Consider the following 57,671-nt stretch of genomic DNA (forward strand, 5'->3'; position numbering starts at 1 on the left):
CGTGTAGCCAACCGGCTGCTCAAGCGGGTGCGGGATTTTGCTGCGGTGCTGGCGGACGGCACCATTGACCAGGAAACAGCCCGGCTGGCCCTCAAGCGAATGGACATTGACGAGCTGGGCCTGGATGAGATGGACCGGAGTATGCTGCGGGCCATCATCGAGCTATACAGCGGCGGCCCGGTGGGACTGGAAACCCTGGCGGCTGCGCTGGGCGAGGAATCCATTACGCTGGAAGATGTGTGTGAGCCTTATCTGATGCAGATGGGCTTTTTGACCCGAACCCCCCGGGGCCGCTGTGCCACCCGCCTGGCCTGGACCCATCTGGGGCTGGAGCTGCCCCGTGAACTGGATAGCGGTCAGCAGAGTATGTTTGGGGGCTGATGGGCATGATTGCCCACTTGTTTTGGAGAAGCCAGAAACAAACAAAAAAATTTCATAAAATTTTGCTATTCTAAGTCAGGCTGGCGGCCAACAAGAACCGCAGCCAACTGGAACAGAAAGGGAGAATGACTATGCGTCCTGCCAATGGCTGGCACGATTACGAACTGATTGACGCAACCTGCGGCAACCGTCTGGAGCGGTGGGGCAACACCCTGCTGGTGCGCCCGGACCCCCAGGTGGTATGGAAGAACCCTCAAACCAGCCCTCTGTGGGCCAAGGCAGATGCGGTATACCACCGTTCTGAGCGGGGCGGTGGACAGTGGGAATACCGCCGCCGCCTGCCGGAAAAGTGGAACATCGGTTTTGATGACCTGACCCTGGTGGTAAGCCCCACCGGCTTTAAGCACACCGGCGTATTTCCCGAACAGGCGGGGAACTGGGCATGGTATAAGGAAAAAATTCAGGCAGCAGGCCGCCCCATCCGTGTGCTGAATCTGTTTGGCTACACCGGCGGTGCCACCCTGGCCTGTGCAGCGGCAGGGGCCAGCGTCTGCCATGTGGATGCCTCCAAGGGCATTGTGGCCTGGGCCAGAGAGAATGCGCAGGCCAGCAACCTGGCTCAAAAGCCTATCCGCTGGATTGTGGATGACTGCGCCAAGTTTGTAAGCCGGGAAATCCGCCGCGGCAGCAAGTACGATGCCATTATTATGGACCCGCCCAGCTATGGCCGTGGCCCCGGCGGCGAGGTGTGGAAGCTGGAAGATAATATCTATGATTTGATTGACCTGTGCGCAGGGGTGCTCAGTGAGCAGCCCTTGTTTGTGGCAGTCAACAGCTACACCACCGGCCTTTCCCCGGCGGTTATGGAGTACATTTTAAAAACCACCCTGTGCGGTAAGTACGGCGGCAGCACCAGCTGCGACGAAATCGGTCTGCCGGTGAGCAGCACCGGCGGTGTGGTGCCTTGCGGCGCCACTGCCATCTGGCAGCAGGATTGAAAACAGGCCACTGTGGGCTTTGTGAGGGAGAATACCCATGAATGAAATGATTCAAGCAAACCATGTACAGTTCCGTTACGACCCCGAAACACCCTGGGCGGTGGATGATGCCAGCCTGTGTGTAAAAAAAGGGGAGTTCGTGGCGGTGCTGGGGGCCAATGGCTGTGGCAAGTCCACCCTGGCCAAACATTTCAATGCACTCCTTTTGCCTCAAAAGGGCACGGTACTGGTGGAGCAGATGGACACCGCCAACGAGGAAACTGTCTACGACATCCGCCAGAAGGTGGGCATGGTGCTGCAAAATCCCGACAACCAGATTGTTGCCACTGTGGTGGAGGAGGATGTGGCCTTTGCCCTGGAAAATCTGGGAGTGCCACCCCAGGAGATTCGCCAGCGCATTGACGAAGCCATGAAGATGACCGGAATTTATGCCTACCGGGATAAAGCCCCCCACAAGCTGAGCGGCGGCCAAAAACAGCGGGTGGCCATTGCCGGCGTGGTGGCCATGAGGCCGGATTGCCTGGTGCTGGATGAAGCAACCGCTATGCTGGACCCCCGAGGCCGGGAGCAGGTGATGGAGACCATCCACCGGCTGAACCGGGAGTTTGGCATTACCGTGGTGGCCATTACCCATTATATGGAGGAGGCTGCCCAGGCCGACCGGGTACTGGTAATGAGCCAGGGCCGGGTTGTGATGGAAGGCACCCCCAAAGAGGTGTTCAGCAAAACCCAGCAGGTGCGCAGCCTGCGGCTGGATGTGCCCCAGGCCGCCGAACTGCGGGATGAGCTGGTGAAGGCCGGTCTGCCATTGCCGGAGGGCATTATTACCGAGGAGGAATGTGCCCAGGCCATCTGCCAGCTGCTGTGCGGTACTGCCGACAGCCGCTAAGGCATTGGGCCTTATTTTACCCACAGGGGCATGGCTGCCCTCAAAACATGAAAGTGCCATTTGGCGTGCCAAAGGCGCATTTCCGGCCGTTATGGCCTTGATACAAAGGATGTGAAACCATGGCAGCGATCATAGAGACCCGTCATCTGACCCATATATACAACCAGGGTATGCCGGATGCAACCACAGCACTGGATGATGTGAGCCTTTCCATCGAGGAAGGGGAATTTGTGGGGATTATTGGTGCCACAGGCAGTGGCAAAAGTACCCTCATCAATCATTTTAACGGCATTCTGAAACCCTCCAGCGGCCAGGTGCTGGTGAACGGCCAGGACATCTGGGCTAAGGGTCAGGACATTCGGGCCTTCCGCTTTATGGTGGGCCTGGTGTTCCAGTACCCGGAGTACCAGTTGTTTGAAGAAACCATTTATAAAGATATTGCCTTTGGCCCCAAAAACATGGGTCTGGATGAAGAGGAAATCCACCGCAGGGTGCTGCGGGCTGCGGCCTTTACCGGCTTGACCCAGGAGCAGCTGGAGCGCAACCCCTTTGAGCTGAGCGGCGGCCAAAAGCGCCGGGTGGCCATTGCCGGTGTGCTGGCTATGGAGCCCCGCATTCTGGTGCTGGACGAACCGGCTGCCGGGCTGGACCCGGAAGGCAGAGACATGATTTTGTCCCAGATAAAGCAGTTCCATCGGGAAACCGGCACCACGGTGCTGCTGGTGAGCCACTCCATGGAGGATATTGCAAAATACGCCGACCGTGTGGTGGTAATGAGCCAGAAAAAAATGGCCATGTACGACCGGGTGGATAAGGTGTTTGCTCGTGCCGATGAACTTTTGGAGCTGGGGCTTTCGGTGCCGCAGGTTACCAAAATCTTTTTGAAGCTGCGCCACATGGGGCTGGATCTGCCCCAGGATGTATACACCGTGCCCTACGCCGTAAAAACCATTCTGGAAGCAAAGGCTCGGCTGGAGCAGAGCGGAAAGGAGCCGTTATGCTGAAAGATATTACCATTGGCCAGCATTTTCCGGGCGACTCCATTGTGCACCGCACGGACCCCCGGCTTAAAATCATGTTAGTGGCAGCCTACATTGTGCTGCTGTTTACCCTTAACAATTTTGTGGGGTTGTTCCTGAGCATTTTAGTGCTGGCCTGGCTGTACGGTATGTCCAAAATTCCCCTCAAAGTGGTGGGCAAAAGCATTAAGCCCATTGTGCCGATTCTGGTGTTTACCGCCATTTTAAACCTGTTTTTTATGGGGGGCAGTGGAGAGCCTTGGGTGAAACTTGGCTTTTTGGAAATCTACCGGGAAGGCGTGTTTTATGCAATCTTCATGTGTGTGCGTATTTTGGCATTGATTGCGGGCACAAGCCTTTTAACCTACACCACCAGCCCCATTGTGCTTACCGATGCCATTGAACGGCTGCTCAAGCCCTTTGCGAAGCTGGGAATGCCGGTGCATGAACTGGCTATGATGATGACCATTGCCCTGCGGTTTATTCCCACCCTTATTGAAGAAACCGACAAAATCATGAACGCCCAAAAGGCCCGTGGCGCCATGCTGGACAGCGGCAGCTTAAAGGAGCGCATCAAGGCCATGGCACCCATTTTGATTCCGCTGTTCATCTCGGCCTTTCGCCGGGCTGATGAACTGGCCATGGCGATGGAATGCCGCTGCTATCGGGGCGGTGATGGACGCACCCGGCTGAAGGTGCTGAAGTTTGGCCGCCACGACTGGCTGGTGCTGGGTTTTTGCCTGGTTGCCTTTGGTCTTGTGTGGGCCACCCGTTTTGTGGTGCCGGGGGTGCTATAAGTGAACATTTTGCTGGATTTAAGCTTTGATGGCACCGATTACTGCGGTTTTCAGGTGCAAAAGAATGGCCGTTCGGTCTGCCAAACCCTTCAGGATGCCATGGAGCAGCTGTTGGGCCACCGGCCGGATGTGAAAGGGTGCTCCCGTACTGATGCGGGGGTACACGCCCTGCACTATGCCCTGAATTTTCACAGTGACACCCGCATTCCTCTGGAAAAACTGCCCCTGGCCCTGAACCAGAAGCTGCCCGCCAGCATTCGGGTGAACCAGGCCAAGCAGGTGCCCCAGGAATTCCATGCCCGGTATGCGGCACACGCAAAAACCTATCATTACTATATCTGGAACAGCGCCATTGACAGCCCCTTTGATGCAGGTTACCACTACCGGCTGCCCGGCCTGCTGGACGAAGATGCCATGCAGGCGGCAGCCCAAAAGTTTGTGGGCACCCACGATTTTACCAGCCTGTGTTCCGCAGGCTGCGAGGTGGCCCAACGGGGCAACACGGTGCGAACCATTACCCAGTGCACGGTGAGCCGCCAGGGCCAGCGGGTGTGCATCAGCGTAACGGCGGACGGCTACCTCTACAACATGGTGCGCATTTTGGCAGGTACGCTGGTACTTGCAGGCCAGCATAAGCTGGAACCGGAGCAGGTAACAGAGATTTTGCAGGCCAAAGACCGGAGCAAAGCCGGGCCCACGCTGCCGGCCCAGGGGTTGTTTTTGGCCCAAATTGACTACCCGGAGCAGCCTTGAATCGGCACAAATTCCATAAAGAAAGGCGGGAACACTTGTTGCCCAACCAACCATCCAAAAGCGGGAAGGTGACCCGCATTACCGAACTGCGAGCCCGTCGGAGGGCCCGCTATGTTCGCACCGGCCTGCTGATTGCGGCAGCCCTGGTGCTGCTGGTGCTGTATGCCATGGGGGCCTACGGCAAGCCCATGGCCCTGCTGGGAGACCTGCTGGAATCTGCCAGCATCAGCTTGCAGCCGGGCGCTGGATTTCCCACCAAAACCGGAATTTCAGACCCTTTGCAGATTGAGAGCCTGGCAGGCGGATTTGTGGAGCTTGGCTCCTCCGATGTGGTTGTTGTTTCGTCGGCTGGCAACCAGCTGCGCACCATCGCCCATACATACGCCCGGCCTGCCATTACTGCGGGCAATACCCGGTTTGCACTGTACAGCCGTTCCGGGTATGACCTGCGAGTGGAAAGCCGCACCCGTACCCTATATACCCATGTGTTTTCTCAGCCTATTTTGCTGGCAGAGATGAGCAGCGGCGGCAGTCTGGCTGTGGTTACGGATTCCAACCGATATTTGGCGGAATTGACGGTATACAACATCGCTTTTGAGCCGGTTTACACCTGGTACCCCACCGAAAAGGAGGGAACGCCCAGCAGAGTGGCCTTTGCCGCCGATGGAAAGCGGATGGCAGTGGCCTGCTTAAAAAGCGAGGAAGGCAGCCTTTCCACCAACATCCATTTGCTGGACACCCGCAAAAATGAGATAGAGGTCTCTATTCCTGTGGTGGGCAGTGCTGCCTTGCAGCTGCGTTGGCTGGATAGCCGGTCGCTGCTGGTGATTTTTCAGAACAAAGCCGCCGTATACGATATGAATACGGGGGAGGAAACCGCAGTGTACAGCTATGGAGGCGACCAGCTGGCCAGTGCTTCGGTGAGTGGCCAGAACACCGCCTTGCTGCTGGGCCCGGATCTGGATAAGCTCTCTGCCCGGCTGGTGATTCTGGATGCCAAGATGCAGGAAAAAGCGGTGCAGACGGTTGCAGCTCCCAACACGGGTGTGGTATGCACCCGCTCCGGGGCATATGTATTGAAAAGCCGCTCGGTGATGGCATACAACCTGGCCGGAGAGCAGCTTTGGGAGATGGAGCTGGATACCCAGCCCCTGGCAGTGCTGGACACCCAAAAGCTGTTGGTGTTTGAAAGCGGCTGGGTACGGCAGCTGAAAAAACCTGGTACCCAGGCAGAGGCTGACTGAAACAGAAAAAGAGGGATACCATAATGACGATTGCATTGATTTTTGACCTGATACTGCTGGTGGTGCTGGTGGTGGTAGCCAACAGCTATGCCCGCAAGGGCCTGGTGGCAGGGGTTGTGCAGTTTGTGGGCAGCCTGGCCAGCCTGGCAGGTGCCGTACTGCTCAGCCATCAGGTTTCACCTATGGTGTTTGAGCAATTTTTTGAATCTGGCTTCACCAAAACCATTGAAAGTGCCCTGGCCAGCGGCAGCCAGCTGAGCCTGGACCAGACGGTGGAAAAATACGCAGGCTTTTTGCCGGATGCCCTAAAGCAGAATATTATTGCTTCGGCACAGGAGTTGTTCACCACTGGTGCGCCGGAACTGGCTACCCAGCTGGTGGAACAGGTGATTGCGCCGCTGGTGACCCCCATCATTGCAGTGGTAGTGTTTTTCGTGGCGTTTGCCTTGTGCAAATTCCTGGTGGGGCTGCTGGTGGCTGTGCTCACCAACTTCAACCGTATTCCGCTGGTGGGCAGCTTTAACAAGCTGCTGGGGTTTGCAATGGGCCTTTGTGCCGGTGTGCTGGATTTGTATCTGATTTTGTGCGGGGTGTGGGCCATTATCCTGATTACCGGCGGCTCGCTGGAATGGCTGAACGATGCGACGCTTTCCCACAGTATAGCTTATCAGTTGTTTGGCCAGTTCAACCCCTTTTATCGAATTTAAACCATCCACGCAGGCCCGGCGGCAAACCATGCGGCAGGGCCGGAAAGGAACAAAAATATGCTTTGTGTACGGTGTAAAAAGCGCACGGCCATTGTGTTTGTGCAGCGCATGGAAAATGGCCAGCCAAAACAGGAGGGTTATTGCCTGACCTGTGCCCGGGAACTGGGCATTAAGCCGGTGGACGACTTGATGAAGCAGTTCGGGGTAACAGACAATGATTTGGAAAGCATGGAAGAACGGATGAACAGCTTTATGGAAGAAGCTGGCGAAAACGGTATGCCCATGTTTCCCTTTGGGCCCATGGGGATGGGCATGAACCAGGAGGATGGCGAGGACGCTGGCGACAGCGAGGATGGCTTTATGCCCGGCGGCAGTGCCACCATGCCCTTTGGCTTTGGGGGAGATGCCCAGAAGAAAGAGGAAAAGAAGGAAGGCAAAAAGCATAAGTTCAAGTTCCTGGATAAATACTGCGAAAACCTCACCGCCAAGGCCAAGGCCGGCAAGCTGGACGACATCATTGGCCGTGAGCAGGAGATTTACCGCACCATTCAGATTCTGGCCCGCCGCCAGAAAAACAACCCCTGCCTGATTGGCGAGGCCGGTGTGGGCAAAACCGCCATTGCAGAGGGCATTGCCCAGCGCATTGCACGGGATGAGGTTCCCGCCTGCCTCAAAGGTAAGCAGCTGTATCTGTTGGACCTTACCAGCCTGGTGGCTGGCACCCAGTTCCGTGGTCAGTTTGAGCAGCGGGTGAAGGGCCTGATCAGCGAAGTAAAAGCCGCAGGCAATGTGATTTTGTTTATTGACGAGATTCACAGCATCACCGGCGCTGGCGACAGCGAGGGTGCCATGAATGCGGGCAACATCCTGAAGCCCGCCCTCAGCCGCGGCGAGATTCAGGTAATTGGCGCAACCACCTTTGCAGAGTACCGCAAATATATCGAAAAGGACCAGGCACTGGAACGCCGGTTCCAGCCGGTCAAGGTGGGCGAACCCAGCCTGGCGGATGCCATTCAGGTGCTGACCGGCATTAAAAAATACTACGAAAAGCACCACGGTGTTCAGGTGCCCCAGCCCATTGTGAGTGCAGCGGTGAACCTGAGCGAGCGGTATATCTCTGACCGGTTTTTGCCGGATAAGGCCATCGACCTGCTGGACGAAGCCTGTGCCTGCTGCAACCTGCGCCACCCCGAAATCAGCGATCTGACCGCCGCCCGCAAAAAGCTGGAGGAGCTGGAAGCTGAGGAACTGGCCCAGGAGCAAACCCAGGATGGCCCAGACTACGAGCGTCTGGCCCAGGTTAAAACAGAACTGGCCCGTCTGCGGGAGGAGATTCCCACCCTGGAGGAAAAAACCAAGGACATCCAGGTAGAGCTGGAGGATGTGGCAAAGGTCATTGAGCTGTGGACCGGCATTCCTGCGGTAAAAATCAAGCAGAGCGAATTTGCAAAGCTCATGAGCTTGCAGGAAAACCTCAAGCAGCACATCATTGGCCAGGACCAGGCAGTAGAGGCTGTAACCCGTGCCATGAAGCGGGCAAGAGCGGATTTGTCCGGCAAGCGCCGGCCTGCCAGCTTTATCTTTGTGGGCCCCACCGGCGTGGGCAAAACCGAACTGGTCAAGCAGCTGGCCCAGCAGCTGTTTGATACCGTGGATCCCCTCATTCGCATTGATATGAGCGAATATATGGAAAAGCACGCCGTGAGCCGCCTGATTGGTGCACCTCCGGGCTATGTGGGCCACGATGAGGCAGGCCAGCTGACCGAGCAGGTACGCCGCCGGCCTTACAGTGTGGTTTTGTTTGACGAAATCGAAAAGGCTCACCCCGATGTGCTGAACATCCTGCTGCAAATTTTGGATGAAGGCCGCATTACCGACAGCCAGGGCCGGACCGTTAACTTTGAGAATACCGTCATCTGCATGACCAGCAATGCTGGCAGCACCGAAAAAACCGCCGAAACCGGCTTTAACAAAACCGTTGCCCAGATGAATGAAAACAAGGTGATGAAGGCTTTGGGCGATTTTCTGCGGCCGGAATTTTTGGGCCGTGTGGATGAAATTGTGGTGTTCAAGCCCCTGGAGAAGGACAGCTTGTGCCGCATTGCCGGCCTGATGCTGGAAGAATACCGCCAGCCCCTGAAGGACAAGGGTGTGGAACTGCACTACACCCCGGATGTGCTGGAAGCACTGGTGGAAGCCAGCGGCGGCAGCACCTTTGGCGCACGAGACCTGCGCCGCACCATTCGAAAGCAGGTGGAGGACCCCATGGCCGAGCGGTTTGTGGAGGGCTTGCTGGGTACCGCTGTAAACCTGACGGTACAGGACGGCAAGGTGGTAGTGGAATAAATTTGTCTGCCACCGAAACCAACAAATTTTGCCCCCTTTCTTTGTTATACTAACAGCAAAGGAAGGGGGCACCCCATGACGATTCTATTGGTGCTGCTGCTTAGCGCATCGCTGGCTTCGGCTCTGATTTGCTATGCAGGCATTCTGGTTTCCTCTCAGCAGGAAGAACAGGATAAACGGCCCTAAACCACAAGGGCTGTTTTGCGGCAAAAGGCCGATGAAAGCTTTGCTTGAAGAATATTGCCGGATGTAAATTTATAAGGAAATGGGCGGAGATGCACGGGAGTGTATCCCTACCCTAATACACTTTTTTAGAGGGCTTGATTTTGCGCCAACCGTGCGCAAAATCAAGCCCTTTTAGTTAGCAAAGGCGCAAAGAAATTAGCAAAGACGCAAAAAGAAAGGATTTAAAACGCCTGTGAGCACCCAGCATAAAGCAATGAGGGATATAAAGCCAATAAAGCGTTGAGGCTTTGGGAGCACAAGCGGCCCAACGGCATTTATGCCGCTGCCCAGCACTCTGCCTTGCAGCCGCAACCAAGTTACCCAGCTGTCAAAACTGCAAACCGGTCACTATGCACCAACAGGAGAATGGCTCGACTGCAATGGCCTATTATGGTATACTGAATAGAATTTACTTGATAGGGGAGAGCAGGTGTTTGGTTATGGAGCAGCAGGCCAAGGGAGACAAACGCATTTCGGTGGGGCTTTTGGCCCATGTAGATGCAGGCAAAACAACCCTGACGGAAGGGCTTTTGTACTGTGCGGGAACCATTAAAACCCTGGGACGGGTGGATCACCAAAATGCCTTTTTGGATACCGACTCCATGGAACGGGAACGGGGTATTACCATTTTTACCAAACAGGCAGTGATGCAGCGGCCCGGCGTGGAGATTACCCTGCTGGACACCCCTGGCCATGTGGATTTTTCCGGCGAGATGGAGCGCACGCTCCAGGTGCTGGATTATGCAGTGCTGGTGATTAGTGGAACGGACGGCGTGCAGAGCCATACCCGTACCGTTTGGAAACTGCTGGAACGCCATGGGGTGCCGGTGATTTTGTTTGTAAACAAGATGGATTTGCCGGCGGCGGACCAGGGCAGAGTGTTGGCGCAGCTGCGCAGCCAGCTTTCGGAACAGTGCTTTCCGCTGCTGGCCCCTCAGCAGGAGTGGGCGGAACAGCTGGCCGTGGAGAGCGAACAGGCCATGGAAGAATATCTGGAGCAGGGTGCCATCAGCCAGGAGACCTTAAAGGAGATGATGGCCCGGCGGCAGGCCTTTGCCTGCCTGTTTGGCTCCGCCCTCAAGCTGGAAGGGGTCAAGGAGCTGTTGAATACGCTGGAAACCCTCACCTGCTGCAAGGCGTGGCCCGGTGAATTTGGAGCCAGAGTATATAAAATTGGCCGGGACAGCCAGGGTGCACGGCTCACCTACCTGAAAATCACAGGGGGCTGCCTTTCGGTCAAGGAACTGGTGCAAACCGGCGACCAGCCGGACCAGCGGGAAAAGGTGGATCAGATACGGCTGTATTCCGCCGAAAAATTTCAGCTGCTGCGCCAGGCCCCGGCAGGTACAGTCTGCGCAGTAACCGGCCTGCAAAACACCTGGGCAGGCCAGGGGCTGGGCATAGAGCCTTCCGGGGCAGAAGCAGTGCTGGCACCGGTGCAAAGCTGCCGACTGCTGCTGCCCCAGGGCAGCGATGTGCACCAGGTGCTGCGCCAGCTGGCCCCCTTGCAGGAGGAAGAACCCCAGCTGCATCTGGTTTGGAATGAACAGCTGGGGGAAATCTGCCTTCAGATGATGGGCGAGGTGCAGCTGGATGTACTGAAGCAAAAAATCTTTCAGCGGTTTGGTTTGGCGGTGGGGTTTGCTCCCGGCAACATCCTGTACAAAGAAACCATTGCCGCCCCGGTGGAAGGGGTGGGCCACTTTGAACCACTGCGCCATTACGCCGAGGTCCATCTGCTGCTGGAACCCGGCCCGGCGGGCTCCGGCCTGCAATGGGAGAGCGTTTGCTCCCAGGACGAGCTGGCCGGCAACTGGCAGCGGCTGATACTTAGCCATCTGGCAGAAAAGGAGCACCGGGGCGTACTGACCGCAAGCCCCCTGACCGATGTGAAAATTACCCTTTTGTGCGGCCGTGCCCACGAAAAGCACACCGAAGGAGGGGATTTTCGCCAGGCCACCTACCGGGCGGTACGGCAAGGCCTGATGAAGGCGGAAAGCGTGCTGCTGGAGCCCTGGTACGAATTCCGGCTGGAGCTGCCTGTCCCCTCGGTGGGGCGGGCCATGGCGGACCTTCAGCGGATGGGGGCAGAGTTTGCCCCGCCGGAACAAAGCCAGGACAGGGCAGTTCTGACCGGATTTGCCCCGGTAAGCGAGATGCGGGGGTATGGTCTGGAATTAACCGGGTACACCCGTGGCGAGGGTCAGCTTTCCTGCATCCCTGCCGGGTATCGGCCCTGCCACAACACCCAGCAGGTGCTGGAGCAGGTGGGCTACGACCCGGAACGGGATGTGCAGGACCCGGCGGACTCGGTCTTTTGTGCCCATGGGGCAGGTTACACCGTACCCTGGAACCAGGTGGACAAGGCTGCCCATCTGCCAATGGATACCTGGCGCAAAAAGCCAGAGCCGGAACCAGCACCCCGTGCACCCATGCAGCGGCTGCCCGGCAGCCGTCCCGGCTCGCTGGAGGAAGATAAGGAGCTGGAAGCGCTCTTTGCCCGCACCTATGGGGCACCCAAAGGGCCTCAGCTGTTCCGGCCGGTAAGCCAAAAACCCCAGGAATACCAGTACCAGGAAGCCGGGCCGGAGTATCTGCTGGTGGATGGCTACAACCTGCTGTTTGCCTGGGATGAGCTTAAAGAAATGGCGGCAGCAAGCCTGGAAGCGGCCCGCCAGGCACTGGCAGACATCCTGTGCAATTACCAGGGCTTCCGCCGGTGCCAGGTAATTTTGGTATTTGATGCCTACAAGGTGAAGCACGGCACAGGCCATGTGGAGCGTTACCATAACATCCACATTGTGTATACCAAAGAGGCGGAAACCGCAGATATGTACATTGAAAAAGCCACCTACCAGCTGGCCGACCGGCGGCGGGTGCGGGTGGTCACCTCCGATGCAGCGGAGCAGCTGATTATTCTGGGACATGGTGCCCTGCGGATATCGGCCAGAGCCTTTCGGGAGGAAGTGGAACACACCAATGGTCAGATCCGCCAGCTGCTGAACCAGCACAACCGATAGAATGCAAGCAAGGCAGAAGCACCTGTAAAAGGGTGCTTCTGCCTTGTGGCTTTGTAAAAAGAATTTGGTTAGTGCTGGGTACGGCGCAGCACCCATTTTACCACTTCTGTAATGGGAATCATCAAAAGGGAAAGCCCCAGCGAGAAGCCGTATTCACGCAGGGTAATGGCATCAAACCCAAAGGCCGCTGCGGCCCAGGGCAAAAACAGCACGCCCCAGGTAAGCAGCAGACTGCCCGCCATGGCAGCCCATAGGTACAGATTGCTGCTGTGCAGATGCAAAATACTGCCCCGCTGGCTGCGCATATTAAAGCTATGAAAAATTTCTGCCATGCTCATGGTCAAAAAGGCCATGGAGGTGCCAATGCCGTTTTGTGCCACCTGCCAGTACCCGGTGTCCAGCCGTACACCCAAAAAGTAGGCAAACAGGGTGAGTGCAGTGACCAAAAGACCCTGCCACGAAACATCAAATGCCAGCCCGTGGGCAAAAATTCCCTCTCTGGGGTTTCGGGGCTGCCGTTCCATCAGGCCCGGTTCTGCCTGTTCCATGCCCAAAGCCAGGGCAGGGAAGCAGTCGGTAATCAGGTTAATCCACAGCAGGTGCACCGGCCGCAGCAGGGTAATGCCCATAAGAGTAGCGGCAAAGATGCTGATTACCTCGCTCATATTGGAGGCCAGCAGGAATTGAATGGATTTGCGGATGTTGTCGTAAATGCGGCGACCTTCCTCCACAGCGCACACAATGGTGGCAAAGTTATCATCTGCCAACACCATATCTGCCACATTTTTAGTAACATCAGTGCCGGTAATGCCCATGCCAATGCCAATGTGGGCGGTTTTCAGGCTGGGGGCGTCGTTTACGCCATCGCCGGTCATGGCGGTAACACAGCCCCGGGATTTCCAGGCTTCCACAATGCGCACCTTGTGCTGGGGCTGAACCCGTGCATAGACCGAATAGCGGTGTACCTGCTGGGTCAGTTCTTCCTGGCTCATCCGGTCCAGCTGGGCACCGGTCACCACCTGGCTTCCGGCAGGCAGAATGCCCAGCTCCCGGCCGATGGCGGCGGCGGTATCCGGGTGGTCACCGGTAATCATAACCGGGCGGATGCCGGCGGCTTTGCACTGCCGGATGGCAGGGGCCGCCTGAGGGCGTACCGGATCCATCAGACCCACCAGACCAACAAAGACCATCTGCTGCTCGGCGTTCTGGCTGGAGAGGGGATGGGGCAGACTGGGCCAGCTGCGGCGGGCAGCTGCCAGCACCCGCAGAGCCTGGCTGGCCATCTGGTGATTTTGGGCCAGAATCTGCTGGCGCACAGCAGGGGTCAGGGGCTCCACAGTGCCGTCATGGAGCCAGTGGGTGCACCGTTCCAGCAGTACATCCGGCGCACCCTTGGTGCATTGCAGGATGCTGCCCCCACTGCGGTGGAAGGTGGACATACATTTGCGCTGGCTGTCAAAAGGCAGCTCTCCCACACGGGGGCTGGCCCCTTGCAGGCTGGCCTTGGGGTGGCCCAGCTGGGCGGCGTATTCCACCAGGGCCAATTCGGTGGCCTCACCCTGAGGGGTTCCGTCTGCGGCAAACAGTACATCGGTGCAAAGAGCCAAGGTTTGGGCCAGGGGCAGCGTGTCGCCCCAGTGGCGGCGTACCTGCATCTTGTTTTGGGTCAGGGTGCCGGTTTTATCCGAACAGATGACCTGGGCACAGCCCAGCGTTTCCACGGCGGTCAAACGGCGGATAACAGCCCCCTGGCGGCTCATGTTGGTAACGCCCACCGACAGCACAATGGTTACCACCGCTGCCAGACCCTCCGGGATAGCGGCCACGGCCAGGCTTACCGCCACCAAAAAGGTGGAAAGAACGGTTTCCAGCGAGTACTCACCGGCGCGCCACAGCCCAAAGCCAAACAAAAACAGGCAGATTGCCAGCACAACGCCGCTTAGGGTTCTGCTCAAACCGGCCAGTTTTTGCTGCAAGGGTGTTTTGCCCTGGGCGGTATCCGCCAACACCCCGGCGATATGGCCCATCTGGGTGTCCATGCCGGTGGCGGTTACAAGCAGGGTGCCCCGGCCATACCGCACGGTGCTGCCCATGTAAGCCATGCAGGTGCGATCCCCCAGAGGCACGGTGCTGCTTAGTGCCTGGGTGGATTTTTCCGCCGGAACACTCTCTCCCGTAAGGGCAGATTCTTCGATTTTAAGGCTGACAGCTTCCAGCAGGCGGCCGTCTGCCGGTACCGCATCCCCGGCGGTTAACAGAACAATGTCGCCTGGTACCAGCTGGCTGCTGGGCAGGTGCAGCAGCTGGCCGCCCCGGCGCAGGGTGCTTTGGGCTGCAGTAAGCTGCTGAAGGGCCTGGATGGCCTGTTCCGCCTTGTTTTCTTGCACCACCCCCAGCAGGGCGTTAATGACGACCACGGCCAAAATAATCAGGCCGTCCCAGATGCTTTCGCCTGCACACAAAGAGGTAAGGCCGGAAACAGCAGCGGCGGCCAGCAGCACCACAATCATGGGGTCGGCCATCTGCTGCAAAAACCGTTGAAACAGCGACTCCCGTTCGGCTTCACGGAGCTTGTTTGGCCCGTATTGGTTCAGCCGCTGGGCGGCCTGGGCTGCGGTGAGTCCCTGGGTGCTGGACCCCAGAGCGGACAGGGCCTGCCCGGGGCTTTGTTGGTACACTTCCATGATAGTTCTCCTTTCGCGTAGTCCTTGTAGCCCATTAGTACGCAGTGGGGCGGCAGGATATGCACCTGGCGCAGGGAGGCAAGAAAGTTTGCCCGGAGATTGCCGGAATTTGTTGCTTTTCAGCGGTGCAGTGCTGTGGTATAATGACCAAAGTTCAAAAAATCATCCCACAGCATAGCAAACAAGCGGTGCGCCGGCCATTGTATTGGAAGGCGAGAAAAAACAGATGCAGGCAGTGGCTGCCTGGGAGAGGAGAAAACCATTATGTGGGAGACCTTGCAAAGCAGTTTGGTGTATCTGCTGGTGCTGGCCCTTGGATATGGGGCCAAGCGTGCCGGGCTGTTCAAGAAGGAGTCTGCGGGGTTTTTGTCCGTGCTGATTATGGACATCACCCTGCCCTGTGCAATTTTGAATACCATCGGGGGCAGTCCCTTTCATTGGTCGCTGCTGCTTATTACGGCCTGTGCCGTGGCGCTTAACTGCCTGCTGCTGGCGGCGGCGGTGCTGACCAGCGCAAAGCAGCCAGCCGGAGAAAGAATTTTAAGCATTCTCAACAGCAATACCTTCAACAACGGCAATTTTGCCATTCCGTTTTTGTCCGGTATGGTCAGTGCCGAAGGATTTTCTGCCATGTGTATGTACGATATGGGCAGTGCCATCATGACCTTTGGGCCAAACCTGGCCCTGGTACAAAAGGTGCTGGCCCGGCCGGGGTCATCCACCGGGCCGGTGCAGGTGGCAAAACGGCTGCTGACCACCCCCACCTTTGTGGCCTATCTGGTGATGCTGGGCATGAATGCCCTGGGCTGGAACTTGCCGCCCTTGGTGGATGGGGTCGTTTCCATGGGGGCGGCGGCCAACCCCTTTTTGGCCATGCTCTGTGTGGGAATCCTGTTTGAGCTGCGGCTGCCCCGTTCCGGCGGGCGGCTGATTGCACGCTGCCTGGCACTTCGGTATGGGATATGTACCCTGTTTGCCCTGGGGCTGTGGCTGTTTTTGCCCGCAGACCCGCAGGTGGTGCGCACCCTGGTTGTTATGACCTTTGCCCCCATTGCCAGCTGTGCGGTTATGCTTACGGTGGACAGTGGGGGAGATGGCAGCATGGCGGCGGTGCTTAACTCCCTGAGTATGGTTATCAGCATTGCAGTGATGCTGGTTTTGCTGGTGCTGCTGCCCCTGCCGGTGCGCTGAGGGGCAGCATACAGCCAAAATGTGCACTGCAAAAAATACAGGAATGTGAGAGAAACATGAAAAAACAACGAACCATAGAAAATGACCTGGGGCGGGACCCAATCCCCCAGCTGGTGCTGCGCATTGCCCTGCCCAGTATGCTGGCTCAGTTTGTGAGCGTGCTGTACAGCGTAGTGGACCGTATGTACATTGGAAATATTCCTCAGGTGGGCAGCCTGGCACTGGCAGGTGCCGGGGTATGCGGCCCGGTGGTAACCATGATTGGCTCGGTGGCTTTTTTGGTGGGCATTGGCGGCTCACCGCTGCTGAGCATCCGGATGGGACAGAAGGACCAGCAGGGGGCAAAAACCGTGCTGGCCAGCAGCTTTGCCTTGTTAAGCGTGCTCAGCCTGGTACTGATGGTGCTGGCACTGGCCACCCGGGAACAGGCGCTTTTGCTGTTTGGTGCCAGCGAAAGTACCCTGCCGTATGCCATGCGGTATTACACCATCTATCTGCTGGGTACCCCGGCGGCTTTGCTGGCCACCGGCATGAACCAGTTTATCATCTGCCAGGGCTTTGCCAAAAAGGGAATGCAGTCGGTGATGCTGGGGGCAGTGCTCAATATTTTGCTGGACCCAGTGTTTATTTTTGGGTTCAATATGGGGGTGGCCGGTGCGGCGTTGGCCACCATTTTAAGCCAGCTGGGCAGCTGTGTGTTTGCACTGAAATTTTTGTTCAGCAAGGTGCCGCCCGTTCCCATTACCTTTGGAGGGTACAATGGGGCCATTATAGCCAGGATACTGGCCATGGGCTTTACCCCATTTATGATTATTGCCTTTGACAACATGATGATTATTGCCCTGAACGCCCTGCTTCAGCAGTATGGGGGAGCACAGCAGGGGGATTTGCTGGTGGTGGCGGCCACTATTGCCCAAAGCTTTATGCTGGTGGTCACCATGCCGCTGGGCGGCATTACCGGCGGTACCGGCTCCATTTTGGGCTACAATTATGGCGCAGGCAGGCCGGACCGCATCTTGCAGGCGCAAAAGCTGATTTTTGCCTTGGGGATGGTGTACACCGGCATTATGTGGCTGGCAGCACAGCTGATTCCCCACCTGTTTGTGCAGATTTTCAGCCAGGATCCCCAGGTTATGCCTCTGGCAATTAAGGCGATCCGCATCAGTGCATCGGTGATTGTGCCGCTGGCGATCCAGTATGAAGTGGTGGATGGATTTGCCGGCATGGGTATGATGCGCTACTCGCTGCCCCTTTCCTTTTTTAGAAAGCTGGTTTACTTTGTGGCGCTGTTTTTGCTGCCCAGGTTCTTTGGGGCCGAAAGCCTGTTTTATGCCGAGCCAATTTCAGATGTGCTTGGCCCGCTGTTTTCGCTGGTGGTATATCTGCGGTGCATCCGCTGGGTGGTGGGAAAACCCGCCCCCACGGCTGCAAAGGATTAAAGGAAGCTGCCCGGCTGCTGGATGCTTTTGCAAAACCCAGCAAGCCGGGCAGTTGCTGTAAGGCAGGGATATGCCGCTGAACGGCTGAATTTTGCAGACTTTTTGAAGCAAAGAACCAGAACAAACTGGTGGAATTTCGTAAGGAATACCGAATTTGGAGTTTCGTTCTCAAAATTTATCCTTTTAGGTATACAAGGAATGCTGCTTTCGGTATAATTGTAAAATGCAATGGAATAGGATTTGAAAAGGGTAAAGGAGATGGCCCCACAATAGGGCCATTCCAGACCCAAGTCTGCCTGTTCAACAAGGAAAGGAGCATGGATTCCACATGGAAGTATGCCGCACACAAGCGTTGTTTGATTTAAGCCATACCCTGGCAGCCCCCCTGTTGGAGCAGGTGGAATGGCCTTGGCAGGCTTTGGAAACTTTGGGTGACTTTTTAAGCAAGCTGGGCCCCCAGCTGCCCCAGGAAGAATACAAGGAAATTGCACCCCAGGTATGGGTGGCCGACAGTGCTGTTGTTGCGCCCTCGGCCAGTGTGCAGGGCCCCTGCATCATTGGGCCTGGGGCGGAGATTCGCCATTGCGCTTACATCCGGGGCAACGCCCTGGTGGGTGCCGGTGCCGTGGTGGGCAATAGTGTAGAGCTGAAAAACTGCATTTTGTTTGACCAGGCTCAGGTACCCCATTTCAATTATGTGGGAGATTCCATCTTGGGCTATAAGGCACATCTGGGCGCTGGTGCCGTAACCAGCAACCTGAAAAGTGACCGTTCCTTGGTGGTGATTCGTCAGGGCGAGGAGCGTCTGCCCACCGGCCGCAAAAAGCTGGGTGCCCTGGTGGGCGATGAGGCAGAAGTAGGCTGCAACAGTGTTTTGTGCCCCGGCAGTGTGCTGGGCCGCAGCAGCCAGGTGTATCCCACCAGCTGCGTGCGTGGTGTGGTGCCTGCTCATCATATTTATAAAGATGCCCAGCGGGTGGTACCCCGCTGCACGGAATAAGGAGTGTAAACACAATGGGAAGACTGTTTGGAACCGACGGCGTGCGTGGCATTGCCGGTAAGGATATTACTTGTGAACTGGCCATGGCCATTGGCCGTGCCGCTGCTGTGGTGCTGGCCTATGGCCGCCGTCGCCGCCCCCTGGTGGTGGTAGGTAAGGATACCCGCATCTCCAGCGATATGCTGGGCTCTGCACTGGCTGCCGGCCTGTGCTCGGTGGGTGCGGATGTGATTGATTTGGGCGTGGTACCCACCCCTGCTGTGGCCTATCTGGTGGGCCGCTACAAGGCAGATGCAGGCGTGATGATTTCCGCCAGCCACAACCCCTACGAATTCAACGGCATTAAAATCTTCAACGGCGAGGGCTTTAAGCTGCCCGATGAGCTGGAGGAGCAGATTGAGCGGCTGATTGAGGCAGGGGAGTTTATCTATGCCCAGAACGAACAGCTGGGTCAGATTACCCACTGCACCACCGCTGCCCGTGACTACATTGAACACCTGAAAACCACCATTCCCTACTCTCTGGAAGGGCTGAACATTGCAGTGGACTGCGCCAATGGTTCGGCCAGTGTTACCGCCCGCACCCTGTTTGAGGAGCTGGGCGCCAATGCAGTGGTAATGTGCGACCAGCCGGACGGCGTAAACATCAACGAGGGCTGCGGTTCCACCCATCTGGAAAAATTGCAGGAGTATGTGCGCACCCATGGCATGGATGCAGGCGTAGCCTTTGACGGCGACGCAGACCGCTGCCTGTTTGTGGATGAAAAGGGCAATGTGGTGGATGGTGACTTTATCATGGCCGTTTGCGGCCTGGATATGCAGCAGCGGGGCAAGCTGCGCCGCTCCACCATCGTGGGTACTGTGCTCACCAACCTGGGCTTTGTGCAGTTCTGCGAGCGCAACGGCATGAAGTTTGCCGCCACCAAGGTGGGCGACCGCTATGTGCTGGAGGAGATGGAGCTGGAAGGCTATACTCTGGGCGGCGAGCAGAGCGGCCATGTGATTTTCCGTGAATTTGCCACCACCGGCGACGGTCAGCTGACCGCCATTCAGCTGCTGTGCCTGATGAAACGCTGCGGCAAGCCCCTGTCGGAACTGACCAGCGTGATGCAGCGTCTGCCCCAGGTGATGGTGAATGTAAAGGTAAGCGCTGCCGGTAAGCTGGAGTTCTACAACAACGATGCCATCAAGCAGGCCATCCACCAGGCAAAGGAAAAACTGGGCGATACCGGCAGGGTTCTGGTGCGGGTAAGCGGCACCGAGCCTTTGATTCGTGTGATGGCCGAAGGCGAGAGCCTGGAGCAGATTCAGCCCATTGCAGATGAGCTGGCCGCCCTTGTGAAAAAAGAGCTGGCCTAAGGCTTTTTTTAGCATGGCCGCAAGCAGAGCAAAAGGCAGCCATTGATAAATTGCAATGATAAAACCCGTGGCAAAGGCCCCTGTTGGAGGGCGGTTCTGCCACGGGTTTTTGATTGTGTAACAGGAATAGCAGAAGCAAAGCCCCCGGATGAGCCGATTCTCGCTGTGAGAGTGGGCACCATCCAGGGGCTTTTGCATTTAATGGGGAAGTTATTCTTCGCTGTTATCCTCCAGGGTTTTGATGCGGAAAGCAAAGTAGTACAGGTGGAACAGCCAGACCAAAGCCAGTACAATGCGGCCCACAGGAACCTGGTTCATCATAACAAATCCAATGCCCATGGTTAAGGTAACGGTGAGCATGATGTTCCGCTTGGTTTTGCGAGTCATGGCCCGCTGCTCCCGAAAGCTTTTGAAGTTGTTTTGATACAGCTTGGTGCTCAAAAACCAATCATTCAAACGACGGGAACCCTTTGCAAAGAAAAAGCAGGTGCCCAGCAAAAAGGGAGTGGCGGGAAGCAGGGGCAGTGCGGCACCCAGTGCGCTGAGTGCCAGGCAAACCAGGCCCAAGGCAATGTAAAGATATTTCATAACAAATCTCCTCCTTGTAATGGGTCGGGCCAGGTGCCCGCAAATATACTCAGTTCAAGCCTCAGCTCAAGCGGCCGTGTTCCACGCTGTAAGTGGTATCGGCAATGCGCATGGTAGAAGCCCGGTGGCTTACCAGCACCACCGTTTTGCCCGCCCGCTGCTGATGCAGGCTTTTAAGAATGACAGCTTCGTTCAGGCTATCCAGGTTGCTGGTGGGCTCGTCCAGCAGAATGAGGGGTGCATCGTGCAAAAATGCCCGTGCAATGCCCAGTCGCTGCCGCTCGCCGCCGGAAAGTGTGTCGCCCAGTTCACCAACAGGCGTATCATACCCCTTGGGCAGGCTCATGATGAATTCATGCACCGATGCCTTTTTGCAGGCTTCTACCACCTGCTCATGGGAAGCGTCCGGGCGGGCGATTTTTACATTTGCTTCAATGCTGTCGTGAAATAGGTAGGTTTCCTGGGTAACATAGCTTTCCATATCCCGCAGGGCGGTGGTGCGAATGCTGCGTATATTCTGGCCGGAAATTTCCACAGATCCCTGGGAAACATCCCAAAACCGCATAAGCAGTTTCAGCAGGGTAGACTTGCCGCTGCCGCTGCGCCCGGTAATGCCCACAATCTTGTTTTGGGGCAGAGTGAGGCTAATGTCCTTGAGGATGGATTCCTGCTGATAAGCAAAGTTTACCTGGCTGCAGGCGGCACCGGTAAAGGCGGGGGTGCTGCCGGTGGTGTTTTCCTCCACAATGGGGGCTTCGTCCAACACATCCAGCACCCGGTTGCCAGCGGCAAAGGTCTGTTGCAGGGTGCTGCCCAGATTGGCCAGGGCCACCACCGGCCCAAAGGAGCTCATGAGAGCAATCAGGGAAATAAACAGGCCGTCAAAGCCCACGGCACTCTGTTCCAGCAGCAGGCTTGCAAGGGCCAGCATGGTCATGGAGCAAACCAGAATCAGCGCACCGGTGAAGGCGGTGGCGGTACCCAGGGCAGATTTCATCTGTTCCTCTTTTTTCAGCAGCTGTCGGGTCTGCTGGTCCATCTGCTCCATACGGCGGGCGCCTGCATCGTATTGAATCAGTTCGGCCAAGCCCCGCAGGCTATCCAGCACAAAGGAACTGAGAGCACCGGACTGGGTGCGATATTCCAGGCCCCGGCTGCCGCCGGTTTTGGCAGCTGCCACCGGCACAACAACGCCCACCAGGGCAAAAGAGATGGCCGCCCACAGCCCCAGAATCCAATGATACTGGCCGATGAACAGGGTCATGATAACCGACATAATGGCCGCAATGGCAATGGGGGAGATGGTGTGGGCATAAAAGACTTCCAGCAGCTCGATATCCGAGGTGATGACGGAAATCAAATCGCCTTTGTCCCGCCCTTCCAGCTTGGCGGGAGCCAGCCGGCGCAGTGCACCAAAGACTTTATCTCGAATTAAGGCCAGCAGCTTAAAGGCAATAAAGTGGTTGCAGGCTTGCTCGGCATAGCGAAGCAGACCACGGGCCACAGCAAACAGGCCCATGCAGGTAAACAGGGTGGCCAAGGTAGGGGTGGGGCCAAGGGCCAGCACCCGAATCATGGCAAAGCCTGCAAAAATTGTGATGAACTGAGCACATAAAAAGCCTGCCACACCCATGGCGATGGCGGTAATCATAAAGCCCAGCAGGGGGGTTACAAGGCCAATCAGCCGGCCCATGATAACCAGGTCAGAGCGTTTTTTCATGCCAAATCCTCCGGAGAGATACTGTATTGTTCCAAAGCTTGCTGGTTGTTCCACAAAGCCTGGTAAACGGGGCACTGCTCCAGCAGCTGGCTGTGGGTGCCTTTGCCCACAATGCGGCCCTTTTGCAGGGTGTAAATGCACTGGGCCTGGGTCACATTGGCCAGCCGGTGGGAAATCAGCAGAACCGCTTTATGCTTTGCCAGCTGGTGCACCAATTCCATGATGCGGTTTTCGCTTTCCACATCAATGTTGGAGGTAGCCTCGTCAAAGATGTAAATGGGGCTGTCGTGCAGCAGGGCACGGGCCAATGCCAGCCTCTGGCACTGACCGCCAGAAAGGTTGGCGGCCTTTTCGGTCAAAGGAGTTTCCAGGCCCTGCTGGCTGCGCAGAAAATCGGCCAGTTTTACCTGTTCCAGCACCTGCCAAAGCTGTTGGTCGGTGGCTTGCGGTGCAGCCATGCGCAGATTTTCGGCCACAGTGCCCTTAAATAGCCGGGCGGCAAAGCCCACGGTGGTGATGTTTTTCATCAGGCTGGCGCTGTTCAGCTGGGTAAGCTCCTGCCCGCCAATGGTAATACTGCCGGTGTAGCCCTCCAGCCGGCCTGCCAGCAAGCTGGCAATGGTGGATTTTCCGCAGCCGGATTCGCCCACCAAGGCCACCAAGCCCTGCTGGGGCAGTTCCAAATCCACCTTGTGGAGAATCTGGCGGTTTTCTTCGTAGCCAAATTCCACCTGATGCAGAACCACCGGGCAGTGAGCCGGGTCAATTTGTGCAGTGCGAACTTCCGGTTCCGGCAGGTCCAGCAGATGGAACATTTTTTCGGTGGCTGCCATGCCGTTCATGGCAATGTGGAAGAAGGAGCCCAGCAGACGCATGGGCAGAAAGAAATCCGCCGAAAGCATTACAATGGCAAAACAGCCAAACAGGTTGATACGGCCGGCAGCGAACTGCTGGGCAGCCACTACCATGCCAAGGGCTGCACCGCCATAGGCCACCAGGTCCATGATGGTAATGGAGTTAAGCTGCATGGTGAGCACCTTCATGGTAATGCGGCGGAAATGCTCGGCATCCCGGTTCATCTCCTGGTGCTTGAGGGCATCGCTCTGGTAGATTTTGAGGGTGGTCAGACCCTGGAGATTTTCCAGGAAGTGGTCGCCCAGGGCGGTGTATTGGCCCCAGTAGCGGCTCAAAAGTTTTTTGGCAAAGGTTTGTACTGCTGCAATGGAAATGGGAATCAGCGGCACGCACACCAAAAGCACCAAAGCTGCTCGCATACTGATGGGCGCCAGCACCGCAAATAGAGTGATGGGTGCCAGCATACTGTAAAAGAATTGAGGCAAATAGGAGCCAAAGTAGGTTTCCAGCTGTTCCACACCCTCTACCGTGACCTGTACTACCTGCGAGGTGGAAATCTGGCTGGAATAGCCAGGGCCAAGACGGAGCAGTTTTTCAAAAATGGTGCGGCGCAAAACCTGTTTTACATTTTGCGAAGCCAGGTAACTGCACCGGGTAGCCTGCTTGGCACAGAAAAAGCGTATAACAATCATGGCGGCAGCAATGGCCAATACCAGCGGCAGGTTGGCAGGTTCTCCTGCTGCCAGCTTGGTGAGGTAGTCTGCTACTGTTAAAATCAGCAGGATGTTGGCCAGCAAAGCAGCCCACTGAAATGCCACATTCCGGCCGATGTGCCGTTTGGATTCGCTGACCATACCAATCAGCCGTTTGTTAATCATCAAGGGGTGAATCCTCCTTATCTCATTTTTCAAGTTAGCTTGTGCTAACAAAGTCATTTATTTCTACCACATCGGTAGGTAAATGTCAAGATTCACAAAAAATTTTTGAAATATTTTGAAGAATTGACGAGGAATCGAAATGTAAAATAGAGAAAAAACAAAACAGCAGGCAGCTTTGGTCGGTTGGCCAGAGCTGCCTGCTGTGGAATGATACAAAAATTATTGGTAACTTTTTTTCAGAGTGAAGCCTCGGCCATGGACCTGGCTCACCGAGTCGATGATAATAAAAGCGTCGGGATCAGCTTGCTGCACCAGCTGGTTCAGCTTTGCCAGCTCCCGGTTGGTGGTGATGGTAAGAATTACATCGGTTTCTTCCTTAGCATAGCCGGTTTGGGCGTGCAGCAGGGTGCAGCCACGGTCCAACATCTGAAGGATAATGGAACGAATCTGTTCGCTTTGTTTGCTGATAATCTTAACCTGAACACGGGACTTCCCCACAAGAACCATCCGGTCCAGCACGGTGGTGTAAAGCAGCACCAGCAGAATGCCATACAGAATTTGCTCCCGATTGCGTGCAAAGGACATCTGCACCACCAAAATCAAAAAATCCAGCCCATACATACCCACCGAAACAGGTACTCCCCAAAACTTATTGGCAATGATGGGGGGGATATCCATGCCGCCGCTGGAAGCACCGGCACCGATGATTAAGCCAATGCCCACGCCAACCATTACGCCGGCGCAGATGGTGGCCAGCATAGGGTCCTTCGTCATGGAATCAATTCCTGGAATGCAGCCAAACAAATGCAGAAAAATAGGGTAACAAAAGGTGGATAGCGCTGTGTTAAAAGCAAACCAGCGGCCCATAATCAGCGCACCCAGGCAGAACATGATAATGTTGGATACCAGCACAAAAGAGGAAACCGGAATGCCCCAGAAATGCTGGCCGATGAGAGCCAGACCGGTGGTGCCGCCGCTGATAAGGCCGCAGGGCAGAATGAACATTACCACTGCCAGGGAATAAATAGCATTGCCTGCAATTACTAGCCCTATGGTGCGCAATTTCTGGCTGTCTGCAAGGTGTTTCATAAGAAAGAGCCGCCTTTCTTGCCTCCGCCCGCCCTAAGGGCCGATGGCTCTCGTTTTGCCCACAAGAGAAAAACAGTAGCCGTGGCGAGGCATTTTTTAAAAGTGTACAAATAAAAGTATACACAAAAGGGCGGGGTTTTGGCAAGTTGCCAGAAAAACTTTAGAATTCTGACCATATAGACCAACTAAATAATGTAAAGCCTTTGTGGGATTGTGCAATTTTTTGCAAAAGATAGGCGCTGTGTTTTTTGAGATGAGAACACAGCGCCACAATAATTTGGGAATATTCAGGATGATTTTTTAGCAGGTGTATTTAATTAGAGTACAAATTAAACCGGCTGCGGGTAGGCTCTGGGCCCAAAAATGCCGGTGCCAACCCGCACAATGGTAGCTCCATGGCGGATGGCGGCTTCAAAATCTCCGCTCATGCCCATGGATAGAATCTCCATACGGCTGCGCTGCAAGGGCATATTCTGGCACTGCACAAACAGCTGATGCATCCGGGCAAACCAGACTTCCTGCTGCTGGAACTCCTCACACCGGGGCGGAATGCACATAAGCCCCAGCACCTGCAGGTTGGGCTGTGCATCTGCCAGGGCCAGCAAATCGGGCAGTTCCTGGGGGGCTATGCCGCTTTTGGTTGCCTCGCCCCCAATGTTTACCTCCAGCAGGATGTTCTGGCACAGCTGCTGCCGGGCGGCTTCCTTTTGAATAGCCAGCAGCAGTTTTTGCGAATCCACCGATTCAATCACCTGGGCCCGGCCCACAACCTGGCGCACCTTGTTGGTTTGCAGATGCCCAATGAAATGCAGGGGATAGCTGCCATAGGCCCCGGCCTCGTGTTTTTGCACCAGTTCCTGCACCCGGTTTTCGCCAAACAGGTCAATGGCGGTGCCCTGTGCAGCCTGTACCGTGGCAGCGGAGCGGGTTTTGCTGGCTGCGCACAGCTGCACCGTGGAAGGGCTGCGGCCACAGGCTGCACAGGCGGCATCCATTCGTTTGCGGATTTCCAGGGCTTTTGCGGCTAACAGTTCGTGTTCTTGCATTATGCCAATCCCTCCTGATAAACGGCACGGGGGCCGCCAATGTAACGGGGGCGGGTACGGGCGGCCACCAGGCTGGCCTGGCCAATTTGCTGAATGTTTAGACGCACCGGCACGGCCACCCGTTTCAGATGCATACCAATGAGGGTGCTGCCGATGTCCAGCCCGGCATCCGCCTGGATGCTTTCCAATGCAACGGGATGTTCAAACTGCTGCCAGCAAACCGTGGCAAAGCTGCCCCCGGCCTTGGGCTGGGGCATCACATTCACCACTTCGGCCCCTACCCGCACAGCGGCAGCTTCCAGAATGAGGGCACGGTTGAGGTGCTCGCAGCATTGAGCAGCCAAAAAGACCCCCGCCTGGTGCAGCACCGGGGCAATGCCTTGGTAAACGGCCTGTGCAGCCTCTAGACTGGAGCATTTGCCGATGGTCTGGCCAATGATTTCGCTGGAGGAACAGCCCACAACCAGAATGCTGCCGGGCTTGAGATTGGCAGCAGCCAGCAGCTCGGCGGCAGCCTGGGCGGCCTGGGCTTGAATATGGGAAAGGTTGGTCATACAAAACACCTCGCTTGGTTGGAATTGGAGTGGTTGGTGGAAAAACAGACCATTCCCGCACAGCATGGGAGCAGGGAATGGTCTGTTGGTGCGGCAGTTACAGCTGCTTTTGGCGCAGGTAAAATGCCTTGATTTTTTCAAAACTGACTGGATGGAGATTGTGCTCCAGGCGGCAGGCATCCTCTTTTGCAATGTCCTCAGGCACACCCAAATCCATTAGAAGTTGACTAATCAGGGTGTGCCGCTCGTAAATCGTTTCGGCAATGTGGCGGCCGGACTGGGTAAGGGTAATCATTCCACCGTCATCCACCTGAACATAGCCGTTTTCCCGCAGCTTTTTCATGGCGGTGGAAACGCTGGGTTTTGAAAAATCCATCTCGTTGGCAGTGTCGATGGAGCGGACGCTGCCGTTGCGTTTGAACAACACCAAAATGGTTTCCAGGTAATCTTCGGCAGATTCCATGATTTTCACAGGAAAAAACAGCTCCTTTCGGCAACGGGGAACGGCGAGGCCAGGGCCTGCATTCCCCAAAATCTATGCTAATATTGTAGCATAACGGCTGCAAAGTTTCAACCAAACCCACAAGGGCTGGCTGCACGCAAAAAAATCCCCTGGGACTTTTGCAAAAGCCACAGGGGAGCTAAAAGGTCAGCGAAGCATAGCGCTTTGATTAACCACCGGCATACTGTACAAAAACAGCACATCCTGGTTGGTAAAGGTGATGTACTGGGGTACAAGGCCGCTTACCATATACCGCAAATCAATCAGGGTGATGGTGCGGTAGGTCTGGCACAAAAGAGGAGCCAGACTGCTGGCAAAGGAATCCCGAAAAATAACCAGCTCCCGGTCGGTGGAAGCATCCGGATTTTGAATGGTCACAAAGGGAGTGGTGCCGGACAAAAACACATCGTAGGGGTTTTTGCCGGTGAGTTTTTCTGGAGTGTATACAGTTGTGTCCTCCAATACAGCATGGTGCACCTGCGCCTGCTCTGTAAAAGTGCTGGTGAGGTAAACCAGATTCTCCTGGCCGGGTTCAATCTTTACATACCAGCTGGCGGTGCCGATAAAATCCGGCACAACCTGGGGCTGCCAGCCTTCCAGCGTGGCCGAAAATCCCATGGCATCGCCCAAGGTATCCAGCACTGGCTGCAAGGTTTCCTGCCGCCAGTGAGGGTCGGTTTTATAGTAGCTGCCAAGGCTAAGGCTACCGGTAAGGTCAATGTGCACAAAGGACTGGGGAAGCTGGGCTTGAACCTGCGCCGTCATGGCATCGTAATCCAGCCGGGGCCAGCCCTCATCGGGCAGGTAATGGGCTTTGTCCGGCACAATGGCCCAATAACACTGGTTGTCCGGCGTGAGCAGATCCTGAGAAAGCTGGGTTAGCTTGGCGGAAAAATTATTCACGCTGCGTTCATCCAAAGGCCCGTGGTACTGTACCCAGTAGCCCTGCTGCTGATACATTCCATTTTCGTCCGGGGTATGGAGGCTGCGCTGGTGTGCCAGCCAGCCGGCTGCCAGGCAGCCAAGCAGGGCAACCGCGCCAGCGCAGACCAATCCCTTACGGAACAGCAACGACCGAGGAGTCATTGGCAGCGGCTTCGCCATCCATGGGAGCTTCCTGGGCGAATTCCTCGTTCTTTACTACGGTAACCTTATCCTCGCCCATCTGAGCGGTAAAGCTGTTCAGCAGGGGCTGGGCAAAGTCGTTCTGGCTCATAACCAGCAGCACCACATCGCCGGAGTAAGCAACGATGACCCGCTCGGCGCCAACACACAGCCACTTCATGGGGTTGGCTTTTTCGGCAACGGACTCTGCCAGAGCAGCGGCGTCATCGGCACTTTTGGCCTGCAGCAGCACCACAGAGTGTGCAATGCTGGTAACGGCAGCGTCGGCAGCAATGCCTGCGCTGAATTCATCGGCGGAAACACCGGTCATATATTCGGCATTGTCTGCGGTGAGTACGGTGTACTGGGATGCGCTGTCTTCCGCAGCGGGCATGGGCTTGAGCATCATGGGCAGCTCCACATCGGTGTACATCTTATCCATGATGGCGTCCAGCGTGCTGGTATTTACAGCGGAATTGTCGCTGTCAGCCTGGGAGGTGCTGGCGGAAATGCTGGAGGACATACTGCTGGAAGTGCTGGAGGAAGTGCTGGTGGAACCAGAGTTGCTGTTGCCACAGCCAGCCAGCATGGAAACCGCCAGGATGGCGGCCAGTGCGATGGACAGTTTTTTCATGTGTGATTCTCCTTTTTCATTGCTTGAACAACCAGCCAAAACGGCAGGATGCAGTGAGGGAAGGCCAATCCTGTGCGGCGGTTCCCTTTTGGCTAGTATGCCATTTTGCCCCTGCCGGTATTCCTGTGGGAATGCGGCGGATTTCACCCTATATACAAATCAGCTGCCCATATTATTGCAAAGGTATGCAAAAAAATAATTGGAGACAGAAAAAAACGAAAATACATTGCTACTTTATCACTGCAAAAAAGTGTGGTATAATGGAAAAATCAGCACTTGCCCAGCGCAGTGAATCTGGCTGGCAGTGAAAGTATAAAGATTAAGGAGAGCCCCCATGCGTCTTTCAGAGTTGTTTCAAAGCAAGCCCTGCGTTTTTTCCATCGAGGTATTCCCGCCCCGCAAAAATGGAGCGAAGCCCGAGGATTTGTACCCGGTGCTGGAGCAGATGGCCCAGCTGCGGCCGGATTATATGAGTGTTACCTATGGAGCTGGCGGCGGCCCTGCCGGTATGAGTACGGTACAGATTGCAGCGCATTTAAAACGCATGGGCATTGAACCCCTGGCTCATCTCACCTGCGTGAATTCCTGCCGGGAACAGGTGGACCAGGTAGCTGCCTGTTTGCAGGAAAAAGGTGTGGAAAATGTACTGGCCCTGCGGGGTGACATCTGCCCCGATCTGCCTCGGCAGACGGAGTTTTCTCATGCCAGCGACCTGGCGGCTTACCTGAAGCAGGGCCGGGATTTTTATCTGGCAGGTGCCTGCTACCCCGAAGGCCATGTGGAAAGCAGCAGCTTGCAGCAGGATGTGGAACAGTTGAAGTATAAGCTGGAAGCAGGGGTAGAGCACCTGGTTACCCAGCTGTTTTTTGACAATAGCAAATACTATCGTTTTATGAATATGCTGCGCAAAAGCGGTGTGCAGGTGCCAGTGCAGGCAGGTGTAATGCCTATTGTTTCGGCCCGGCAGGTGCAGCGCACCCTGGCATTGAGTAGCGCCAGCCTGCCGCCCCAGTTTACTAAGCTGCTGGCCCGCTACGATGGAGATGAACAGGGAATGTTTGATGCAGGCATCGACTATGCCATTGGGCAGCTGCGTGATTTGATTGAAGGCGGCGCAGATGGAGTGCACCTTTACGCCATGAATGACCCTGTGGTGGCCCGTCGGGTGTACGAAGGCATCGAGGACCTGCTGCCCGCAGGCAAAGGGCTGTGATGCGGCCCCATCCCCCGGCACTGGACCGGCAGGAGACCCTCCGGTACCTGGGTGCGGGGGGAACTGTTGATCCTGCGTTGCAGGCGCTGTTAGACCGGGCCGAGCAGGAGCTTTTGCAGCAGTCGGTGATTCGGGCGGCTGCTCGTCAGCTTCCCCTCAACCAGTTGGAACCGCTGCTGCAGGGGCAGGACATTGAAGCCCACCTCAAGGGCTGTACCAGGGGCCTGCTGCTGGCGGTCACGCTGGGTGCAGGGCTGGACGCTGCTCTGCGCCGTGCCCTGGCAGTGGAGCCGGTGTACGGCGTGGTGCTGGATGCGGCGGCCTCTGCCTATGTGGAGCAGGCTGCCCAGGAATGGGAGCAGGAGCTGCGCAGCCAGGTGGCCGGGCAGGGGCTGTATATGACCGGGCGGTTTTCGCCGGGGTATGGCGACTGGCCCCTTACCGTACAGCCGAGCTTTTTGCAGTGGATGGATGCGAGCCGTCAGGCTGGACTGTCCACATCAGAAAGCTGTATGTTGGTGCCGGGCAAAAGTGTGACTGCCCTCTGTGGCATAGCCGATCACCCGGTACAAGGCCAACTGGCGGGCTGTGCCCACTGCGCCCTGCGCGAAACCTGTACCAAAAGAAAGGAAGGAAATCCCTGTGTGTAACCAACGACCTCTGTTTGAATCAAACCGCTGCCAGCGTATGGATGGCGCCATGGGCACCATGTTACAGCAGGCGGGCCTTACCCCTGGCGAGCATCCGGATGTATGGAATATTACCCATCCCCAGCAGGTGCAGGCCATTCACAAGGCTTATCTGGCGGCAGGCACAAACCTGCTGAGTACCAATACCTTTGGGGCAAACTGCAAAAAGCTGGCCGGTACCGGGTATACGGTGGCCCAGGTGATTGAGGCCGCAGTGGACTGTGCCCGCAAGGCCAGTGAGGGGACAGGGGCACGGATTTTGTTGGATGTGGGGCCGCTGGGAGAGATGCTTCAGCCGTTGGGAACGCTGCCCTTTGAGGAAGCCTGCAACGCCTTTAAAGAGGTGGTGCAGGCCGGTGCCCGGGCCGGAGTGGATGCCATTTATTTTGAAACCATGACCGACCTGGCAGAGGTGAAGGCGGCGCTGGTGGCTGCGAAGGAAACCTGTGACCTGCCGGTGATGGTTTCCATGAGTTTTGAGCAGAACGGCCGCACCTTTGTGGGCTGCCCGGCGGAAAGCTTTGGCCTGATGGCCCAGGGGCTGGGTGCAGCGGCAGTGGGCATTAACTGCTCGCTGGGGCCGGCGGAAATTCTGCCTACCGCCCGTCGGCTGGCAGAAAGCTGTACCCTGCCGGTGTTTATTAAAGCCAATGCTGGTTTGCCGGACCCTTTGACCGGGGCATACAGCATGGATGCTGCCACCTTTGCCCAGCAAATGGAGGAATACCTGCCTCTGGGGCTTGCGGCTATGGGTGGCTGCTGCGGAACTTCGCCGGAGTACATTCAGGCATTGGGAAGCCTGGCTGACCGGATGGTGCCCCGTACCCCCAGTGATGCTCCTCTGCCGGGGCGGGTGTGCTCTGGTATGCAGGTGGTGACCGTGCGCCCCGGTACCGTGATTGGCGAGCGCATTAACCCCACCGGCAAAAAGAAGATGAAGGAAGCTCTGCGCACTGGCGATTTGGGCTATCTGCTGGGACAGGCGGTGGAACAGGCCCAGGCCGGGGCGCAGATTTTGGATGTGAATGTGGGTCTGCCGGAAATTGACGAGGTGGAGATGATGCGCCGGGCCGTTGTGGCCATTCAGGGAGTAACCGAGCTGCCCTTGCAGCTGGACTCCACCCAGCCGGAGGTTTTGGAAGCAGGTTTGCGGGTATACACCGGCAAGCCCATTGTAAACTCGGTGAACGCAGAGCCGGCGGTGCTGCAAGCCATTTTGCCTTTGTGCAAAAAATACGGCGCAGCCGTGGTAGGTTTGACCCTGGGGGATGGGGGGATTCCTTCTAAGGCGGAGGAACGGTTTGAGCTGGCCCGCAGCATCTGGCAGGCCTGCCAGCAGGCGGGAATCCCCAAAGAGGATGTATACATTGACTGCCTTACCCTCACAGCCAGTGCCCAGCAGGAGGATGTATGGGAAACCGTGAAGGCGGTGCGTTTGGTAAAGGAAGAACTGGGCCTTAAAACAGTTCTGGGTGTTTCAAACATTTCCTTTGGTTTGCCCCAGCGGCCTCAGTTAAACACTGCATTTTTGAGCACAGCACTGGCCAACGGCCTGGATGCACCCATCATGAACCCCAACGAGCCTTCTATGATGGCAGCAGTGAGGGCGTTCCGGGTGTTTACCGCTCAGGATGCCCATGCCCAGGAGTATATTGAGGCCTACGGCAACCAACCGGCTGCATCGGCTGCACCAGCAGCAGAGCCAGGCCAGCCCATGTCCCTGACCGAAGCAGTGTTCAAGGGGCTGGAAAGCCAGGCCCGCCAGGCTGCTATCGAGGCTCTGGCTACAACTGCCCCGGAAGAACTGGTGAACCAGGTGCTGATTCCCGCATTGGACGAGGTGGGCGATGCCTTTGAAAAGGGTACCTGCTTTTTGCCCCAGCTGCTGCAATCTGCCACCGCCGCCCAGGCTGCCTTTGAGCAGGTGCAGCTGGCCATTCAGCGGCAGGGCTTTGAGGGGGCAAAAAAAGGCCCCATTATAATTGCCACAGTAAAGGGCGATATTCACGACATTGGAAAAAATATCGTGAAGGTGATCTTGGATAACTACGGGTATCAGGTGATTGACCTGGGCAGGGATGTGCCGCCGGAACAGGTGGTGGATGCGGTTCGGCGCACCGGCGCCCCACTGGTTGGCTTGAGCGCCCTCATGACCACCACGCTGCCTTCCATGGCGCAAACGGTGGAGCAGCTGCGGCAGGCTGGCCTGAGCTGTAAGGTGATGGTGGGCGGCGCTGTGCTGACGCCGGAATATGCCCAAACCATTGGAGCGGATTATTATGTGCGGGATGCCAAGGCCTCGGTGGATGTGGCAAAACAGCTGCTGGGTTAAAGAGGTGTGGGCGTAATCGAGAGTGTTTCTTTTTTTTGTGAATATCCGGTGAAAAAAACGACATTGCTTGACTTTGGAAAAAATTAACGCCATTATAATAAGAGAGCAAGTGTTGTTGTTTTAAACACAAGGCTCTGTTTGGCGACTGTCCAAACAGGCCCCTGCCGATTTGAGGATGCGGCAGAATTGATTATGCAAAAAGGTGAGAGAGATGAAATTATTGTCCATTGCGGTACCTTGCTACAACTCTCAGGAGTATATGAGGCACTGCATCGATACACTGCTGACTGGCGGCGAGGAAGTGGAAATTCTGGTGGTGAACGACGGCTCTAAGGATGAAACTGCCGCCATTGCCGATGAATACGCTGCGGCATTCCCCAGTATTGTGCGGGCCATTCACCAGGAAAACGGCGGTCATGGTTCGGCAGTTATGGCTGGTTTGAAGAATGCCACCGGCCAGTACTTTAAGGTGGTGGACAGTGATGACTGGGTCAATGAGGAGGCCCTGGGCAAGGTGCTGTTTACCCTGCGGAAATTTATGACCGAAAACACCCCGGTGGATTTGCTGGTTAGCAACTTTGTGTACGATAAGGTGGGTATGCGGCACAAAAAGGTAATGCGGTACGCCAATGTGCTGCCGGAACAGCAGATTCTCAGTTGGGATGATGTGGGCCGTTTGCGCCGCAGCCAGTACATTATGATGCATGCGGTTACCTATCGCACCCAGCTGCTGCGGGACAGCGGGCTGGATTTACCCAAACATACCTTCTATGTGGATAACCTGTTTGTGTATGTGCCCATGCAGTATGTAAAGAGCATTTACTACCTGAATGTGGATTTTTACCACTACTTCATTGGCCGCAACGACCAGTCTGTAAACGAAAGCGTTATGATTAAGCGCATTGACCAGCAGATTAAGGTTAACAAGATGATGCAGCAGCAGGTGGATTTAAAATCCATCTCCAACAAGCGGCTGCGCCAGTATCTGTACAACTACTTTGAAATCATTACAGTAGTATCCTCGGTACTTATGATTCGCAGCGGCACCAAAGAAAACCTGGAGAAAAAGCGGGAGCTGTGGGACTACCTGAAGAAGGCAGATCCCTGGCTGTATTACCGGCTGCGCCGTGGTTTTATGGGGGCTGTGCTCACCATGGATAACCCCATGGCGCATGGGTTTGCCATGGGCTGCTACAAAATTACCCAAAAGCTGTTTGGCTTTAACTGACAAAACAACACAAAACCGCCCGGTCATAGTTTGCACACTGACCGGGCGGTTTTGTACTGCTGTCAAAGCAGATGTTATTGCCGCTGCTCCAGCATTTGCTGGCGCAATCGGCTTACAGCGGCTTTTTCGATGCGGCTGATATAGCTGCGGCTGATGCCCAGCATCTGCGCTACCTCCTGCTGGGTAAGGGGAGGCTGGCCGGAAAGGCCGTACCGCAGCAGAATTACCTGCCGGTCCCGGCCGCTGAGCTGTTCCACCATCTGCCGCAGCAGGCGCTGTTCCTCCTGGCATTCGTAGGACTCATCCAGCACAAAGCTGTCCGGCACCACATCCAATACGGTAAGACCGCCGCCCTCGCTGCCGGTTTCGATGGGCTCCTGCATGGAAACCGTGACAGGTGCTTTTTTCTCCCGGCGGAAACTCATAAGAATCTCGTTTTCGATGCAGCGGGATGCGTAGGTGGAAAAACGAATCTGCTTGGTGCTGTCAAAGCTGTTTACCGCTTTGATAAGCCCAATGGTGCCGATGCTGATTAAATCTTCTGCATCGCCGGGGATGGCACAGTATTTTTTGGCGATGTGTGCCACCAGGCGCAGATTGTGCTTGATAATCCTGTCTCGTGCGGTCATATCCCCCTGGCGCAGAGCGGCAAAGGCTTCCACCTCCTGCCGTGGCGTAAGTGGTTTGGGAAAGCTGCTGCTTTCCAGATGCAGGGCCAGATAGAGCACCTGACCCACCAAAAAGTTAAAAAAGATGCCGAACAACTCAAAACCCCCTTTTGCTGTTTGCATAACAGATGCCTTTTTAATGGGTATGCGGTTTTTCGTAAATGTATGCGGTTTTTGCCAGAACCAGCACCGCCGCAGCTACTTGCGGGATTTTGCAAAATACAGTATGATTAGTGATAATTAGTGGTAAATCAAATAAAACAAAAAGGGATTGCTGCTGCTTTGCATCCAAAGCGGCGGAGCGTTTAGCTGCTGGGGATTGTGGAAACAGTGGCTGCTTTTGGAATCTAAAAGGGAAGTGACAAAATGAAAACTCCTGTATTATACATGGTGATTCCCTGCTACAACGAGCAGGAAGTGCTGCCAGTAACCAGCGGCATGTTTTTGGAAAAATTGAACTGCTTGATTGAGCGGGGGCGCATTGCGCCTGAAAGCAGGGTAGTTTTTGTGAACGATGGTTCCAAGGACGATACCTGGCAGATGATTCAGAATCTGGCCCAGAGCGATGAGCATTTTGAGGGCATCTGCCTTTCCCGCAACCGGGGGCACCAGAATGCGCTTTTGGGCGGCCTGATGACGGTGAAGGATCGCTGTGATATCACCATCAGCATCGATTGCGATGGACAGGACGACATCAACGCCATGGATGCCATGGTGGAAGCCTACTGGGAAGGCTGTGATGTGGTATACGGAGTGCGTTCCAAGCGGGATACGGACACCTTTTTTAAGCGGTTTACCGCAGAAGGTTTTTACAAGCTGATGAACTGGATGGGGGCACAGGTGGTGTTCAACCATGCAGATTATCGCCTGCTCAGCAGCCGTGCTCTCCATGAATTGGCCTGCTTTGAGGAAGTAAATATCTTTTTGCGGGGCATGGTGCCGCTGGTGGGCTTTAAAAGCACCAGCGTATACTACGAACGGGCCGAGCGCATGGCGGGCGAAAGCCATTATCCCCTTAAAAAGATGCTGGCCCTTGCCTTTGACGGAATCACCAGCCTGTCGGTGAAGCCAATCCGGATTATTACAGGATTTGGGGCATTCATCTCTCTGGTCAGCTTTTTGGGCGTGATCTGGGCGGTGATTCAGGGGTTGCTGGGTCATGCGGTAGCAGGATGGGCTTCCACCACCAGCATTGTGTGCTTTATGGGGGGCATTCAGCTGCTGTGCCTGGGTGTGATTGGTGAGTATATTGGCAAAATTTATATGGAAACCAAGCATCGGCCCCGCTTTGTAATTCAGGAATGCACCTGGCAGGATAAACATGAGCCTTGTTAACACAAAAGAACCCGGCGGTCTGCCGGGTTCTTTTGTGTGTGAAACAGCCCGGGACCAGCTTAAAGAGCAAGAAAAGCTGTTCGCAGGGGGAAAGGACACCCTTGCCAGCTCCAAAAAGCAGGGAGCTTGGGGCAAAAGGTAAGCAAATTCTGTGATTTTGTTGCGGAATTTGGAGAAATAGAGTATGATAAGATATGATTATAATCCGTTAGTGCGACCATTTTTATCCCTCTTTCAAGGGAATCCGGTTTAAATCCACAAGTGGAGCCAAATGGCCCATGGGAGGGTGAGGCATCCGGAAGACAATGAGCGTATATAAAACAATTTGAAAGTACAATAAAACAAAACCGAAACAAAGGAGTAAAGCAATGAAAAAACAGTATGATTATCTGATTGTTGGCGCTGGCTTGTACGGTGCCGTATTCGCACAGGAACTGACCAAGGCAGGCAAAAGCTGCCTTGTAATTGATAAGCGGGACCATATTGCAGGCAACATCCGCACCTATGAGCTGGAGGGCATTCAGGTGCACCAGTACGGCGCACACATCTTTCATACCAACAACAAGGAGGTGTGGGACTACCTGAGCCAGTTTGCCACCTTCAACCGGTATACCAACAGCCCTGTGGCCAACTACAAGGGCGAGCTGTACAACCTGCCCTTCAACATGAACACCTTCAATAAGATGTGGGGCGTTATCACCCCTGCACAGGCAGAGGCTGAAATTGAGAAGCAGCGCAAGGCTACCTACACCGAAAACCCCAAAAATCTGGAGGAGCAGGCCATCAACCTGGTGGGTGTGGATATCTACGAAAAGCTGATTAAGGGCTACACCGAAAAGCAGTGGGGTCGTCCCTGCACCGAGCTGCCTGCTTTTATTATCAAGCGGCTGCCGGTTCGGTTTACCTACGATAACAACTACTTCAATGCATTGTATCAGGGTATTCCTGTGGGCGGTTACACTGCCATGGTGGAAAAAATGCTGGAAGGCGTGGAAGTGCGCCTGGGCCAGGATTACCTGGCAGACAAAGAAGCTTGGGATGCTTTGGCAGAAAAGGTGGTTTACACCGGCCCCATCGATGCTTATTTTGCCTATAAGCTGGGTGTGCTGGAGTATCGCAGTGTGCGGTTTGAGACCGAAGTGCTGAACGAAAGCAACTACCAGGGCAATGCAGTGGTAAACTACACCGATGCCGAAACTCCCTATACCCGCATCATTGAGTACAAGCACTTTGAGTTTGGCACCCAGGAAAAAACCGTCGTCAGCCGGGAGTACAGCGCCGAGTGGAAGCTGGGCGATGAGCCTTACTACCCTGTGAATGACGAAAAGAACAGTGCCCTGTATGCCCAATATAAGGCGCTGGCTGATGCACAGCCCAATGTAATTTTTGGCGGCCGCCTGGGCGAGTACCAGTACTATGATATGGATAAGGTCGTGGAAGTGGCACTGGCCAAGGTGCGTGCTCAGCTGGCCTGAGAAAAGGAACATTTTATGGAACGAATAGCAGCTGTGGTGGTTACCTATAACCGAAAAGAATTGCTTTTGCAGTGTATTAACCAGCTGTTGGCCCAGCAGCAGGTGCAGTGTGATGTGCTGGTGGTGGATAATGCCAGCACCGATGATACCCGGCAGGCTGTGGAGCAGCTGGAGCATCCCCGGCTTTTTTATAGAAATACCGGAAAAAACCTGGGCGGAGCCGGCGGATTCAACGCAGGAATGCGGTGGGCTGTGGAAGCGGGCTACGACTATGTTTGGATTATGGATGACGATACCCTGCCCCAAGCAGATGCCTTGGCACAGCTTTGGAGTGCCCACCAACGGCTGCAAGGCAACTATGGCTTTTTGTCCAGCGTTGTTTTGTGGAAGGATGGTAAGGAATGCCGCATGAACCGGCAAAAAATCAAAAAATCCTACTACGACCATCTGGAACTGTTGCAGCACAGCCTGATTGAAATTGAACAGGCTACCTTTGTTTCGCTGTTCTTTCCTGCCGCAGTTGTGCAGCGAGTGGGCTTGCCCATTGCGGAGTATTTTATATGGGGCGATGATATTGAGTATACCCGGCGCATCAGCGTGCGCCAGGGAATGCCCTGCTATCTGGTGGGCAGCAGCATTGTTACCCACCTTATGCAGAACAACACAGGCTCCAATATAGCAACGGATGTGCCGGAGCGGATTGACCGCTACCGGTTTGCATTCCGCAACGAGAACTACACCTATCGGCAGGAGGGTTTGGCCGGTGTGTGCTATTATCTGGCAAAATGCGGCTTGAATCTGGTGCGCATTGCAACCCAGGCAAAGAACCACCGCTGCAAACGCATGGGGGTTGTTCTTTCCAGCATGGTGAAAGGAACCTTTTTTAATCCTGCCATTGAATATCCTGCAAATGTTGCACACGCTGCACACCAAAACTATGCAACGCAGTGTTAATATTTGAAATTGATTCATCAACGAGGAGAACCAAACGATGCACTTCAATAAAAGAAAATACTTGGCGGCAATCTTGAGTATGGCTTTTGCTATGTCGCTGCTGCTTAATAGTTTTTCTGTTCAAACTTTTGCGCTGGACAGTTTGGCTGAACATGAGGGTTCTGCTCAGGAGCAGGAGGGTGAAATGTCTGTTCCCGCACAGGATGAAGCCTCGCAGCCCCAGGCAGCAGCAGAGGATTTGACAGAGCAAGATGAAGCTCAGTTGCAGTTGAAAATGCAGATTGCCGACCTGCTGGAACAAAGTGCGCAGGTGGGCCAGATGACCGAGCAGGAATTGGAAACTATACAGGAGCAGATTCAGGCAGTAACGGTACAGCCGCTGGCCCAGCAAGAGGAGGCGGAGCCGGATTTGGAGCTGGAAACCATGCTGGAACAGCTTGCAAATGCACAGGCAGCTGTGGAAGATATGAGCATGGCTTACCAGGCCCAGCGAGAGGGCTGGCTGGACCAGCTGCCCCAAACCGGCAAAGAGAACAGCTGGCGCTACCAGAATGGTGAGCGTTTGGAGCAGAATGCTCCGGCTGAGATTATGACTCTGAGCCTGACAGAAGGCGTGAATGTTTTTAATTCCAATGGATATTGGGGAATTGATGTAAGCCATCACCAGGGCGAAGTGAACTGGGAGGCTGTAAAAGCAGCCGGAATTGACTTTGCAGTTATTCGCTGCGGTTATGGCGACGACCTTGTCAGCCAGGATGACCGGCAGTGGCATCGGAATGTATCGGAATGTGAACGGCTGGGCATTCCCTACGGTGTTTACCTGTACTCCTATGCAACGGATACCAACATGGCTGCATCCGAAGCAGCCCACACCCTGCGCTTGCTGGAGGGTCACAACCCCGATTTGCCGGTATTCTATGACATGGAAGAAAACCGGCAGCTGGTGCTGGGGGTTGCTGGCCTGGCTGAACTGGCCCGTACATACTGCGATACATTGGTAGCAGCCGGCTACGATGTGGGCGTATATGCCAGCTTGAACTGGTGGCAGTACTACCTCACAGACCCTGTGTTTGAAAACTGGTATCGCTGGATTGCAGAGTGGCGGTCCTCATGCACCTACACCGGCCGGTACGAGATGTGGCAATATACCGATTGCGGAACCATCAGCGGAATCAACGGCGTGGTGGACATGAACTATTGGTACGAGCCCATTGGAGTGAAGGAAGATGGACTGTACAAGGACCAGATTACAGGGGAATGGCACTACTACAAGGACGGCAAAATCGCTCGCGATTACACCGGTTTGGTAAAGTACCAGTCGGGCAGCTATTACTATGTGGATAAGGGTGTTATCGATTGGGGCTACACCGGCATTGCCCAGTATAACCAGGGCGGTTATTACTATGTAAAAAGCGGTAAGCTGGACTGGGGTTATAGCGGTATGGCTTCTGGCTGCGGCATGACCGGTTACATCGCAAAAGGCCGGTTGGACACCAGCAAAAACGGCTTAATCAAGGTAGGCAGCACCTGGTATAATTTTGAAAAGGGCGCTGTGCTTCAGAATTACACCGGCCTTGTAAAATACAAGTCCGGCAGTTATTACTATGTAAACAAGGGCATCATCGATTGGGGCCACACCGGCATTGCCCAGTACAATCAGGGTGGCTACTACTATGTAAAAAGCGGCAAGCTGGATTGGAGTTACAGCGGCATGGCCACTGGCTGCGGCATGACCGCCTACATTGCAAAAGGCCGGTTGGATACCAGCAAAAACGGCCTGGTTAAAGTAAGCGGTGTTTGGTATAACTTTGAAAAGGGTGTGGCAAACACCAGCCACACGGGCCTTGCCCCCTACCAGTCCGGCAGTTATTACTATGTGAATAAGGGGCAGCTGAACTACAGCTATACCGGCATGGCAACAGGCTATGGCTTAACAGGCTATGTGGTCAACGGCCGGTTGGATACCTCCAAAAATGGACTTTTGAAGGTGGGCAATGACTGGTACAACTTTAAGAAAGGCCTTGTGGATACCCAGTACACCGGCCTTGTGCGGTACCAGTCCGGCAGCTACTACTATGTAAACGAAGGCGTTTTGGACCGCAGCTATACCGGAATTACCCGCTATCAGCAGGGCGGTTACTACTATGTGAAAAACGGCAAACTGGACCGGAGCTATACCGGCCTGGCAACTGGCCAGGGAAAAACCGGTTACATCGTGAAAGGCTGCTTGGACAGCAGCAAAAACGGTGCGCACCAGATTAACAATACCTGGTACACCTTCCAGAATGGATGGGTTGTTTGAGTTAATCCGGTAAAAAAGAAGCTACTTACCAGTAACATGAACAGTAATACGAACATTGCACACGCAAGGGGAGTTAAAACATGAAGATTGCAGTCGCAGGCACCGGCTATGTGGGCCTTTCCAATGCTATTTTGCTGGCACAAAACAACACTGTATTTGCGGTGGATGTTGTGCAGGAAAAAGTGGACATGATCAATCGTAAGCAGAGCCCGATTGTGGATAAGGAAATTGAGGAATACCTTAGCACGAAATCCCTTGATCTGCACGCTACCACCGATGCACAGCTGGCTTACAGCGATGCAGAATTTGTGATTGTATCCACCCCCACGAACTATGACCCGGTAAAGAATTATTTCGATACCAGCAGCGTGGAGGCGGTTATTGGCCTGGTAATGAAGTACAATCCCCAGGCCACCATTGTGATTAAGAGCACTGTGCCTGTGGGCTATACCGAAAAGATTCGCAAAGAATTCCAAAACGACAACATCCTTTTTAGCCCTGAGTTTTTGCGGGAGGGCAAAGCCCTGCTGGACAACCTCTATCCCAGCCGCATTGTGGTAGGCACCCCCAAAGAGGATGCCCGGATGCAGCAGAAGGCAAAACAGATTGCCGGACTGTTGGCACAGGGAGCCCTCAAAACCGATATCCCTCAGCTGTTTCCTGGCTTGACAGAAGCAGAGGCCATTAAGCTGTTTGCCAATACCTACCTGGCTTTGCGTGTGGCCTATTTCAACGAGCTGGATACCTATGCGGAAATTTCCGGCCTGTCCACCAAAGAAATTATCGAGGGTATGGGCTTTGACCCCCGCATTGGCGACCACTACAACAACCCCAGCTTTGGTTATGGTGGATACTGCCTGCCCAAAGATACCAAGCAGCTGCTGGCAAACTACGAGGGTATCCCCGAAAATCTCATTCATGCCATTGTTGTGGCCAACGATACCCGCAAGGAGTTTATTGCACAGCAAATTCTCAAGCGGTCCCCCCGTCATGTGGGCGTGTATCGGCTGACCATGAAAGCAAACAGCGATAATTTCCGCCAGTCCTCCATTCAGGATGTAATCCATAAATTGCAGGCAGCTGGCGTGGAAATTGTGGTATATGAACCCACCCTGCACACCCAGGAATTTGAGGGGCACCGGGTAGTCAATGACTTGGAAACCTTCAAGCAGCTTTCCGATGTTATTGTGGCAAACCGGTACAGCCCAGAGCTGGAGGATGTGCTGGATAAGGTATATACCAGAGATCTTTACTTTAGAGATTGATTGAAAGACAAACAAACACAGAGGAGCTTAAAAATGCCAAAAGTATCGGTTGTATTGCCTTGCTATAATGTGGAGCAGTATCTGCGGGAATGTCTGGACAGTGCCATTGCACAGACCCTGGAGGACATTGAGATTATCTGCGTAAACGATGGTTCCACCGACGGTTCTCTGGCCATTATGAATGAATATGCCCAGAAGGATAGCCGAGTGAAGGTAATCGACAAGAAAAATGCGGGCTACGGTGACAGCATGAACCGGGGTATGGACCTGGCCACCGGAGAATACATTGCAATTTTGGAAACGGACGATTTCATCAAACCCAATATGTACGAGGTACTGTACGGCCTGGCAAAAAAGAACGACCTGGATGTAATCAAGTCGGATTATGAAATTTTTGTAGGCGAGGGAAATGATCGTACCTACACCTATATGCAGACCTGCAAAAAGAAAAACCAGTACTATAAGGTGTTTAAGCCCGAGGATGACCTGGATGTTTTTAATGCCCGCATGAACACCTGGACGGGCCTGTACAAGCGCAGCTTTTTGCAGCAGCACCACATCCGCCACAACGAAACACCCGGTGCTTCTTACCAAGACAACGGATTCTGGTTTCAGACCTTCTTATGGGCTGACCGGGTAATGTTTGTGGACCGTGCATTCTATCAGCTGCGCAGAGATAACCCCAACTCGTCGGTGCATAACAGGGCTAAGGTGTTCTGCATCTTTGAAGAATACGCATTCATCGAGAAGATTCTGCGCAGCGACGCCCAGAAAGAGCAGAAGCTAATCAAGATTTTTCAGAAGAAAAAATTTGATAACTGCCTTTACCACTATGGCCGGGTGGGCGATGAATTCAAGATGGAATTTTTGCGCCGCATGAGCGATGAGTTCAAGGAAGCACGGGCACGGGGAGAGCTGGATGCCAGCCTGTTTTTTGGCAGCGGGTACCCCAATTTGTGCGACATTATGGACCGAACCGAAGCGTTCTATCTCAACAGTGCCGCCCAAAACAAGGCCAAAACCCCTGAGCAGGAAATTGCACTGCTGCAAAGCAGATGCCGTGGCTTGCAGCAGGAGCTGAACCAAATCAAGGCTTCCCGTTCCTACAAAATTGGCCGAGCCATCACATTTTTGCCCCGTAAGCTGCGGGGCGGTGTGGACTGCCTGAAAGATAATGGGCTGCAGTACACCGTTCGACACGGGTGGGAAAAAATTTGCAATAAAATTTTTAGGTAAGCCAAGCCTACCAAAGGAGAAACTATATGTCAATCAAGGTGTCGGTCATTATTCCGGTATACAATGCAGCGGAATATCTGCGGGAATGCCTGGATGGTGTGCTGCGGCAAACCCTAAAGGAAATTGAAGTGATTTGTGTAGACGATGGTTCCAGCGATGAAAGCTGGACCATCTTGCAGGCCTACCAAAACCAGGATGCCCGTGTGAAAGCAGTTCAGCAGGCAAACGCAGGGGCGGGTGCGGCCCGCAACCACGGAATGCAGTATGCAACAGGAGAATACCTTTCCTTTTTGGATGCGGATGATTTTTATGAGCCGGATATGCTAGAGACGGCCTATCGGGCTGCCAAGCAGGCTGAGGCAGAAATTGTTGTGTTTGCTTGCGACCTTTACGAGCACAAAAGCCAAAAGTATCATGCGTATCCCTACTCCATCCGGGAAAGCCTGCTGCCTGCGCAGCAGCCCTTTTCTGCACAGGATGTAAGCCGGGATGTATTTAAGCTGTTTGTGGGCTGGGCTTGGGACAAATTGTTTAAGGCAAGCTTTGTGCAGCAAAAAGGACTTCGCTTTCAGGAACAGCGCACCACCAACGATATGCTCTTTGTGTTTAGCGCAGTGGTAGCTGCACAGCGCATTGTGACGCTGCCGCAGGTGCTGGTGCATCACCGCAGAGATGCAGGCACCCTTTCTGTTACCAGAGAAAAGAGCTGGATGTGCTTTTACAATGCCCTGGTGGCACTGCGCCAGCAGCTGCGTGACTGGAATTTGTACCAGCGGTTTGAGCAGGATTTCATCAATTACAGCGTGCATTTTTCCTTGTGGAATTTGAATACCCTGGCAGAGCCAACAAAAACCACGCTGCACAACAAACTGCGGGAAGAGTGGTTCCAGGAGCTGGGCATTACCGAGCACCCCATGGAATACTTTTATAACCGCAAGGAATACCTGGATTACCGCAGAGTGTACGAACACCCTGTAGGATGGGAGCCCACCGCAGAAGAGCGCCGGGCCGAAGCCAAGCTTCAGGAATATCCCCTGTGGAAGCGGGGTGTAATCTGCTTGAAAGAAAATGGGCTGAGCTACACCTTGCGGAACATTGCACAAAAGCTACGCAAAAAATTAAAACTCGGTAAAAAGAATGGCTGAAATCAAACCAAGAAATCAGGCGTTGGATGTACTGCGCATTGCGGCAACCGTTCTGGTGCCGCTGACCCATGTACTGAACAAAAACTACACCGCTTCCGATGGTTCCATGCGGGAAGCGGTAGCTATGCTCAATAGCCTGTGTATTATTGCGGTACCCTGCTTTTTTATGATTACCGGGTATTTTACCCACATAGGCCAGAGCTACATAAAAAAGCTGAAACGGACAGCGGTTTCCATCCTGCTGCCCACACTGCTGGCAGTGGTTGTATACCAGGCGCTTTGGGCCTGGGTAACAGGGACTGCAACCCTAAAAGAAAGCGTACTGGGTGCGGACTACAGGCAGATGTGGCGGGAGATAACGCTGTGGAACATCAAAAGTCTGCCTGGCTGCACGGTATTTTGGTACATTACCGATTATGTGCGGTTAATGCTGCTGTTCCCCGTAACGGCGCTTATGTGCACCGATACGCCCTCCGCCAAACGGGCCAGATGGGCTGTGATTGGGCTGGTGCTGGCATCGTACCTGCTGAAGGATGTGCAGCAGTTTGCAGCGTTTGAGGGCAAACTTTACGAGCCCTTTGATCGTGCGGTGGTATATTTCCTTATTGGATATGAACTGAAGACCATTCGGTGGAATAAAGTTTCCGGCAGGGCACTGTTGCTGCTGTCGGCAGTTAGCATTGGTGCGATGTATGTTTTAACCAAGCTGCTCTATTACTCTGCCGGAAGCTTTTCGGACTATTTCTTTCATTACACAACATCGGTGTGCGTAGTGGCGTCTGCAAGTGTATTTGCGCTAACACTGAAAGCAAACGATAAAGGACTATTTCAGCGCAAAAGCAGAATTCGGAATGTATTATCGGATGCTTCCTTTTATGTATATCTCGTTCATAACATTGTATTGCACGGGATGCTAAAGCGCACCTGGCTGGGCCGGCAAACCGCTTTTGGGTGGCTGCTGGTGCAATGGATTGTGGTGGTATGCCTGTCCTTTGCGATGGCCATTGCAATACGCCGCTTGCAGAAATGGCTTGGGAACATCCTGCGCCCGGCCAAACCCGATAAAGGAGAGAAGCAAAGGAATGTTTGCAAAACTGAATTATAAAATTGAAAGCAATCGCTTTTTATTTGAAGAACTGGTAAAAAGAGATTTTAAGCAAAAATACAAGCGCACGGTACTGGGCATGGCCTGGAGCGTTCTTTCTCCATTGCTTACCTTGTTGGTGATGAGCCTGGTCTTTACTCAGTTTTTTGGCCGCTCCATGGCTCATTACAGCATCTATCTGTTTTGTGGAAACCTGGTTTTTTCTTATTATCGGGAGTCCACTTCTGGCGGAATGACCGCTTTGATGAACAATGCTAAAATTTTTACCAAGGTAAATGTGCCCAAATATTTGTTTTTGCTTTCTAAAAATATTTCCTGCCTAATCAACTTTGGTCTCACATTGGTGATTTTTTTCGTGTTTGTGTGGTTGGATGGGGTGAAATTTGGCTGGCATTTTTTGTCGCTGATTTATCCCATCTGCTGCCTGGTGTTGTTTAACATTGGCATGGGATTGGTTTTATCTGCAATGTTTGTGTTCTTTCGGGATGTAACCTATCTTTACGATGTTTTCACCATGCTGCTGATGTATATGTCTGCTATTTTTTACACAGTAGATGCCTATTCTCCTGCGGTGCAAAAGCTGTTTTGCCTCAATCCTGTTTACTGTTACATCCGGTATTTTCGGACGGTTGTTTTGGAAGGACATCTGCCATCTGTCTGGTTCCATCTGCTGTGCACATTCTACGCAGTGCTGATGCTCATTGTTGGCGGGTTCATTTACAAGAAAAACAATCATAAATTCCTTTATTATGTGTAAAGGGGAGGAGCACCATGATTACAGTACAGGCAAATGGTGTATCCATTCGGTACATCACAGGCGATTTTAAGGACATTGGATTAAAAGAATATGTAATGCGCCGCATTAAAGGTGACTACCATGTAAATGAATTTTGGGCCGATAAGGACATTACCTTTACATTGGAGCAGGGGGATATGCTGGGCATCATTGGTTCCAACGGTGCCGGTAAATCCACCTTACTGAAGGCGATTTCCGGCATTATGGTGCCCACCAAAGGCAGCATGAAAATCAATGGCAGCATTGCGGCGCTGCTGGAGCTTGCCAGCGGATTTGACAGTGAGCTAACCGTGCGGGAAAATACCTACCTGCGTGGTGCCATGCTGGGGTATACCCGTGCGTTTATGGATGAAAAGTACGAGGAAATCATTGAATTTGCAGAATTGAAGGATTTCCAGGAGCGGCCCTTTAAGCATCTTTCCAGTGGTATGAAAAGCCGTCTTGCTTTTTCCATTGCCTGCTTGGTCAGCCCGGATATTCTCATTTTGGATGAGGTTCTCAGCGTGGGCGATGGTGCATTCCGCAAAAAAAGCGGCGACAAGATGAAGGAAATCCTTGGCAGCGGCGTAACGGGCATTCTGGTTTCCCATTCGCTGGAGCAGGTTCGGGAGATGTGCAATAAGATTTTGTGGTTGGACCATGGCCGGCAGGTTGCCTTTACCGACAATGTAACGCTGTATTGCGATGCTTACGAGGAGTTTTTGGCCACAAAAAAACTGCCCAAGAATGAGCAGGACATTAAAAAATTGGCTCAGGACTGGCAGGCCCGCAAGAAAGCAGAGCGTGAAAAAGCAGAACAGAGCGAAGCCCAAAGGCTCCAAGCAATATTGGAAAAGGGAGAGGAATCCTCTGCAGTTCAGGCAGCATTGGCCATTATCAAAAATAAACGGCCAGAACTTTTGAAAGAGTAACAAAACATTCCGTTCCATAGCAAACAAACGAGCCGGCACAGGGTATTTTGGTGCCGGTTTGTTTTTTTATGGGGCACCATCCAGATTTAAGAGGGGAATTTTATGATTTTTTATTTTTCGGGTACGGGAAATTCTCGCTGGGCTGCACAGCAGCTGGCCCATGCAACGGGAGATAGAATCCATTGCATTACACAAAAGCCCCTTCCGGATTTGCAGAACGAACGGCAGATTGGCTTGGTGTTCCCGATTTATGCCTGGGGTGCGCCTGAGGCGGTAAGGCAATTTGCCGGGCAGTTGCCCGCCAGCAACGCTTTTCGGTTTGCGGTGGCAACCTGTGGTGCAGATGCAGGATACGCCTTAAAGAAGCTGGCAAGCGTCTACCATCAACAGAGCAGTTACAGCCTGGTAATGCCCAGCAATTATATTTTGGGGGAGGATGTGGAGGAAAAAGCATCCGTGCAGCACAAGTTGCAGGCTGCCCGCCAGCAGATACAGCAGATGGCAATGGAAGTAAGCAAGCAAATGCCGGTATACCAGGTGGAGGAAGGTTTTTGTCCCTGGCTGAAATCCACGGTGGTGAACTGGGGGTTTCAAAAATTTGGGCGCAGCACTGCCTCCTTTTATGCGACTGATTGCTGCATTGGCTGCGGTATGTGTGCTGCAAACTGCCCTGCAAAAACTATCTCTTTGCAGGAGGGCAAGCCTTGTTGGGGCAAAGAATGTTGGCAGTGTTTGCGCTGTATCAATTACTGCCCCCGGCAGGCCATTCAGTATGGAGAAAAAACCAAAAAACGGGGCCGCTACACCCTGGAACAATACCAGCAGTGAAAACTGCTTTTGGTAAGAGTTGAGGGTACAGACCTGGCTGACAGGCAGCGCTGTAATCCGCTGCACAGCGTTCCCAGTAAAGGGGATGGATGTGGAGTACCACTAGAATCGAACGCATTAAGAAACAATGAAAGGGCTTGTTGTCTGCAATTCACAGACAACAAGCCCTTTCGGCTGCTTAAACAATCTCCACCTTAAAATAGTGTTTAATTTTGCGGGCAGCGCAGAACGGGATTGATGTGATGTTTTTTTGATGAAACCGCAGTTATTTACCCGCCAAAAGAAGCTGCTGTTCGATGAGCTGGCTGGCAAGGGTAAAAGCCTGAATGCGCCGCTGGGCCAGCGTAATTTGGGATTTGCAACGGCTGGGCTGCTCCTTGCTTTGCAGGGTGTGCAGGGTTTGATGCAGTTTGTGTATGGTGGAGTCGACTTGGCGTTTGGCTTCGGTGAGTTCCTGTTGTGTGTAGTTCATGCAGTGGTTCTCCTGAATAGCGTGAAAGAAGTTTAAAGGCGGGAAAGCAGACAGCAGAACCATGGGCGGCAAAACTGACTGTTTACCCGCAACAGCAGAGAACAGTATAGCATAAGCGGGGAGGATAATCCATCCTCGACACAATGCGGCGGCGGTTTTTTAAAAGATATGCTACACTATTGTGCAGTGAAAACCACGAAAGGAGTGAGCTGCCGGATGGCAGATTTGCTGGATTATCTGCGCTGGCGGGGAGATTTAACCTTACAGCAGGACCCCTTTGGCGAGGTAGATGCCTTGGTCTTGGCGCGGATTTCGTACCTGCCCTTTAAACGGGTGTTTGCCCGCTGTACCCAGCCGCCCGTCTCTTTAAAAAAGGCGGTAGCCCGGCTTAAAGCAGCGCACCGCCAAAGCCCATGCCTCAGCCGCGAGGATGAGCGGTTGGTGGAACTGCTGGGCCAAAGCCCTCGGTTTTACACCATGGGGATTGGGTGCCATGTGGACATACTGAGAGAAAAACAGCAGATGCAGTTTTCTGCCAGTACCTTTTGGCTGGGAGATGGGCGGCTGTATATCGCCTTTCGAGGAACAGATGACACCTTGATTGGCTGGAAGGAAAATTTCAACATGACCTTTATCTGCCCGGTGCCTTCCCAGAAAGCGGCGGTGCGGTATCTGCACTGGGTAGCAGAGCGCACCAGGGAGCCGCTTTTGCTGGGCGGGCACTCAAAAGGCGGAAACCTGGCCATGTTTGCAGCTTCTTTTTGCAGTCAATCCATCTGCCGCCGCATTCAGATAATACACAATTTTGATGGGCCTGGGTTTGATTGCACCATTCTGGAAAGGGAGGGGTATAAACAGATGTGCGGGCGGATGCAGACCTATCTGCCCCAGGCTTCGGTGGTGGGGCTGATGTTCCAGCATGGGGAGCCGTACAGGGTAGTGCAGAGCAGCCAAACCACAGAATACTTGCAGCACGACATTGGTTCCTGGATGGTGGATCGAAACCGATTTTGTTACAAAAATGAGCTGAGCAACGGCAGCAGACTGGTAGACCGAACCCTGAAAGGCTGGCTGGAGGAGATGGACACCCGCCAGCGTCAGTTGTTTGTGGATACCATTTACCAGGTGCTTGCCCAAAGTAAGCTGCAACGATTTTTGGCACCAGAGCAGGATTGGGGCCTGGTTATAAAAAATCTGGTTTGCACCATAGGTAAATTGGATGGGGAAACCCGAAAGGCGGTATCCCGCTGTGGAGTGCTGCTGGTAAAGAACATCCATAAAAACATAGGGCTTTTTGGGCCTTGAGTGCGGGTTATCCCTTGGCTTAAAAAGTGCGTGCCGAAGCCGGGGAAAGCCAGGAGATTGTAAACGATGAAAGCTTAGAATGGTTGCCCTTTGCCTGAATTCATGATACACTAGAAGCAAACTACAGGGAGGGCGTGACTATGTCAACCAAAGAACGGCTGCTGAATTTGCTGGAGCAGCACAGGGGCAGTTATTGTTCGGGCCAGCAGATTGCCCAGGAACTGGGTATCTCCCGTGCAGCGGTGTGGAAAGCCGTGAAAGCCTTGGAACAGCAGGGCTATGCCATTGATGCAGTATCCAACAGGGGGTATTGCCTGGCCCAGTGGACCGATGTGCTCTCTGCCCAGGGGATTCGTCGGCATCTGCCTGCTGAGTTGGAAGGGCTTGAGGTGCTGGTGGAACATACAGTGGATTCCACCAACAGCCAGCTGCGCCGTCAGGCCAACGAGGGTGCGCCGGAGGGCCGGGTGCTGGTGGCCAGCCAGCAAACCCAAGGCAGGGGCCGACTGGGCCGAAATTTCTTTTCCCCCAAGGATACAGGGATTTACATGAGTATTCTGCTGCGGCCCCAAGGATGGGATGCACAGCGGGCAGGCAGCCTTACCACCATGGCAGCAGTGGCGGTATGCCGGGCTATCCGCCAGGTGAGCGGACGACAGGCGCAAATCAAATGGGTGAATGATGTTTATCTAGAAGGCAAAAAGGTGTGCGGTATTCTTACCGAGGGCGGGATAAACCTGGAAAATGGTCAGCTGGACTATGCCGTGCTGGGAGTTGGCATTAATGCCTACGCCCCCCCAGAAGGTTTTCCGCAGGAATTGCAGTCTTTGGCAGGGGCGGTATTTACCCAAACAGAAAGCGATGGAAAAAACCGTTTGGCAGCAGCTTTTTTGCAGGAGTTTTACAGCCTGTATCAGCATGGTGACCCCCAGGCCCATGTGGAGGAATACCGGACAAACAGCCTGGTAATTGGCCGAAAGGTGAATCTGGTACAGCCCGGCGGCAGCCGTTTGGCCAAGGTGCTGGATATTGATGAGGAGTGCAGGCTGGTGGTGGAGTACCCGGATGGAACCCATGAGCGGGTGAGTACCGGAGAAATCAGTTTGCGTTTGGCAGATTGACTGGCACAGAAGGCATTTAACTAACAGACAGCAAAAGCCCCACCGAAGCAGGAGTGCAGACGGTGGGGCTTTGTTGTTTGCGGTGCAAGGGTGTACCCATGCCTGCAAACAGAGAACTATGGAAAGGTAAGTAACAAAACAAGGGGAAAAACTAGCCTCGGCGCACCAAGACGCAGAACTTTACCGGGCGGCGCCACCTGGTACCTGCCTGCTGCGTGCAGCAGTGTGTGCCGAAGGAAGAATCAGTTCCGTTTGATGGACAAAATCTCATTGGCCAAATCGGACTGAATGGGGAATTCACTCCCGATGTAGCTGGCCAGAAAGGTTTTCATGCTATTGCGGCTGTACCGGTTTCCGTGGATAATCTGGCCCAAACGGCGAACGGTTTTTTCCACCGTGTCGTTAATCAGGATATAGTCATACTGCTCGGCACAGAGCACCTCCTCCTGTGCGGTGCTCAACTGCTCCTGAATCTGCGCTTCGCTCCGTGTGCTGCCTTGGCGCAGCCGCTGCTCCAGCTCGCTCCAGGAGGGGGGCATGATGAAAATCAAGGTAGCATCCGGGCAGAAGGTGCGTACCTTCATGGCACCAATGACATCAATGTCCAAAATCACATTGCGGCCGGCTTTGCGCAGACTTTCCACTGCATTGCGGGGAGTGCCGTAGCCAATGCCGTTCTTGTAGCCGTATTCCAGCAGTTGATTGGTGCGAATCAGCCGGTCGAATTCATCGTGGGTTACAAAATAGTGGTCGTCGCCGTCTTCTTCATCTGGGCGCTGGGGGCGGGTGGTAACGGTAACGCACTTACAGGCGTTGGGGTGCTGGGCGATGTATTCGCGAATTACGGTGCTTTTGCCCACGCCATTGGGGCCGGAGATGATGACCAACTGGCCATATTCTGCGATTTTATCAAAATAGGATTTGTTGTTGCTCGTCATAATGGGAAACCACCTTTCTTAGATAACTGGGAGTATGGGTCCCTGTACCTATATTATGATACTTGATTTGTGAAAAGTCAATAAAATATTTTTTAAAATAGAATAATATTAGAGTGAAAAGCATATAAAATCGCTGGAAATAATGCGTCCAACCAGCTTAAAACAAACAGAAAAACACCCGCAAACCCCAGGGGGCATTGCGGGTGTTTTGATACGGTGCGTGGAAAGTTTGCCTTAGGCAAGGGGGAGAGGGCTTCCGTTCAGGATAGCCTGGCACAGGTGCGGGCCCTGGTAGCGCAGGGTGAGCAGAAAGAAGGGTTGCCCCTGCGCCAACAGTTTTAAGAAGATTCGGTCACCTTCCCAGAGGGGAAGCTCCGGAACCTGGCTTTTGTGCACCCACTGAAGCTGACCTTCGGCACAGTCCTGTACAGTGCCGGAAAAACCACAGCTGGTAAACAGGTGCATATATTCCGTAGGCCATTCATCGGAAACAAAGGTTACAATCCCCCGGCACTGCCAGCTGTTCAGGGTAAGACCTGTTTCTTCGGTTACTTCTCGCCGCAGACATTCGTCTGGGCTCTCTCCGGGTTCAAATTTGCCGCCCACGCCAATCCACTTGCCTGCGTTAGGGTCCTGGTTCTTTTTGGTGCGGTGCAGCATCAAATAACAATCGTTTTGCTCAATGTAGCATAGGGTAGTGTTCATGCTTGTTGCCCTCTGACAGTTATACAGGCGCTTTGCCAAATACAATGCCCACCAGCTTGCGTTTTACACGCTTTAAAAAAGACTTTGTGGAGCGAACGGAAGCTTTGGCAAGAGAAACGGATAAACGCAGTATGTACCGGCCTCCACGCCAAAGGATACGCAGAATGGATTTGGCAGAGGACTTGATGCAGCGCAGACCTCGTTTGAAAAAGCAGAGGAACTGTACGCCCTTGCGATAAAAGAAGGAGCAGCCTTTTTCCAGCCACAACAAAATCTGAAGCAACAGGCAGAGGAAGGTGGGTTTTCCGGCCGTAAGGAGCAATTGGTTTTGCTGCTTCAAACGCAGGGTTTCCTGCTGCAATTCTTTAATTTGCAAGCCCCGCTCGGCATTTTCGTCGTAGGTTTTTTGGAGCTTGGCCCGCAATTCCTTGAGCTGAATGCCCCGCTCGGCTTTTTCGTCGTAGGTTTTTTGCAGTTTGGCCCGCAATTCCTTGAGCTGAACGCCTCGCTCAGCCTTTTCATCGTAGGTTTTTTGCAGCAGTTTCTGTTTTTGGAAACAATCCACTCGAAAGGAAGCAGGTGCAATTACAAGGGTGGAAAATTCCATGGCCTCCGTCAGAGGCAGGTAGCAGTACAAAAAGTTTTCTGCAAAGGACAAATTTGCATAAATGCGAATGGCATTTTGCAGCAAACGATGCATGAAATGCCGCACATAGTAAGACTGGGTATCGCTCCAGTTGGTCTGGTTTTCAAATCGATGCACCAGCTCAGTATAAGACCGATAGTATCCATAGCTGTGAGCAAAGCTAGCCTGCTGGGTCATGATTGAATTTTTACGGTATCTCCGCTTGAAGTAGCAGTTGGGTACCCAGGCGGTTTTGGGGGCACAGCACATGGAAATGCAGGTAAAGAAGTTATCCTCATGCAGGATGCGGGGAATAAACCAGAGATTCAGCTCCTGCCAGTAGCTGCGGCGGATAAACTGCAAGCAGCAGGAGGAATAGAGCTCGCGGTTTGATTCCATTGCGGCCAGCATATCAATACCGGGGCGGGCCTGGGAATAATCGTTCCGGCGGTGGTATAAATGGATGTTGTTGCGCACAAACTGCTCCTCTACCTCGGGGTCATCGCTGAAGCAATCCGCATCAAAGTAAATAATGGACAAATCCTCGGCGCAGGCCTTGCGGTACAATTCCTCCAGTGCTTCACTGCTGAGGATATCGTCTCCATCCATAAAATAAATATATTCACCACAGGCTTCCTTCAGGCCATGGTTGCGGGCAACGGAAAGTCCGCTGTTCTTTTGGGAGATTACCGTAAACCGGCTATCACGCCGGGCGTAATCCAGGGCGATTTCCAGGCTTTGGTCCTCGGAACCATCGTTCACACAAATAATTTGAATGTTTTTGAGGGTTTGGTTGACAATGCTGTCCAAACAGGGCTTGAGGTACTCTCCGATGTTATAGATAGGGACAATTACAGATACAGCATAGGGTTGATTGGTGCATCTTTGCAAGCACTCATATACAGTGGAATACTGCTTCAGCAAGCCGTTTTGCCGGACAGTATCCATCTGTAAGACCAGATCTTTAATTTTTTTATAGTTTTCCGAAAAATCGGCGTAAAACTCCGCCGGTTCATTTAAGAGATCCTTCCATAGAAAATCCAGTTCTGCCAGCGCAGAAAGGATTTTTTGACGAGGGATGATTTCTGTCATGGTGTTCAGGTTGAACAGGATGCCGGAGAAAAACAGCTTGCAATAACTCTTTTTCAGCAGAGGGAACAACTGGTGCTGCTGAAGAGTGTGATAGATGGCCGCATAGGCTTGCACAAAGCAGCATGGATTCTTTGCTTTACCGCTTTGGATATTGCCGCCTTGCCCGATTCGGTAATTGGTGAAGGGAAGGTTTACCCAGGTGATGCGCTCCGCCAATGCCAGGGCGCACATGGTAAAATAGACATCGTTGGAGTTTTGCAGCGGCTGAAATTGTAGTTGTTGAGCCAGAATAAAGGAACGGCGGAACGCTTTGGTCCAGGGAGCAGGGGTGGTGATGGTAAGCAGGTTGTCCGGCAAATCGTTTCGATTGAATACGGTGCGCTCGCCAATTAAATCTTTGCGCAGGTAGCTGGGCATATCCCGATATTCCTGTTTGACATGATGATAGGTGCGGCCGCCAAACAAAACCACATCAGCATCCTGCTGCGTGGCTTGCTCATAGACAGCTTGGAGCATTTGGGGTTCAAAAAAATCGTCGGAATCCAAAAAGATTACATACTCGCCCTGGGCAACTTCCAGGCCCTTGTTGCGGGCAACGCCTGCGTACAGGTTTTTTTGTTTGATAACACGAATTCGGGAATCCTTGTTCTGGTACTGTTCCAGCAGCTCTAAAGAACCATCGGTGGAGCCATCGTCCACACAGATAATCTCAAAGTTTTGAAGGGTTTGCGCAAGGATGCTGTCAAGGCATTGGCCAAGATAGGGTGCAGTGTTATACACGGGAAGAATAACAGAAACATTTAGCTGCATTGAAAGATTCCGTCCTTTTTGTGTTTTTGGGAGTTACCGCTCACCTGACCGCAGATAACGCCTCGGTACAGGATGATTTCCGCATGGGTAAACTACATGAAGAATTGCCGGTTCAAATACACTTGAATCGGCAATCTGCTCAGTTCTTATTTAAAGTTAATTATAATGTTTTTTGTCAGATAAAGTCAAGATAGAACGACCTGACCAAAGATTAATAGGACTGCTTACTGGTCGTACCAATAGGTGCGATCCATGCTTCGGTATTGCAGCGCTTCTGCCAGGTGTGCAGCTTGGATTTGGGGGCTGCCTGCCAAATCGGCAATGGTGCGGCTTACCTTCAGGATGCGATCGTAGGCACGGGCGGAAAGGCCCAGACTGTCGAAAGCTTTGTGAAGCATGGCGGCGGCGGTGCTGTCCAGCTGGCATACCTGCCGAATTCCCCGGCTGGTAAGGTGAGCGTTGCACAAAACCCCGGTGGTCTCGTACCGCTGCTGCTGGATGGCACGGGCAGCCATGACCCGCTCCAGGATAGCCTGGCTGGACTCTCCTGCCTGGCTGCTGCTAATTTCCTCGTACAGAACCGGGCTAACCTCCACATGCAGGTCGATGCGGTCCAACAAAGGGCCGGAGATACGCTGGCGATACCGATCCACCGCACTGGGGGTACAGGTGCAGGCCCGTGTGGGATGACCGAAATACCCGCATTTACAGGGGTTCATGGCGGCCAGCAGCAAAAACTGGCTGGGATAGGTGGCACTGCCGCTGGCCCGGCTGATGGTAACCACCCCATCCTCCACCGGTTGGCGCAGCACCTCCAGGGTATCCCGGCTGAATTCCGGAAGTTCATCCAAAAACAGCACTCCGTTGTGGGCAAGGCTCACCTCACCGGGGCGGATGTGCGCACCGCCGCCAGCCAGGGCGGCACAGCTTACGCTATGATGCGGGCTGCGGAAGGGCCGGCAGGTGAGCAGACCGGAACCGGAAGGAAGCAAGCCGGCTACAGAATAAATTTTAGTGGTATCCACGGCTTCCTGCCGGGTAAGGGGCGGAAGGATGCCCGGCATTCGCTTGGCAAGCATGGATTTGCCGGTGCCCGGAGGGCCCAACAGCAGCACATTGTGCATACCCGCAGCGGCAATTTCCAGTGCCCGGCGGGCTGCCAGCTGGCCCTTTACATCGGCAAAATCCGGCACATCCAGGGCCGAGCCAGCAAAGAAATCCGGACAGGGGACCGGCTGCAAAGGTTTTTCTCCCGTGAGGTGCTCCACCACTTCCCGGGCAGTATTGGCGGCATAAACGGTGAGGCTGCCTGCACTGGCGGCTTCTGCTGCATTTTGGGCAGGCACAAACAGCTGGGTAATGCCCGCCTCGGCCGCCGCAAGGGCCATGGGCAGAATGCCGGTGATGGGCCGCAGACTGCCATCCAGCGAAAGCTCGCCCACAAAGGCCAGGTGGTCTGGCAAGGGGGCCAGCTGGCCAGCGGCGCACAGCAGGGCAAGAAAAACCGGCAGGTCATATACGGGGCCGGTTTTGCGCAGATGCGCCGGGGCCAGATTAACGGTAATACGGCTGGCTGGCCAGGCAAACCCAAGGTTCTTGATGGCGCTGCGCACCCGGTCGGCTGCTTCTTTTACGGCGCTGTCTGGAAGGCCCACGATGGAAAATTGCGGCAATCCGCCGCTGATGTCCGCTTCGGCAGTTACAGCAAAGCCGGAAAGACCATTTACTCCAAAACTTTGTATCTTTGCAAACATGGCAAAACTCCTGTTCCCCTGCCCGTTTCAGGGCAGATACGGTACCTTTTGGTTAATTAAAGTATAACGCCCCTTGCCAATGTACACAAGGGCAAAGGGCAGGGAATAAAAAGGATTGCATCGTTTGAACAGGGCGGCCCGCTGCACCGGAACAGCAGCCGATAAAAAACAAAACAGCAGCGGGAGCTGGCCAGGTGACTTGCACAAATAAAAACGCTATATTATAATGCAACTATACGGACTGAAAAATAACAATCTGCCACGGTCCGCATTTATGAAGATTTTGCCCCCAAACCAAAATTTATCAAGGAGCAGGTGTTTGCAATGTACAAAAGTGAATACGAGC

Annotated in this window: 47 protein-coding genes and 1 pseudogene (1 of these 48 running past the window's edge); 32 read left to right on the top strand and 16 right to left on the bottom strand. The window is 54.0% G+C overall.

The features are described 5' to 3' along the window. From ACH2EM_RS06815 to ACH2EM_RS06860, 10 genes are all read left to right on the top strand, one after another. A partial coding sequence (locus ACH2EM_RS06815; protein WP_395151384.1) for a Holliday junction DNA helicase RuvB C-terminal domain-containing protein occupies positions 1–381 on the top strand: 381 nt, incomplete at its 5' end. Positions 382–512: 131 nt separating this feature from the next. Further along, the gene (locus ACH2EM_RS06820) at positions 513–1,379 is read left to right on the top strand and encodes a class I SAM-dependent methyltransferase (protein WP_395151385.1); all 867 of its coding nucleotides are present in this window, start codon (positions 513–515) and stop codon (positions 1,377–1,379) included. A gap of 46 nt (positions 1,380–1,425) precedes the next feature. After that, on the top strand, positions 1,426–2,268 hold the full coding sequence (locus ACH2EM_RS06825) for an energy-coupling factor transporter ATPase (protein WP_395151453.1): 843 nt from the start codon (positions 1,426–1,428) through the stop codon (positions 2,266–2,268). Between the two features lie 119 nt (positions 2,269–2,387). Then, complete coding sequence (locus tag ACH2EM_RS06830; RefSeq protein WP_395151386.1) at positions 2,388–3,272, top strand: energy-coupling factor transporter ATPase; 885 nt, start codon at positions 2,388–2,390, stop codon at positions 3,270–3,272. Further along, a complete protein-coding gene (locus tag ACH2EM_RS06835; protein ID WP_395151387.1) occupies positions 3,266–4,084 on the top strand; it encodes an energy-coupling factor transporter transmembrane component T family protein in 819 nt (272 codons plus the stop codon). Before ACH2EM_RS06830 ends, ACH2EM_RS06835 begins: the two co-directional genes overlap by 7 nt. After that, complete coding sequence (truA, locus tag ACH2EM_RS06840; RefSeq protein WP_395151388.1) at positions 4,085–4,837, top strand: tRNA pseudouridine(38-40) synthase TruA; 753 nt, start codon at positions 4,085–4,087, stop codon at positions 4,835–4,837. It abuts the gene before it with no gap. Positions 4,838–4,875: 38 nt separating this feature from the next. Then, complete coding sequence (locus ACH2EM_RS06845; protein ID WP_395151389.1) at positions 4,876–6,081, top strand: DUF5711 family protein; 1,206 nt, start codon at positions 4,876–4,878, stop codon at positions 6,079–6,081. Between the two features lie 23 nt (positions 6,082–6,104). After that, positions 6,105–6,788 carry a hypothetical protein gene (locus tag ACH2EM_RS06850; RefSeq protein ID WP_395151390.1) on the top strand — a complete coding sequence of 228 codons (684 nt, stop codon included), beginning with the start codon at positions 6,105–6,107 and terminating at the stop codon, positions 6,786–6,788. Positions 6,789–6,845: 57 nt separating this feature from the next. Then, positions 6,846–9,134 carry an AAA family ATPase gene (locus ACH2EM_RS06855; protein WP_395151391.1) on the top strand — a complete coding sequence of 763 codons (2,289 nt, stop codon included), beginning with the start codon at positions 6,846–6,848 and terminating at the stop codon, positions 9,132–9,134. A gap of 665 nt (positions 9,135–9,799) precedes the next feature. Further along, a complete protein-coding gene (locus tag ACH2EM_RS06860; protein WP_395151392.1) occupies positions 9,800–12,379 on the top strand; it encodes an NYN domain-containing protein in 2,580 nt (859 codons plus the stop codon). Positions 12,380–12,447: 68 nt separating this feature from the next. Here the strand turns inward: ACH2EM_RS06860 and ACH2EM_RS06865 are convergent, their stop codons facing one another. Continuing rightward, positions 12,448–15,063 (bottom strand): cation-translocating P-type ATPase, encoded by a 2,616-nt coding sequence (locus ACH2EM_RS06865; protein ID WP_395151393.1) that lies wholly within the window; start codon positions 15,061–15,063, stop codon positions 12,448–12,450. A 264-nt stretch (positions 15,064–15,327) separates the two neighbouring features. Between ACH2EM_RS06865 and ACH2EM_RS06870 the strand changes: the two genes are divergently transcribed. The 4 genes from ACH2EM_RS06870 (at position 15,328) to glmM (ending at position 20,051) form a co-directional block, all read left to right on the top strand. Further along, on the top strand, positions 15,328–16,254 hold the full coding sequence (locus ACH2EM_RS06870; protein WP_395151394.1) for an AEC family transporter: 927 nt from the start codon (positions 15,328–15,330) through the stop codon (positions 16,252–16,254). 56 nt (positions 16,255–16,310) lie between these two features. Further along, the gene (locus ACH2EM_RS06875) at positions 16,311–17,693 is read left to right on the top strand and encodes an MATE family efflux transporter (RefSeq protein WP_395151395.1); all 1,383 of its coding nucleotides are present in this window, start codon (positions 16,311–16,313) and stop codon (positions 17,691–17,693) included. Positions 17,694–18,021: 328 nt separating this feature from the next. Beyond that, positions 18,022–18,693, top strand: a complete 672-nt coding sequence (locus ACH2EM_RS06880) for a UDP-N-acetylglucosamine pyrophosphorylase (protein ID WP_395151396.1) — start codon at positions 18,022–18,024, stop codon at positions 18,691–18,693. A 14-nt stretch (positions 18,694–18,707) separates the two neighbouring features. Next, positions 18,708–20,051, top strand: a complete 1,344-nt coding sequence (gene glmM, locus ACH2EM_RS06885; protein ID WP_395151397.1) for a phosphoglucosamine mutase — start codon at positions 18,708–18,710, stop codon at positions 20,049–20,051. A 210-nt stretch (positions 20,052–20,261) separates the two neighbouring features. Here the strand turns inward: glmM and ACH2EM_RS06890 are convergent, their stop codons facing one another. From ACH2EM_RS06890 to ACH2EM_RS06930, 9 genes are all read right to left on the bottom strand, one after another. Continuing rightward, complete coding sequence (locus ACH2EM_RS06890; protein ID WP_395151398.1) at positions 20,262–20,639, bottom strand: YbaN family protein; 378 nt, start codon at positions 20,637–20,639, stop codon at positions 20,262–20,264. Positions 20,640–20,700: 61 nt separating this feature from the next. Further along, positions 20,701–22,359 (bottom strand): thiol reductant ABC exporter subunit CydC, encoded by a 1,659-nt coding sequence (cydC, locus tag ACH2EM_RS06895; RefSeq protein WP_395151399.1) that lies wholly within the window; start codon positions 22,357–22,359, stop codon positions 20,701–20,703. Then, positions 22,356–24,092 (bottom strand): ABC transporter ATP-binding protein/permease, encoded by a 1,737-nt coding sequence (locus tag ACH2EM_RS06900; protein WP_395151454.1) that lies wholly within the window; start codon positions 24,090–24,092, stop codon positions 22,356–22,358. The genes cydC and ACH2EM_RS06900 overlap by 4 nt, the downstream gene beginning before the upstream one ends. A gap of 219 nt (positions 24,093–24,311) precedes the next feature. Beyond that, positions 24,312–25,181 carry a YitT family protein gene (locus tag ACH2EM_RS06905; protein ID WP_395151400.1) on the bottom strand — a complete coding sequence of 290 codons (870 nt, stop codon included), beginning with the start codon at positions 25,179–25,181 and terminating at the stop codon, positions 24,312–24,314. Positions 25,182–25,510: 329 nt separating this feature from the next. Then, positions 25,511–26,227 (bottom strand): YggS family pyridoxal phosphate-dependent enzyme, encoded by a 717-nt coding sequence (locus tag ACH2EM_RS06910; RefSeq protein ID WP_395151401.1) that lies wholly within the window; start codon positions 26,225–26,227, stop codon positions 25,511–25,513. Beyond that, positions 26,227–26,781, bottom strand: coding sequence for a TIGR01440 family protein (locus ACH2EM_RS06915; protein ID WP_395151402.1), 555 nt, complete (start codon positions 26,779–26,781; stop codon positions 26,227–26,229). The genes ACH2EM_RS06910 and ACH2EM_RS06915 overlap by 1 nt, the downstream gene beginning before the upstream one ends. Positions 26,782–26,878: 97 nt before the next feature. Next, complete coding sequence (locus tag ACH2EM_RS06920; RefSeq protein WP_395151403.1) at positions 26,879–27,253, bottom strand: metal-dependent transcriptional regulator; 375 nt, start codon at positions 27,251–27,253, stop codon at positions 26,879–26,881. A gap of 177 nt (positions 27,254–27,430) precedes the next feature. Beyond that, positions 27,431–28,387, bottom strand: a complete 957-nt coding sequence (locus ACH2EM_RS06925) for a DHHW family protein (RefSeq protein WP_395151404.1) — start codon at positions 28,385–28,387, stop codon at positions 27,431–27,433. Next, positions 28,341–29,021 carry a hypothetical protein gene (locus ACH2EM_RS06930; protein WP_395151405.1) on the bottom strand — a complete coding sequence of 227 codons (681 nt, stop codon included), beginning with the start codon at positions 29,019–29,021 and terminating at the stop codon, positions 28,341–28,343. Before ACH2EM_RS06930 ends, ACH2EM_RS06925 begins: the two co-directional genes overlap by 47 nt. A 334-nt stretch (positions 29,022–29,355) precedes the next feature. Between ACH2EM_RS06930 and ACH2EM_RS06935 the strand changes: the two genes are divergently transcribed. From ACH2EM_RS06935 to ACH2EM_RS06950, 4 genes are all read left to right on the top strand, one after another. Beyond that, positions 29,356–30,234 (top strand): methylenetetrahydrofolate reductase, encoded by an 879-nt coding sequence (locus tag ACH2EM_RS06935; RefSeq protein WP_395151406.1) that lies wholly within the window; start codon positions 29,356–29,358, stop codon positions 30,232–30,234. After that, on the top strand, positions 30,234–30,884 hold the full coding sequence (locus tag ACH2EM_RS06940; protein ID WP_395151455.1) for a methionine synthase: 651 nt from the start codon (positions 30,234–30,236) through the stop codon (positions 30,882–30,884). Before ACH2EM_RS06935 ends, ACH2EM_RS06940 begins: the two co-directional genes overlap by 1 nt. Further along, a complete protein-coding gene (locus tag ACH2EM_RS06945; RefSeq protein WP_395151407.1) occupies positions 30,877–33,255 on the top strand; it encodes a homocysteine S-methyltransferase family protein in 2,379 nt (792 codons plus the stop codon). Before ACH2EM_RS06940 ends, ACH2EM_RS06945 begins: the two co-directional genes overlap by 8 nt. A gap of 211 nt (positions 33,256–33,466) precedes the next feature. Next, complete coding sequence (locus ACH2EM_RS06950) at positions 33,467–34,483, top strand: glycosyltransferase family 2 protein (RefSeq protein ID WP_395151408.1); 1,017 nt, start codon at positions 33,467–33,469, stop codon at positions 34,481–34,483. A gap of 74 nt (positions 34,484–34,557) precedes the next feature. On the opposite strand, the gene ACH2EM_RS06955 is transcribed toward ACH2EM_RS06950, so the two are convergent. After that, positions 34,558–35,247, bottom strand: a complete 690-nt coding sequence (locus tag ACH2EM_RS06955) for a sigma-70 family RNA polymerase sigma factor (protein WP_395151409.1) — start codon at positions 35,245–35,247, stop codon at positions 34,558–34,560. Positions 35,248–35,517: 270 nt separating this feature from the next. Between ACH2EM_RS06955 and ACH2EM_RS06960 the strand changes: the two genes are divergently transcribed. The 11 genes and pseudogenes from ACH2EM_RS06960 (at position 35,518) to ACH2EM_RS07010 (ending at position 48,503) form a co-directional block, all read left to right on the top strand. Continuing rightward, the gene (locus ACH2EM_RS06960; protein WP_395151410.1) at positions 35,518–36,486 is read left to right on the top strand and encodes a glycosyltransferase family 2 protein; all 969 of its coding nucleotides are present in this window, start codon (positions 35,518–35,520) and stop codon (positions 36,484–36,486) included. Between the two features lie 368 nt (positions 36,487–36,854). Continuing rightward, positions 36,855–37,961, top strand: a complete 1,107-nt coding sequence (gene glf / locus ACH2EM_RS06965) for a UDP-galactopyranose mutase (RefSeq protein WP_395151411.1) — start codon at positions 36,855–36,857, stop codon at positions 37,959–37,961. A 15-nt stretch (positions 37,962–37,976) separates the two neighbouring features. Then, positions 37,977–38,915: a glycosyltransferase family 2 protein gene (locus ACH2EM_RS06970; RefSeq protein ID WP_395151412.1), complete on the top strand. Its 939-nt coding sequence runs from the start codon at positions 37,977–37,979 to the stop codon at positions 38,913–38,915. 184 nt (positions 38,916–39,099) lie between these two features. Then, positions 39,100–41,217, top strand: coding sequence for a GH25 family lysozyme (locus tag ACH2EM_RS06975; RefSeq protein ID WP_395151413.1), 2,118 nt, complete (start codon positions 39,100–39,102; stop codon positions 41,215–41,217). A gap of 80 nt (positions 41,218–41,297) precedes the next feature. Next, positions 41,298–42,482 (top strand): nucleotide sugar dehydrogenase, encoded by a 1,185-nt coding sequence (locus ACH2EM_RS06980; protein WP_395151414.1) that lies wholly within the window; start codon positions 41,298–41,300, stop codon positions 42,480–42,482. 33 nt (positions 42,483–42,515) lie between these two features. Continuing rightward, complete coding sequence (locus ACH2EM_RS06985; protein ID WP_395151415.1) at positions 42,516–43,718, top strand: glycosyltransferase; 1,203 nt, start codon at positions 42,516–42,518, stop codon at positions 43,716–43,718. 26 nt (positions 43,719–43,744) lie between these two features. Then, positions 43,745–44,863 (top strand): glycosyltransferase family 2 protein, encoded by a 1,119-nt coding sequence (locus ACH2EM_RS06990; RefSeq protein WP_395151416.1) that lies wholly within the window; start codon positions 43,745–43,747, stop codon positions 44,861–44,863. Next, positions 44,856–45,968: an acyltransferase gene (locus ACH2EM_RS06995; RefSeq protein ID WP_395151417.1), complete on the top strand. Its 1,113-nt coding sequence runs from the start codon at positions 44,856–44,858 to the stop codon at positions 45,966–45,968. Before ACH2EM_RS06990 ends, ACH2EM_RS06995 begins: the two co-directional genes overlap by 8 nt. Further along, complete coding sequence (locus ACH2EM_RS07000; protein ID WP_395151418.1) at positions 45,946–46,725, top strand: ABC transporter permease; 780 nt, start codon at positions 45,946–45,948, stop codon at positions 46,723–46,725. Before ACH2EM_RS06995 ends, ACH2EM_RS07000 begins: the two co-directional genes overlap by 23 nt. 14 nt (positions 46,726–46,739) lie before the next feature. Beyond that, positions 46,740–47,480 (top strand): annotated as a pseudogene (locus ACH2EM_RS07005) (ABC transporter ATP-binding protein); the annotation flags it as partial. 297 nt (positions 47,481–47,777) lie between these two features. Beyond that, a complete protein-coding gene (locus tag ACH2EM_RS07010) occupies positions 47,778–48,503 on the top strand; it encodes an EFR1 family ferrodoxin (protein WP_395151419.1) in 726 nt (241 codons plus the stop codon). A 265-nt stretch (positions 48,504–48,768) separates the two neighbouring features. Here ACH2EM_RS07010 and ACH2EM_RS07015 read toward each other — a convergent pair whose 3' ends face one another. Continuing rightward, the gene (locus ACH2EM_RS07015) at positions 48,769–48,975 is read right to left on the bottom strand and encodes a hypothetical protein (RefSeq protein WP_395151420.1); all 207 of its coding nucleotides are present in this window, start codon (positions 48,973–48,975) and stop codon (positions 48,769–48,771) included. Positions 48,976–49,191: 216 nt separating this feature from the next. Here ACH2EM_RS07015 and ACH2EM_RS07020 point away from each other — a divergent pair, with 216 nt between their 5' ends. Both ACH2EM_RS07020 and ACH2EM_RS07025 read left to right on the top strand, forming a co-directional pair. Continuing rightward, complete coding sequence (locus tag ACH2EM_RS07020) at positions 49,192–50,280, top strand: Mbeg1-like protein (RefSeq protein ID WP_395151421.1); 1,089 nt, start codon at positions 49,192–49,194, stop codon at positions 50,278–50,280. Positions 50,281–50,420: 140 nt separating this feature from the next. Then, positions 50,421–51,401, top strand: a complete 981-nt coding sequence (locus ACH2EM_RS07025) for a biotin--[acetyl-CoA-carboxylase] ligase (RefSeq protein ID WP_395151422.1) — start codon at positions 50,421–50,423, stop codon at positions 51,399–51,401. Positions 51,402–51,643: 242 nt separating this feature from the next. Here the strand turns inward: ACH2EM_RS07025 and gmk are convergent, their stop codons facing one another. The 4 genes from gmk to ACH2EM_RS07045 all read right to left on the bottom strand — a co-directional run bounded on the left by gmk (position 51,644) and on the right by ACH2EM_RS07045 (position 57,325). Beyond that, positions 51,644–52,339, bottom strand: a complete 696-nt coding sequence (gmk, locus tag ACH2EM_RS07030; protein ID WP_395151423.1) for a guanylate kinase — start codon at positions 52,337–52,339, stop codon at positions 51,644–51,646. 234 nt (positions 52,340–52,573) lie between these two features. Then, entirely contained in the window at positions 52,574–53,044 is a 471-nt protein-coding gene (locus ACH2EM_RS07035; protein WP_395151424.1) for an NUDIX domain-containing protein, read from the bottom strand. Positions 53,045–53,063: 19 nt separating this feature from the next. Further along, positions 53,064–55,571 (bottom strand): glycosyltransferase, encoded by a 2,508-nt coding sequence (locus ACH2EM_RS07040; RefSeq protein WP_395151425.1) that lies wholly within the window; start codon positions 55,569–55,571, stop codon positions 53,064–53,066. A 224-nt stretch (positions 55,572–55,795) separates the two neighbouring features. Continuing rightward, complete coding sequence (locus tag ACH2EM_RS07045) at positions 55,796–57,325, bottom strand: YifB family Mg chelatase-like AAA ATPase (RefSeq protein WP_395151426.1); 1,530 nt, start codon at positions 57,323–57,325, stop codon at positions 55,796–55,798. Positions 57,326–57,649: 324 nt separating this feature from the next. On the opposite strand from ACH2EM_RS07045, the gene ACH2EM_RS07050 reads away from it, so the two are divergent. Next, positions 57,650–57,671, top strand: partial view of a phospho-sugar mutase gene (locus tag ACH2EM_RS07050; protein WP_395151427.1) — the beginning only. Its footprint extends 1,691 nt past the window's final position; only the first 22 of its 1,713 coding nucleotides appear in the window; its start codon is at positions 57,650–57,652; its stop codon lies beyond the right edge, outside the window.

This window comes from uncultured Allofournierella sp. (assembly GCA_944382705.1).
GTDB lineage: Bacteria > Bacillota > Clostridia > Oscillospirales > Ruminococcaceae > Allofournierella.

Bases quoted from the DNA above. Each gene is read 5' to 3' on its own strand.
- ACH2EM_RS06820 (WP_395151385.1), top strand. From the start codon at position 513: ATGCGTCCTGCCAATGGCTGGCACGATTACGAACTGATTGACGCAACC.
- ACH2EM_RS06825 (WP_395151453.1), top strand. From the start codon at position 1,426: ATGATTCAAGCAAACCATGTACAGTTCCGTTACGACCCCGAAACACCC.
- ACH2EM_RS06830 (WP_395151386.1), top strand. From the start codon at position 2,388: ATGGCAGCGATCATAGAGACCCGTCATCTGACCCATATATACAACCAG.
- ACH2EM_RS06835 (WP_395151387.1), top strand. From the start codon at position 3,266: ATGCTGAAAGATATTACCATTGGCCAGCATTTTCCGGGCGACTCCATT.
- ACH2EM_RS06850 (WP_395151390.1), top strand. From the start codon at position 6,105: ATGACGATTGCATTGATTTTTGACCTGATACTGCTGGTGGTGCTGGTG.
- ACH2EM_RS06855 (WP_395151391.1), top strand. From the start codon at position 6,846: ATGCTTTGTGTACGGTGTAAAAAGCGCACGGCCATTGTGTTTGTGCAG.
- ACH2EM_RS06860 (WP_395151392.1), top strand. From the start codon at position 9,800: ATGGAGCAGCAGGCCAAGGGAGACAAACGCATTTCGGTGGGGCTTTTG.
- ACH2EM_RS06865 (WP_395151393.1), bottom strand. From the start codon at position 15,063: ATGGAAGTGTACCAACAAAGCCCCGGGCAGGCCCTGTCCGCTCTGGGG.
- ACH2EM_RS06870 (WP_395151394.1), top strand. From the start codon at position 15,328: ATGTGGGAGACCTTGCAAAGCAGTTTGGTGTATCTGCTGGTGCTGGCC.
- ACH2EM_RS06875 (WP_395151395.1), top strand. From the start codon at position 16,311: ATGAAAAAACAACGAACCATAGAAAATGACCTGGGGCGGGACCCAATC.
- ACH2EM_RS06880 (WP_395151396.1), top strand. From the start codon at position 18,022: ATGGAAGTATGCCGCACACAAGCGTTGTTTGATTTAAGCCATACCCTG.
- glmM (WP_395151397.1), top strand. From the start codon at position 18,708: ATGGGAAGACTGTTTGGAACCGACGGCGTGCGTGGCATTGCCGGTAAG.
- ACH2EM_RS06890 (WP_395151398.1), bottom strand. From the start codon at position 20,639: ATGAAATATCTTTACATTGCCTTGGGCCTGGTTTGCCTGGCACTCAGC.
- cydC (WP_395151399.1), bottom strand. From the start codon at position 22,359: ATGAAAAAACGCTCTGACCTGGTTATCATGGGCCGGCTGATTGGCCTT.
- ACH2EM_RS06900 (WP_395151454.1), bottom strand. From the start codon at position 24,092: ATGATTAACAAACGGCTGATTGGTATGGTCAGCGAATCCAAACGGCAC.
- ACH2EM_RS06905 (WP_395151400.1), bottom strand. From the start codon at position 25,181: ATGAAACACCTTGCAGACAGCCAGAAATTGCGCACCATAGGGCTAGTA.
- ACH2EM_RS06910 (WP_395151401.1), bottom strand. From the start codon at position 26,227: ATGCAAGAACACGAACTGTTAGCCGCAAAAGCCCTGGAAATCCGCAAA.
- ACH2EM_RS06915 (WP_395151402.1), bottom strand. From the start codon at position 26,781: ATGACCAACCTTTCCCATATTCAAGCCCAGGCCGCCCAGGCTGCCGCC.
- ACH2EM_RS06925 (WP_395151404.1), bottom strand. From the start codon at position 28,387: ATGGCGAAGCCGCTGCCAATGACTCCTCGGTCGTTGCTGTTCCGTAAG.
- ACH2EM_RS06930 (WP_395151405.1), bottom strand. From the start codon at position 29,021: ATGAAAAAACTGTCCATCGCACTGGCCGCCATCCTGGCGGTTTCCATG.
- ACH2EM_RS06935 (WP_395151406.1), top strand. From the start codon at position 29,356: ATGCGTCTTTCAGAGTTGTTTCAAAGCAAGCCCTGCGTTTTTTCCATC.
- ACH2EM_RS06940 (WP_395151455.1), top strand. From the start codon at position 30,234: ATGCGGCCCCATCCCCCGGCACTGGACCGGCAGGAGACCCTCCGGTAC.
- ACH2EM_RS06950 (WP_395151408.1), top strand. From the start codon at position 33,467: ATGAAATTATTGTCCATTGCGGTACCTTGCTACAACTCTCAGGAGTAT.
- ACH2EM_RS06960 (WP_395151410.1), top strand. From the start codon at position 35,518: ATGAAAACTCCTGTATTATACATGGTGATTCCCTGCTACAACGAGCAG.
- glf (WP_395151411.1), top strand. From the start codon at position 36,855: ATGAAAAAACAGTATGATTATCTGATTGTTGGCGCTGGCTTGTACGGT.
- ACH2EM_RS06970 (WP_395151412.1), top strand. From the start codon at position 37,977: ATGGAACGAATAGCAGCTGTGGTGGTTACCTATAACCGAAAAGAATTG.
- ACH2EM_RS06975 (WP_395151413.1), top strand. From the start codon at position 39,100: ATGTCTGTTCCCGCACAGGATGAAGCCTCGCAGCCCCAGGCAGCAGCA.
- ACH2EM_RS06980 (WP_395151414.1), top strand. From the start codon at position 41,298: ATGAAGATTGCAGTCGCAGGCACCGGCTATGTGGGCCTTTCCAATGCT.
- ACH2EM_RS06985 (WP_395151415.1), top strand. From the start codon at position 42,516: ATGCCAAAAGTATCGGTTGTATTGCCTTGCTATAATGTGGAGCAGTAT.
- ACH2EM_RS06990 (WP_395151416.1), top strand. From the start codon at position 43,745: ATGTCAATCAAGGTGTCGGTCATTATTCCGGTATACAATGCAGCGGAA.
- ACH2EM_RS06995 (WP_395151417.1), top strand. From the start codon at position 44,856: ATGGCTGAAATCAAACCAAGAAATCAGGCGTTGGATGTACTGCGCATT.
- ACH2EM_RS07000 (WP_395151418.1), top strand. From the start codon at position 45,946: ATGTTTGCAAAACTGAATTATAAAATTGAAAGCAATCGCTTTTTATTT.
- ACH2EM_RS07010 (WP_395151419.1), top strand. From the start codon at position 47,778: ATGATTTTTTATTTTTCGGGTACGGGAAATTCTCGCTGGGCTGCACAG.
- ACH2EM_RS07015 (WP_395151420.1), bottom strand. From the start codon at position 48,975: ATGAACTACACACAACAGGAACTCACCGAAGCCAAACGCCAAGTCGAC.
- ACH2EM_RS07020 (WP_395151421.1), top strand. From the start codon at position 49,192: ATGGCAGATTTGCTGGATTATCTGCGCTGGCGGGGAGATTTAACCTTA.
- ACH2EM_RS07025 (WP_395151422.1), top strand. From the start codon at position 50,421: ATGTCAACCAAAGAACGGCTGCTGAATTTGCTGGAGCAGCACAGGGGC.
- gmk (WP_395151423.1), bottom strand. From the start codon at position 52,339: ATGACGAGCAACAACAAATCCTATTTTGATAAAATCGCAGAATATGGC.
- ACH2EM_RS07035 (WP_395151424.1), bottom strand. From the start codon at position 53,044: ATGAACACTACCCTATGCTACATTGAGCAAAACGATTGTTATTTGATG.
- ACH2EM_RS07040 (WP_395151425.1), bottom strand. From the start codon at position 55,571: ATGCAGCTAAATGTTTCTGTTATTCTTCCCGTGTATAACACTGCACCC.
- ACH2EM_RS07045 (WP_395151426.1), bottom strand. From the start codon at position 57,325: ATGTTTGCAAAGATACAAAGTTTTGGAGTAAATGGTCTTTCCGGCTTT.